Source organism: Streptomyces sp. NRRL F-5630 (assembly GCF_000719475.1).
GTDB lineage: Bacteria > Actinomycetota > Actinomycetes > Streptomycetales > Streptomycetaceae > Streptomyces.
Window position 1 is genome coordinate 57,672 of the sequence record NZ_JOGO01000011.1, and the last position, 57,671, is coordinate 115,342.

Genomic DNA, 57,671 nt, shown 5'->3' on the forward strand with positions numbered 1-57,671 from the left:
GCTGCTCGCCGCGCTGACCCAGGACCGGCTCACCACCCTCGCCGCCGACGAGCGGTACGTACGGCGGCTCGGCGAGGCCGCCGCCGGTCTGGAGGCGTACCTCTCGGAGGGCCGCTGGTACCAGGAGCGGGACACCGCGGCGCTGCCCGGCGCGATCGCCTACTTCTCGCCCGAGTTCGGCGTCACGGCGGCGCTCCCGCAGTACTCGGGCGGCCTCGGCATCCTCGCCGGCGACCACCTCAAATCGGCCAGCGACCTCGGCGTGCCGCTCATCGGCGTCGGCCTCCTCTACCGGCACGGCTACTTCCGCCAGTCCCTCTCGCGCGAGGGCTGGCAGCAGGAGACGTACCCCGTGCTCGACCCCGGCGAGCTGCCCCTCACCCTCCTGCGGGAGGCCGACGGGGCGCCCGCCGAGATCGCCCTCACCCTCCCCGCCGGACGCGTCCTGCGGGCGCGGATCTGGCAGGCCGCGGTCGGCCGCGTACCGCTCCTGCTCCTCGACTCGGACGTCGAGGACAACGACCGCGCGGCCCGCGAGGTGACCGACCGCCTCTACGGCGGCGGCAGCGAGCACCGCCTCCACCAGGAGATGCTCCTCGGCATCGGCGGCGTCCGCGCCCTCCGTGCCTACTGCCGCCTCACCGGGCACCCCGGCCCCGAGGTCTTCCACACGAACGAGGGACACGCCGGTTTCCTGGGCCTCGAACGCGTGCACGAGCTGCTGACCAGCGAGAACTCCGCGCACCCCGACTTCGCCACCGCGCTCGAAGCCGTCCGCTCCGGCACCGTCTTCACCACGCACACGCCCGTCCCGGCCGGGATCGACCGCTTCGACGCCGAGCTGATCGCCCGCCACTTCGGGCCGCACGCCGAACTGCCCGCGCTCGACGTCGAGGACGTCCTGCGCCTGGGCCGCGAGACGTACGAGGGCGGACAGCCGCACCTGTTCAACATGGCCGTCATGGGCCTGCGCCTCGCGCAGCGCGCCAACGGCGTCTCGACCCTCCACGGGCAGGTCAGCCGCGAGATGTTCGCCGGGCTCTGGCCCGGCTTCGACGCCGAGGACGTGCCGATCACCTCCGTCACCAACGGCGTGCACGCGGCCACCTGGGTCGCCCCCGAGGTCCTGGCGCTCGGCGCGGGGCGCATCGGCGCCGCGCGCGCCGAGGAGGCCATGGCGGTCGGCGGCTCGCCCCGCTGGGACGCCGTCGCCGACATCCCCGACGCCGACATCTGGGGGGTACGGGGACAGCTCCGCGCCCGCCTCGTCGGCGAGGTCCGCCGCCGCCTCGCCGCCTCCTGGCGCCAGCGCGGCGCGGGCGCGGCCGAACTCGGCTGGATCGAGGGGGTCCTCGACCCCGGGGTCCTCACGATCGGTTTCGCGCGCCGCGTCCCCTCGTACAAGCGCCTCACCCTCATGCTCCGCGACCCCGAGCGCCTCACCCGCCTCCTGCTCCACCCCGAGCGCCCCGTGCAGATCGTCGTCGCGGGCAAGGCGCACCCCGCCGACGACGGCGGCAAGCGCCTCGTGCAGGAACTCGTCCGCTTCGCCGACGACCCCCGCGTGCGCCACCGCATCGTCTTCCTGCCCGACTACGGCATGGGCATGGCGCAGACGCTCTACCCCGGCTGCGACGTGTGGCTCAACAACCCGCTGCGCCCCCTGGAGGCGTGCGGCACGAGCGGGATGAAGGCCGCGCTCAACGGCGCGCTCAACCTCTCCGTGCTCGACGGCTGGTGGGACGAGTGGTACGAGCCGGACTTCGGCTGGGCGATCCCCACCGCGGACGGCAGCGCGCACCTCGACGAGGACCGCCGCGACGACCTGGAGTCCGAGGCCCTCTACCGGCTCCTGGAGGAGCGCGTCGCCCCGCGCTTCTACGACCGCGACGCCGAGGGCCTGCCGGGGCGCTGGATCGAGATGGTGCGCCGCACCCTCACGATCCTCGGCCCCAAGGTCCTCGCGGGGCGCATGGTCCGCGAGTACGTGGAGGACCTCTACGCCCCCGCCGCGCGCGCCCACCGCGCCCTCACCCCCGAGGCGGCCGGACAGCTCGCCGCGTGGAAGGCGAAGGTCCGGGCGAGCTGGGGGCAGGTCGCGATCGAGCAGCCGGAGACGACGGGCACGGCCACGGGTCCCGAGTACGGCGCGAGCCTGGGGCTGCGCGCGCACGTCTCGCTCGGGGGGCTCGCGCCGGAGGACGTCGAGGTGCAGGTGGTCTCCGGGCGCGTCGACGCGGACGACCGGATCAGCGAGCCGCACACGGTGCCGCTCAAGCCGGTCGGCGCGGGTCCCGACCTGGAGGGCCGCTGGACGTACGAGGGCCCGCTCGCCCTCGACCGCACGGGCAGCTTCGGCTACACGGTGCGCGTCCTGCCCGCCCACCGGCTGCTCGCCTCGCCCGCCGAGCTGGGGCTCGTGGCGGTGCCGCCGGAGGCGAAGGGGGACGCGGGAGGCGTGCTGATGCGGTGAGGAGGGCGGACGGGGCTGAGGACCGTGCACGCGGGCGAGCGCCTGCGTTTCCGGACGCTTGCGGTGCGCTGATGCGATGAACGGGATCAAAGGTAAGGGGCGTTCTCCAGGAGAACGCCCCTTACCTCATGTCACCCGCCCTGCGGTCAGCTCACGTTGATGGCCGCCCACGCGGCGTCCACCGCCTGGTACTCGGCGGAGTCGGTGCCGTAGAGGTCACCGGCCGCGCTGAGGGTGGCCTCGCGGGCGTCCGCGTAGTCCGTCGTCGACGTCATGTACTCGCTGAGCGCCTTGAACCACACCTGCTCGGCCTTCTCGATGCCGATGCCGGTGACCTTGGCGTCGTCGTAGGTCGGTGAGTCGTAGGAGACGCCGTTGACGGTCTTTGCGCCGCTGCCCTCGGACAGCAGGTAGAAGAAGTGGTTGGCCGGGCCCGAGGAGTAGTGGACGTCGGTCTGGCCGAGGTCGGCGGACCAGTAGTCGCGCGAGGCACCGTCCTTGCTCGGCTTGTCCATGTACCGCAGCGGGCTGCCGTCGCCGTTGATGTCGATCTTCTCGCCGATGAGGTAGTCGCCCGGGTCCTCGTCGGTGTTCGAGTAGAACTCGACGGCGGTCGCCATGATGTCGCTCGTCGCCTCGTTGAGGCCGCCGGACTCCCCGCTGTAGATGAGCCCCGCGGTCGCGGCCGTGACGCCGTGGCTCATCTCGTGCGCGGCGACGTCGAGCGCGGTGAGCGGCGCGGCGTTGCCGGCCCCGTCCCCGTACGTCATGCAGAAGCAACTGTCCTGCCAGAAGGCGTTGACGTAGTTGTTGCCGTAGTGGACCCGCGAGGTCGCGCCCTTGCCGTCCCCGGCGATCCCGGAACGGCCGTGCACGTCCTTGTAGTAGTCCCACGTCTCGGCGGCTCCGTAGGCGGCGTCGACGGCGGCGGTCTGCGGGTCGCCGGCGGTGCCGTCGCCCCACTCGTCGTCGTCATCGGTGAAGAGCGTGCCGGTCCCGGAGGAGCCGTTGCCGAGGTCGTACGTCTTGTGCCCGCCGCGCTCCGTGTCGGTGAGCGTGTAGCTGCCCGCGGAACCGCTCGTGCCGAGGTCCACGTCGCCGTTGTACTCGCTGTGCCCGAGGCCGGTCTCGACGCCGTCCCAGCGGGCGAGGCGCTTGCCGCTCGTCGCGTCGGTGACGGTGTGGATCTCGCTCGGCGTGCCGTCCTTCGCGACGGACTTCTCGAGGGACTCGTAGGCGAGCACGGGGCTGCCGTGGCGCGGCGCCCACACGACCTTCGTGGCGTTCGCGGGCGCCGCCTTGAGCGTCTTCGGGCTCGTGTCGACCTTGAGCGCGGCCTTGCTCGCGCGGTTCACGCCGAGCTGCTTCCCGCTCTTCGCGGTGTGCACGACGAGATCGCCGCCGAGGACCTTGAGGCCCTGGTACGTGCGGTCGTAGCGCGTGTGGAGCGTGCCGTCGCGGTCCTTCACGACATCCTTGACGTGCAACTCCTCCTGGGCGCCGAGCCCGAGGGTGCGCGCGGTGGCCGCCGTGTCCGCCTTCGCCTCCTTCAGGAGGCCGGCGCGCAGCGAGACGGTCATGGCGAGCGGTGTCGCGGACGGGGTGCGGTCCGCCGCCGTGGCGGGGGCGCCGAGGGTCCCCGCGAGCAGAGCGGCGGAGGCGACCGCGGTGGCGGACACGAGAACCGTTCTGGGGAAACGGGCGGTACGGGACGTGCCGGTGCTACGGGACAACGCTGACTCCCAGTCGATTCGTTCCAGTGGGGGGAGCGCGGACCGGCGCCGTGGCCCGGCGGGGCGGGGCCCTGGTGGGGCGGTGCCTCGGCGGGCTCGTGCCTCGTGGGGAGGCGGACGACGGGCCGCGCGGTGAACGGACGGGTGTGCGGGGGCCGCGGAGCCGGACCGTCGCGAAGACGGTCCGGCCCCTGGGGGTGGGGGGTGTGGCCGACCGTGGGGGGTGGCGCATCGCCACCTTCGCACCGCGGGGCACCGCGTGTCATGACCACGAAGTGAGCTTGGCCGGAACCATGTCCTGCCCTCGCGGCGCGCCGCGCGCGCCCCCCGCGGGCTCCCGCGCGCCGCCCCGGTTACGCGTCGGTAGCTCAACGAGGCGGGAGGAGCGGTTTCCGCGCACATGCCACCAGGAGGTGCGAGGGGTCCGCCTGGTGGCTGGGGGCGATCTTGTCAAGGGTCCGATGGGTACGCGCCGTTGGCTGAAAAGTACCGGTGGTGCGTGCCGGTGCGGGAGGGGGGTGGCTGGGACGCGTCGGTGCGGGAGGTGTGGCGGCTGGGGACGTTGGTGGGGGAGAGGTGGTGGCCGGGGGATGCGCCGGTGCGGGGGCGTGGGGGCGAAGCGCGTCGGTGCGGACGGGTGGCTGCCGGGATGCTGGTTCGTGCGGGCGGGCCCCGCTCCTCACGCGTCCTCCGGGCCCTCGCTCCACACTCCGGCCCGCGCCGCCGTCGCCGCCGCGCGGGCCGCGCGGAGGGCGTGGCGTTCCGTGAGCGGGGTGCCGAGGTTGAGGAAGGCGTAGTACAGCGGGGCCGATACGGCGGCGACGACCGCCCGCGCGTCCGTGCCGGGCGGGAGTTCGCCGCGTGCCACGGCGTCGGTGACGCACCCCGCCCATTCCGTGACCCGTACCTCGTAGAAGCGGTGCAGCGCCCCGGCCGTCTCCGGGTCGCAGAGCGAGGCGGCGATGAGGGCCCGGAAGAGGCGGCCCTGGCGCGGGTCCGTCAGGGTCCGGACGACGAGGCGGGCGTTGGCGAGGAGATCGCCCTCGATGCCGCCGGTGTCCGCGCGCGGCAGGGACTGCTCGGCCATGTCGGCGAGCAGGTCGGCGGCGAGCGCGGCGGGGGTGCCCCAGCGGCGGTAGACGGTCGTCTTGCCGACATCGGCGCGGCGGGCGACATCGGCGAGGTCCAGGGCCTCGAAGCCGTGCTCGGCGAGCGCGTCGCCGCTCGCGCGCAGCACGGCCTCGCGGACGCGTGCCGTGCGCCCGCCGGGGCGGACGGTGCCGGGGGGCGGAAGTTCGGTCATGCCCCCACCTTAACGGAATCGCAGTTCCCTTACGAGGTCTCGCGGTGCTACCTTCTCCGCCGTAACGGGAATACAGTCCCGTTTGCTGGTGGCCGTTCTGGCCGTTCTGCCTGCCTCCTCCTGCCGAAGGGTTCGTCATGCCCGTACTCCGTACCGAGACCGGGACCGGGAGCGTGGCCGGAAGCCCCGCGCCGTCCCCGGTTTCCGCGCCGTCTCCGGTTTCCGCACCGTCCCCGGCTTCCGGACCGTCTGCGGCTTCCGGGCCGTCTGCGGCTTCCGGGCCGTCCGGTGCTCCGCGCCTCAGCGGGCGGCTCGGGCTCGTCCTCGCCGTCCTGCTCGTCGCCCAGTTCATGCTGGCCGTCGACTTCTCGATCCTGAACGTGGCGCTGCCCGCGATCGGCGAGGGGCTCGGCTTCTCGCTCGCGAACCTCCAGTGGATCGCGACGGCCTTCGCGCTGTGCGCGGCCGGGTTCACGCTCTTCTTCGGGCGCATCGGCGACCTCATCGGCCGGAAGCGGATCTTCCTCGGGAGTCTCGCGCTCCTCGGCGCCGCCTCGCTCGCCGGCGGCCTCGCCACGAGCCCCGGCGTGCTGATCGCCGCCCGCGTCGCGCAGGGCCTCGCGACGGCGGCGGCGACCCCGGCGGGGCTCTCGCTGCTCACCACGTCCTTCCCCGAGGGCCCGCTGCGGCAGAAGGCGCTCGGCATCAACGGCGCCCTCATGTCGGCCGGCTTCACGACGGGCGCCATCCTCGGCGGGGTCCTCACGGACCTGCTCTCCTGGCGCTGGGCCTTCTTCGTCAACGTGCCCGTCGCCGTCGCCGTCCTCGTGATTGCGCCGGCCGTCATCAAGGAGTCGCGGCCGGCGGTGCGCCCGCGCCTCGACCTGCCGGGCGCGCTCACCGTCACGCTCGGGCTGCTCGGCCTCGTCTACGGGCTCACGCAGGCGGGCGAGTACGGGTGGACCAGCGGCCGGGCGCTGACCGGGCTGCTCGGCGGGGCCGTCCTGCTCGGGGTCTTCTCGCTGGTCGAGCGCACGGCGCGCGAACCGCTCGTGCCGCCGCGGGTCCTGCGCCGCCGGGGCGTCGCCCTCGGCAACGTCCTCGGCCTGCTCGCCTTCGTCACCGAGACCTCGCTCGTCTACCTCCTGACCCTCTACCTCCAGAAGACCCTCGGCTTCTCGCCGCTGGCGGCGGGCGTCTCGTTCGGCGTGCTCGGCCTCGGCACCGTCGCGGGCGGTCTCCTCGCCCCGCGGGTCATCGCCCGCACCTCGACACGCACGGCGCTCCTCGCCGGTGGCCTCGTCCAGACCGTCTTCACCGCCGCGCTCCTGTTCCTCGGTCTCCTCGTCACGAGCGCGGGCGCGGCGCTCGGCCTGCTGCTCCCCGCCACGTTCTTCGGCGGCGTGGGCAACATGCTCGTGATCGTCGGCTTCATGGTCACGGCGACGAGCGGCCTCCCCGACGAGGAACAGGGCCTCGCCACGGGACTCGCCTCGATGTCCCAGCAGATCGGCATCACGATGGGCACGCCGCTCATGTCGGCGGTCGTCACGGCGAGCACGGCGGGCGCCGCCACCGCCACCGCCGTCCGCCACGGCGTCACCGTGGCGCTCGCGGTCAACGCGGCCCTCGTCCTCCTGGGGGTGCTCGTCGCCACGTTGCTCCCGCGCGCCCGCCCGCACCGCGACTGACCGGCCGACGCGGTGCGCGTGGCCGGGGTGCGCGCAGGGCGACGGCGCGGGGACCCGGAGGGTGCCCGGGGCGGTGGCGCGCCGGGGCGGCGATGCGCGGGGCGGTGACGTCGCCCGGCGTCGTCGTAGGGGGGGGGCGGGGTCCTGGTGCGCGGGTGGCGGCCTGGTGCGCGCGTACCAGGCCGCCACCCGCGCGAGGCGCCGCGGACTCAGGCCAGGCTCTCCCGCCACGTCTTGTGCAGCCCCGCGAACGTGCCCGTGCCCGCGATGAGTTCGGCCGGGGCGCCGTCCTCGATGACGCGGCCCTCGCTCATGACGAGGACGCGGTCGGCGATCGCCACCGTGGAGAGGCGGTGGGCGATGACGACGGCCGTGCGGCCGTGCAGGACCGTTTCCATCGCCTCCTGCACCGCCCGTTCGCCCGGGATGTCGAGGGAACTGGTCGCCTCGTCCAGGATCAGCACCGCCGGGTCGGCGAGCAGCGCGCGGGCGAAGGCGACCAGCTGGCGCTGGCCCGCCGAGATGCGCCCGCCGCGCTTGCGCACGTCGGTGTCGTAGCCCTCGGGGAGCGCCGCGATGAACTCGTGCGCCCCGATCGCCTTCGCCGCCTGCTCGATCTCGGCACGGCTCGCCTCCGGGCGACCGATCGCGATGTTGTCCGCGATCGTCCCCGAGAAGAGGAACGCCTCCTGCGTCACCATGACGACGCCGCGCCGCAGCTCCGGCATCGGCAGGTCCCGCAGGTCGGTGCCGTCGAGCAGGACGCGCCCCTCGGTCGGGTCGTAGAAGCGGGCCAGGAGCTTCGCGAGCGTCGACTTGCCCGCGCCCGTCGAGCCGACGACGGCGACCGTCTGCCCGGCCTCCAGCCGCAGGCTGAACCGCGGCAGCACCTCCCCGCCCGTGCGGTACGAGAACGAGACGCCCTCGAAGTCGACCTGGCGGCCGGGTAGTCCCTCCCGCGCGGGCGGCAGTGCGCGCGGCACGGCAGGCTCGGGCACGCCCGGCTCCTGCGCGAGCAGCCCGGCGACCTTCTCCAGCGAGGCCGCCGCCGACTGGTAGGCGTTGAGGAACTGGCCGAGCCGGTCGATCGGGTCGTACAGCCGCCGCAGGTACAGCGCCGCCGCGGCGAGCGTGCCGAGCGCGAGCGCGCCGCCCGCGACGCGGTAGGCGTCCCACAGCACGATCGCGGCGATCGTCGTGTTCGCGACGAGCCGCGAGCCGACCACGTACCGCGCCATCTCGATGAGCGCGTCACCGTTGCTGCGCTCGTGCTTCCGGTTGAGCGCGTCGAACTCCGCGTCGTTGACCGCCTCGCGCCGGAAGGCCCGGACCGGGCGGATGCCGTTCATCGTCTCGCCGAACTTCACGATGACGGAGGCGATGGCCGTCGAACGCCGCGCGAAGACCCGGCCCGCGCGCCGCTGGTAGAGCCGCACGAGTAGGTACAGCGGCACGAAGGACAGCACGGCGAGCGCGCCGGTCCACCCGTCGAGCACGAGCAGCACGACGGAGATCGACAGGAAGGAGAGGAGCGTGTTGATCAGCTCCTGGAGGCCCTCGTCGAGCAGTTCGCGCAGCGACTCGACGTCCGTCGTCGAACGCGAGATGAGCCGCCCCGAGGTGTACCGCTCGTGGAAGTCCACGCTCAGCACCTGCGCGTGCCGGAAGATCCGCCCGCGCAGATCGAGCAGCACGTCCTGGCTCACGCGGCCCGACAGCTTCGTGTACGCGAACTGGAAGACGCCTGAGCCGAGCGCGCACAGCGCGTAGGCCGCGCCGAGCGCGATGAGCGGACCGTAGTCCTCGCGCCGCACCGCCGGGACACCGTGGTCGATCGCGTACGCGACGAGCAGCGGGCCCGCCTGCATCGCCGCCTGCTGGAGCAGCAGGAACAGCGCCGTGAGCGCGACCCGACCCCGGTGCGGGCGCAGCAGCGCGCCGAGCAGCGCGCGGGTGGCGCCCTTGGCGACGGGCAGGTCGTCCTGGTCGAAGGGGTCGGGGGGCGGGGCCGCCTCCGCCGGGGACGCGGGGGCGGGAGCGGCCGGGGTGGGGCTCGCGTCCTCCGGTGGCGGGGGAGTGCTCGGTGAGGTCAGCAGCGCCTCCGTGCCCGTGCCCTCGCCTCCCTCGTCGCCCGCCCCGTCCGGGCGTCGGTGGTCGGCTCCCGTCGTCATGCCTGTCCCTCCAGGGCCCGTTCCGCACCCGACATGAGCCAGGCGTACTCGGCGTTCTCGCGCAGCAGTTGATGATGGGTGCCCACGGCCGTGATCCGGCCGCCCGAGAGCAGCGCGACCCGGTCGGCGAGCTGCACCGTCGACGGCCTGTGCGCCACGACGAGCGCCGTCGTGCCCTCCAGGACGCGCCGCAGCGCCGCCTCGACGGCCGCCTCGGTGGCGACGTCGAGCGCCGAGAGCGGGTCGTCGAGCACGAGGAAGGGCGGCGAGCCCACCACCGCGCGGGCGAGCGCGAGCCGCTGCCGCTGCCCTCCCGACAGGCTGAGCCCCTGCTCGCCCACCTCGGTGTGCTCCGCGTGCGGCAGATCCTTCACGAAACCGGCCTGCGCGACGTCGAGCGCCCGCGGGAGGTCCTCCGCGCCCGCGTCGGCGCCCGCGCCCATCAGCACGTTCTCCGCGATCGACGCGGAGAAGAGCGTCGGCTCCTCGAAGGCGACCGCGACGAGGGAGCGCAGCCGCTCGCGCGACATCGCCGTGATGTCCTCGCCGTCGAGCGTGATCCGGCCCGCGCTCAGCTCGTAGAGGCGCGGCACGAGGTGCGTCAGCGTCGTCTTGCCGCAACCCGTCGCGCCCACGAGCGCGACCGTCTCGCCCGGCCGTACGTGCAGGTCCACGCCGTCGAGCAGCGCGGGCGCGCCCGGCGGGGCGTCCGGGAAGCGGAAGCCGACCCCCTGGAACCGCAGTCCGTCCGCCTCGTGCGCCGCCCCGCCCCGTACCGCCGCCTTCCCGGCCGGGGCGGGCGCGGGAACGTCCTCCTCGGGGCGCTCGTCCATGACCTCGAAGTACCGCTCCGCCGCTGCCGCCGCCTCCTGGGACATCGCGAGGAGGAAGCCGATCGACTCGACGGGCCAGCGCAGCGCGAGCGCCGTGGACAGGAAGGCGACGAGCGTGCCCGCCGAGAGGTCGCCGTCCGCGACGCGGAGCGTGCCGAGCACGAGCGTCGTCACGATCGCCAGCTCGGGAAGTGTCGTGATGACCCCCCAGATCCACGCGAGCAGGTGCGCCTTGCGCAGCTCCGTGGCCCGCAACTCCTTCGCCCGCGCGCGGAAGACGCGCGCCTGGCTGCGGTGCCGGCCGAAGCCCTTCACGACGCGGATGCCCAGCACGCTCTCCTCGACGAGCGTCGTGACGTCCCCGATCTGGTCCTGCGCCTGGCGCGCCGCGGTGCTGTACCGGCGCTCGAAGTACGTGCACAGCGGGACGAGCGGCGCGACGGGCACGAGCAGCAGCAGCCCGAGCCCCCAGTCCTGGATCACCAGGATCACCACGCCGACGACGATCGTCACCCCGTTGACCAGGAGGAAGGTCAGCGGGAAGGCGAGGAACAGGCGCAGCATCATGAGGTCGGTCGTCGCTCGCGAGAGCAACTGGCCCGAGGCCCACCGGTCGTGGAAGGACGTGGGCAGCCGCTGGAGGCGCCCGAACAGGTCCCGCCGCAGCCCGGCCTCGACCCGCGCGAGCGGCCTCGCGACGAGCCAGCGCCGGAAGCCGAAGAGCACCGCCTCCGTTATCCCGAGCAGCAGCAGCCCGAGCGCCCCGAGCCACACCCCGCCCGGGTCGTGGTCCGCGACCGGGCCGTCCACGATCGCCTTGAGCACGAGCGGCACCACGAGACCGACGCAGGAGGCGATCACGGCGATCACGGCGGCGGTCGCGAGCCGGGCGCGTACCGGCCGGACATAGGGCCACAGGCGCGACAGGCTCCGCGCGGCCGAGCGGCGCTGGGGGGAGCCGGGAAGATCTGCTGTCACAGCGGCGAGATTACGTTCCGCCACTGACAATGCCCACCGGGTTTTCCTGTACGCCCCAGACATCCGGCCACCGCGAGGCGATCCACCGGCCCCGCCGCGCCCCTCCGGCTCCGGGCCGCACGGCTGCGGCGCCGCCGACCGGTCGGAGGACGGGCCCCGGCGAACTGGCCGATACCGTGCGCCCGTCCGCGCCGCGAGCCTCGTGTCACGACCGCGCGAGGGGCCCCGAGGGCGCGCGCCCCCCTCCTCGTCGGCCTCCGTGACCTGCGTAGGAGCCACGGAGGGCGCCGTGTCGTCGTCGGCGGCTCCTTCCGCGTGCGCGACGCGCGGTCTCCGGCGTCTTTCGGGCCGAACGGGGCGGGGAAGGGGACGACCGTCGCGTGCGTCGCGGAACTGCGCGCCCCTGATACCTGCCCGTCCGCGCCCCCGGTGCTCGCCCCGCGCGCCGAACGCCCCGCCGTCAGCCGCCGCTTGGGCGCGCGGGACGGGGGGAGCGCACTCTCCCGAGGATCACTGTGCGTGAAGCCCGCGCGACCCGGGTGCGGGATCGGGGCGGCATCCAGCCCGCAGCCGTGGGCCACCGCCCCCCTACGCGGCAGCCGAGGGCACCCGTGCTTTCCTCGACGCCCGCGCGGCGCACCACTCCGGGAACCGGCACCGTGCGACCTCCCCTGACGCGTCGCACCTCCGCCCGGCCCCGCCCCGCTTCCCCCGCCCCGTAGGATTCACCCCCAGGACACCCCCGCGCCCCGTACCGGTGACGCGCGGGAGCCCGGGTGGAGACTCCCCGGCGGGTCCCCGACAGGTGGAATCCATGGAGCGGAACGGAGGCGGCGGCCATGCGGCGTGTGGTGCGGATGGCCGGGAGCGGGCTCGTGCTCGCCGGGCTGCTCGGCGGGGTGAGCGCGTGCGGAAACCCCTTCGGGGGCGAACACGCCGTCTTCGGGAAGCCGCTCGGCGAGCAGCTCAGGGCCGCCTCGCGGGCGAGTCAGGAAGGGCTCACCGCGCGCTTCGCCTCGCGCCTCGACTACGGCGGCGCGGGCACGAAGGCCACGGACGTCACCGCCGGCACGCTCGACTGGGACCAGGACGTCGCCCGCGCCGAGCGCACCGTCCACGTCCCCGGCCCCCTCGCCGAGGCCGACGCGAGCGCCATCAGCGGGCGCGAGGAGCGCCGCGACGTGCGGCAGACATACGCCGTGCGCGGCCACGGGAGCGTGTACGTGGCGGCGGACGGCGAGAAGGGCCGGACGTGGGTGCGCTTCACGTCCGCCGAGCGGAAGAAGCGCGGTCTCAACGGGGACAGCGACCTCAACCGCCTCAACGGCGCGGTCCTGCCCTACGGCGGCACCCTCGCCGAAGTCCTCCCGTACGCCAAGCCCGCCAAGGAGCCCACGCGCCTGTCGGGGGGTGGCCGCCGCTACACCGCGACCGTCCCCGCCGCGCACGCGGCCGATGTCCTGCCCGCCGCGCTCGCCCGTCCCCTGCGCCAGGCCGAACGCCTCGGCCACGCCAAGGGCTTCCCCGTCACCGTCACGACCGACGGCATGGGCCGCGTCGTGAAGATGACCGCCGACCTCGCCGCCCAGCTCGACGAGCTGCACACCCAGGGCCTCCTGAGCGACGTCACGACGCTCCGCTCCGAACTGCGCCTGAGCCGCTACGGACGCTGGCAGCGCGAGGACTTCCCCGGCGCGCACCGCCTCGTCACCTCGACGGAGACCCTCCGCACGGCACGCGGCCTCACGCCCGGCACGTGCGCCGACACCCAGCTCCTCGGCCTCGGCAGCCGTGCCCTCTTCCCCGTCGACTGCGCGGACCCCCACGACCTGTGGAAGTTCACGAGCGGCACCTACCGGCGCACCCTCGGCACCCTCGAAGGACTCGACGCCCTCCCGCTCGCCGCCTGCCGCGCCGGACTCGCCGAGGCGAAGCCGGTCAACGGCGCCCCGGACCCGAAGACGCTCACCGTGACCCGCGACGGCCTGCGCTACGCGGTCGTCAAGACCAACGGCACGACCAAGACGCCCCACTGGCGCGGGACGCCGCCCGCGAAGCTGCCGAAACACTCGGAACTGCGCGTCGAGGGCGACGCCTCCTGCCTCGTCACGACCGCCTACGAGCCGCTCTCGTAACAGCCCCACGGAGAGGGCGCCAGGCGGCGCCGCCCCACGCCACGCCGCCCCACAACGCGCCGGTGCGCCCCCGCAAGAGGGCTCCCCTCTACTCCCGCACCCGCAGCACCACCACCGACCGCCCCTCCACCCGCACCGTCGCCCCCGCCGCGTGCACCGTCCCCGGCGCCTCCTCCTGCTCCTCCGCCGCCGTGTCCACGACGACCTCGTACGACGACGCCCACGGTGTTCCCGGCAGGGTGAGCAGGACCGGCTCGGGGTCCGCGTGGAGGAACAGCAGGAAGCTGTCGTCCACGACGGGCGCGCCCGCGGCCTCCCTGGCGGGCAGGTCGCGGCCCGAGAGGTACATGCCGAGGCTGCGGCCTGGCGCGTACCAGTCGTCCTCGGTCAGCTCCGTGCCGCGCGCCGTGAACCACGCGACGTCGCGCCGCCCGTCGGCGAAGAGCGCCCGGCCCGTGAAGAAGGACCGCCTGCGCAGTACGGGGTGCGCGCGGCGCAGCGCGACGAGCCGCGCGACGAGCGCGCACTGCGCGCGCCACTCGGGCGCGTCGAGCAGCGACCAGTCGAGCCAGCCGATCTCGTTGTCCTGGCAGTACGCGTTGTTGTTGCCGCCCTGGGTCCGCCCCAGCTCGTCCCCGGCGACGAGCATCGGGACACCGGTGGACAGGAGCAGCGTCGTGAGGTGGTTGCGGAGCTGACGCCGCCGCAGCGCGCGGATGCCCGGGTCCTCCGTCTCGCCCTCCGCGCCGTGGTTCCAGGAGCGGTTGTCGTCCGCGCCGTCCCTGTCGCCCTCGCCGTTCGCCTCGTTGTGCTTGTGGTCGTAGGTGACGAGGTCCCGGAGCGTGAACCCGTCGTGCGCCGTCACGAAGTTGACGCTCGCCTGCGGGCTGCGCCCGCTCCACGCGTACAGGTCGCTGGAGCCCGACAGGCGGTAGCCGAGGTCCCGTACGTCCGGCAGCGCGCCGCGCCAGAAGTCCCGCGCCGCGTCCCTGAAGCGGTCGTTCCACTCCGCCCACAGCGGGGGGAAGGCGCCCACCTGGTAGCCGCCCGAGCCCACGTCCCACGGCTCCGCTATGAGCTTGACGCGGCGCAGGACCGGGTCCTGCGCGATGACGGCGAGGAACGGCGCGAGCATGTCGAAGCGCTGCTCCTCGCCGTCCCGCCCGGCGCGCGCGAGCGCCGCCGCGAGATCGAAGCGGAAGCCGTCCACGCCCATCTCGCCGACCCAGTACCGCAGCGAGTCGGTCAGCAGCCGCAGGACCTGCGGCTGGACGACGTTCAGCGTGTTGCCGCACCCGGTGAAGTCGCGGTAGCGGCGCGCGTCCTGCTGGAGCCGGTAGTAGCCCCGGTTGTCGATGCCGCGCAGCGAGAGCATGGGGCCGCGCTCGTCGGCCTCGGCGGTGTGGTTGTAGACGACGTCGAGGATGACCTCGATTCCGGCGGCGTGCAGCGCGCGCACCATGTCGCGGAACTCGCCGACCTGTTCGCCCCGCGTGCCGCGCGAGGCGTACGCGGCGTGCGGCGCGAAGTAGCCGATCGAGTTGTACCCCCAGTAGTTGGTGAGGCCGCGCCGCAGCAGGTGGTCCTCGTGCGCGAACTGGTGCACGGGCAGCAGCTCGACGGCCGTCACCCCGAGCCGCTTGAGGTGCGCGAGCGCCGCCGGGTGCGCGAGCCCCGCGTACGTGCCGCGCAGGTGCGCGGGGATGCCGGGGTGCCGCATCGTGAAGCCCTTGACGTGCACCTCGTAGAGCACCGTGTCCGCCCACGGCGTCTTCGGTCTGCGGTCGTCGATCCACTCGGCGGCCGGGGACTCGTCGTGCACGACGACGCCCTTGGGCACGTACGGGGCCGAGTCGCGGTCGTCGCGCACGGTGTCGGCGACGTGCTGCTCGGGCCAGTCGCGCACGTGCCCGTAGACCTCGGCCGGCAGGCGGAAGTCGCCGTCCACCGCGCGCGCGTACGGGTCGAGCAGGAGCTTCGACGGGTTCCACCGCGCCCCCGTCCACGGGTCCCAGCGGCCGTGCACCCGGTACCCGTAGCGCGTCCCCGGCGCGACGCCCGGCACGAAGCCGTGCCAGATCTGGTCCGAGCGCTCCGCGAGGCGCACGCGCCGCTCGTTCCCCTCCTCGTCGAACACGCACACCTCGACGGCCTCGGCGCCGCCCGCCCACAGCGCGAAGTTGGTGCCCGTGCGCCCCTCCGGGCCCCGGTGCCAGCGCGCGCCGAGCGGCGTCGGCGCGCCGGGCCAGGCGACGTCGCGGGCGAGGGCCCCGGGGCGCGCGGGGCGCGGGGGCGGGCCGTGCCCGGGGCCCGCGGTCGTCGTCGGCGGTCCCGGGTCCGTGCCCGGCTGCCGCCTCCCGGTCTCCTCCTGCTCGGCTGCGCTCGTCACCTTCCGGCCTCCTGGCGGCTCCGGGGACACTGGCACCGCGCGGCACCCGGGGCACGTGGTGCGTGAGGTGCCCGAGGGGCGGCGTGCGGCATCCCGGCCGCGGCTCGGCGGTTTCGTCCCACCCCTGTTCTTCCCCTCGCGAAGGCTTCGCTCACGTTTCGCCCCGGCGGGGCCCGGCGTTCACCGGGGTCCCGGCCCCCGCGCGGGCCGGGACCCCGGTGACGCCTGGCGAGAAGAGCGCAGGTGGGAGCGGGAGTTGGAACGCAACAGTGACAAACGCGGGGGTCTCGGGCGTCCGGGTGTGTGGTTATCTGACCGTGCGGATCGAACGCGGGGGACGCACAGGCGCTTCCCGCGCGTGGGCGAGGGGAGACACCGGAGTGAGCGGGCGAGCGACGGCGTACGCGGGTGCGGGGTGGCTGCGGGGGAGCGGTGGCGGGGCGCGGGCCCTGCCCGCGCTGCTGCTCGGCGTGCTCCTGCTGCTCGTGACGGCGTGCAGTGGGGACGGGGACGGCGCGGGCGCGAACGGCAAGAACGGGGGCAAGGTCAAGCCGAGCCCGACGCTCTCGCAGGCCGTCGTGACCGTCGCGCCGAAGGACGGCGCCAAGGGCGTGGACACGAACGGCGCCCTGAAGATCACCGCGAGCAAGGGGAAGCTCACGAAGGTCCGGGTCGCCGACACCAAGGGCACCGCGGTCGCGGGCGACATCGTCGAGGGCGGCACGGCCTGGCGGCCGAAGCTGCACCTGGCCGCTTCGACCACGTACAAGGTGCACGCGGTCGCGAAGGACACGCACGGCCGCGAGTCGGCGAAGGACACGACGTTCACGACGCTCGTGCCGAAGAACACCTTCATCGGCCGCTTCACGCCCGAGGACGGTTCGACGGTCGGGGTCGGGATGCCCGTCTCGCTCAACTTCTCGCGCGGCATCACGGACCCGAAGGCCGTCGAGCGCGGCATCAGGGTCACGGCCGAGCCCGACGTCGAGATCCGCCACAAGTGGTACGGCAACGACCGCCTCGACTTCCGCCCCGAGAGGTACTGGGCGCCGGGCACGAAGGTGACGCTGACGCTCGCGCTCGACGGCGTCGAGGGCCGCCCGGGGGTCTACGGCGAGCAGTCCAAGTCGGTGCACTTCACGATCGGCCGCAGCCAGGTCTCCTACGTGGACGCGAAGGCGCACACGATGCGCGTGACCCGCGACGGCAAGACGGTCAAGAAGATCCCGATCACGGCGGGCGCCCCCAACAGCACGACGTACAACGGGCAGATGGTCATCAGCGAGAAGTACAAGGTGACCCGTATGAACGGCGACACCGTCGGCTACGGCGGCGAGTACGACATCCCCGACGTCCCGCACGCCATGCGCCTGTCCACCTCGGGCACCTTCGTGCACGGCAACTACTGGGCGGGGCCCGGCGTCTTCGGCCACCAGAACGCGAGCCACGGCTGTGTGGGGCTGCGCGACGCGCGGGGCGGCGGCGACTCCTCGACGCCCGCCGCGTGGTTCTACAACGGCTCGCTCATCGGCGACGTCGTCGTCGTCTCGCACTCCCACGACAAGCAGATCCAGTGGTGGAACGGCCTCAACGGCTGGAACCTGCCGTGGGAGAAGTGGGAGAGCTGACGGCCCCTTGGGGGCAACGGGCACGGGGCGGCGCCTTCGCGGGCGGCGCCCCGTTCCCGCTCTCGCGTCTGCACCCGCCCGTGCCGTCCGCCGTCTCGTCCTCCGCGCCCCGCGCCCCGCGCCTGTGGTCAAGCGCACGTCCGCGCCCGTGACCCCGGCGCATAAGGTGCGGGCATGACTGTGCTCCTCGACGTCGCCGAAGGTGTCGCCACCCTCACCCTCGACCGGCCCCCCATGAACGCGCTCGACGCCGCCGTGCAGGACAGCCTGCACGCGCTCGCGGGCGAGGTCACCCGCAGGGACGACGTCCGGGCCGTCGTGATCCGGGGCAGCGAGAAGGTCTTCGCGGCCGGGGCCGACATCAAGGAGATGCGCGGCATGAGCCACAAGGACATGGTCCTGCGCTCGCGCGCCCTCCAGGACGCGTTCACCGCCGTCGCGCGCGTCCCGAAGCCCGTCGTCGCCGCCGTCACCGGCTACGCGCTCGGCGGCGGCTGCGAACTCGCGCTGTGCGCCGACCACCGCGTCGCCGCCGAGAACGCCAAGCTCGGCCAGCCGGAGATCCTCCTCGGCCTCATCCCGGGGGCCGGCGGCACGCAGCGGCTCTCGCGCCTCGTCGGCCCCTCGCGCGCCAAAGACCTGATCTTCACCGGTCGTCAGGTCCGTGCGGACGAGGCGTTGCGGATCGGCCTCGTCGACCAGGTCGTCCCCGCCGAGGAGGTCTTCACCACCGCGCACGCGTGGGCCGCGAAGCTCGCGAAGGGCCCGGCGCTCGCGCTGCGTGCCGCGAAGGAGGCCGTGGACGGCGGTCTGGAGACCGACATCGACACCGGGCTCGCTCTCGAACGCACCTGGTTCGCGGGGCTGTTCGCGACCGAGGACCGCGAGATCGGGATGCGCAGCTTCGTCGAGGACGGGCCGGGCAAGGCACACTTCGGCTGAGCGGCCGCCGGGCGGGTACGCGCGGGCGCGGCCCCCGCGACCCGTCGCCCAGCTCGCCGCCCCCGGGCGCACGGGGGCGTGCACACCCCGCGCGCGACGTCTTATGTCCGCCTTAAGCGAACCTTAAGAAACGGTGCGCACCCGGGGCGTGATCACTCGTCCGCACAGCGTCATCACCCCCGGTGACAGCCGCCGGAGCTTTCCTTTTGCCTTCGGCATATGCCGGACGTGGTCTTCACGAGCGTTCCGGCGCCCCGTCATATTCCGCCGGAACGCGCACGCGGACGGCTGGGGACCGCCATCATGGGGGCATGGCGGGGCTGGAGAGCACAACAGAGCACACGCGGCGGGCCGAGCAGGGCAGGCCCGTGGCACGGTGGACGCCGGGCGCGAAGGACGAACGCGCCCTGGCGGCCTTGGACGCGCACGGGAACCCGGCGGAGTCGGAGATCCGTGTCGAGGCGACCCCTGAGTCGGGGGGTGAGTTGCGCCGCCTCGCCGCGCTCGTCGTCACGGAGGAGTGGAGGCTGTCACCGGCACTCGCCGAGACCACCGCGCTTCTCGTCTCCGAACTGCTCGGCAACGCGGTGCGGCACGCGGGCGCGCGCTCCTTCGGGCTCCGCATGACGCGCAGGCCGGGACGCATCCGGGTCGAGTTCCGCGATCCCTCGCGGGCCCTGCCCTGCGTCATGCCGTCCCTCGGGACGGCCGTCACGAGCGGGTACGGGCTCGCGCTCGTGGAGCGGCTCAGCGAGCGGTGGGGCGTGGACCTGCTGCCCGTCGGCAAGAAGACGTGGTTCGAACTCCGCGCGACGGACCGCTGAGGCGCCGCGCCCGCGCGGGTGCGCGCCGCTGACACGGCGTCATTTCGCCCGATATCCGGCCCCCGCGTTCACCCCGCCCAGGCCCTTTGAGGACCCGCCCCTTCAGGGCCCGTCCCCTCCCGGTGCCCGCCACAGCAGCGCCTCGGCCCCCACCGCGCGGTACCCCGCCGCCTGGAACGCCCGCACGCTGCGGGCGTTCCCCGGGGCCTGCTGCGCCCATACCGCAGCGCCGGGCACGAGGTGACGCGCCGCCAGCGCGAGGGCCCGGCCCCGCCCCCGGACCGTTCCCCCGGTCCCCGCCGTCTCGATCGCCGTCTCCCAGCGCCCGCCCGGGCCCCTGCCGAGGAGCACCACATCGCCCTCGGCCGTCTCCCACACCCGTACCTCCGTGCGGCGCCGCAGCGCCCTGGCCACGCGCGGGTGTCCGTGCGCCGTGCTCTCCCGCAGCTCCAGCGGGGGCGGGCCCGGGAGCGCGGGGGCGACCGTCAGGAGGTCCACCGTGTCCATCCGCCGCCCGGTCCGCTCCAGGAGCGCGGAGAGGAAGGACGGGTGCAGGCTCGCGGCGAGCGGGTCGGAGCCTGCGCGCGCGAGCCGCTCCCGTACCCATCCCTCGTCCGTGTCGGCGAAGACGAAGGACCGCGCCGTCAGCGCGAGCACCCCGGCCTCGGGCTCCCCGGCCAGCGGCCACACCGTCGTCGTCCCGTCGGGCGCGGGGAAACGCCCCCGCGCAAGATCCGCGAAGAGCGCCCGCAGGTCCGTCATGATCCGTGCTCCTTCTTCCCGTGGCGGTCTCGCCCTCCTCCGGCCGGGAGGGGCCGGATACCCTGACGGCCTGACAGCAGCACCGAGAAGGGGTGGACGGGCCGATGGCCGACATCGAAGAGGCACGCAGGACGTTCCAGCAGTTCGACGCCGACGGGGACGGCTTCATCACCGCCGACGAGTACAAGTCGGCCATGGCCCGCATGGGCGACTTCTACGTCACCGCCTCCGTCGCCGAGGCCATCATCGCCTCGAAGGACGCCAACGGCGACAAGCTCCTCTCCTTCGAGGAGTTCTGGGCGGGCGTCCACAAGGGCTGAGCCGCGCGAGGGGCGGTCCGCACCCGCAGACCGCCCCCACGGGCACACGGACCCCCGCGCCCCGCCCCGCCCCGTTCTCAGAGCCGCGCGGCGCGCGCCCGCCCCGCCGTCCGCACGCTCCACCGGCCCCCGTGCCGGGCGAGCCGCAGCGGGTGCCCGAAGCACTCCGAGGCCGACTCGCTCGTGAGCACCTCGTCCACGGGCCCGCTCCCGAGCACCTTCCCGCCGCGCAGCAGCAGCGCGTGCGTCGTGCCGGGCGGCAGCTCCTCCAGATGGTGCGTCACGAGGACCGAGGCGAGCGCGGGCCGCCCGGCCGTCAGCGCCTCGATGCTCTCGATGAGCTGCTCGCGGCCCGCGACGTCGAGCCCGGTCGCCGGCTCGTCGAGCAGCAGCAGCCGGGGCTCCGGCATGAGCGAACGCGCGATGAGCGCCCGGCCCCGCTCGCCCTGCGAGAGCGTCGGCCACGTCGCCTCGGCGCGGTGCCCGAGCCCCAGCGTCGCGATGAGCCGCTCGGCGCGCTCGCGCTGCTCCGCGTCCGGCTGCCAGCGCGGCAGCGGCTCGACGCTGTTGGTCAGCCCGGTCAGCACCACGTCGCGCACCTTCAGCGCGCTGCGCAGCGGGTGGCGCGGATTGACATGCCCCACGTACGTCCGCAGTTCCCGCAGGTCCACGCGCCCGAGCTTGCGCCCCAGCACCTCGACCTGCCCGCGCGTGGGGTGGCTGAGCGCGCCGAGCAGGCTCAGGAGCGTCGTCTTGCCCGCGCCGTTGGCGCCGAGCAACGCCCAGTGCTCGCCTTCACGGACGGTGAGGGACACCCGGTCCAGGAGAAGCGCGCCCTCGCGGACGAGCGCGACCTCCTCGGCGTGCAGGACCGCTGTCGCGCGGCCCTCGTCTTCTGCTTCGCGTACGGGAGTGGTGGTCATAGTGCACCGAAAGGTACGCCCGCGCGGCCGGACCACGTTCCGCCCGTTCACGATCCGGACGCGGCGGGGGCGGCGGTAGGGGCAGCGGCGGCGGTATGGGGGTATGGGGGAGGGGCGGCGGTACGGGAGCGCGCCGCCGCAAAGAACCGCCGCGCTCTCCGGCCCGGCTCGCCTGCCTTGGGCCTCCGCCGGTCTCCTCAGTCCTCCGCCGCCGCCACCGGGAGCCGCAGCGCCCATTCGCCCGCGCCCCATGCCGTGAGCGTGTGCGCGGCGAGGCGGTCCTCCAGCAGGCTCGTCGCCTCGATGCCGAGGACGACGTCCGGCTCCAGGCCAGGCTCGGCGCGCAGGAGCGGGGCGAGCACCTCCGAGCGCAGCACCTGTTCCTCGGCCGCGCCCGACTCGGCCCGCGCCCTCGGGTAGCGCCGCGCCTCCTCCGGCGCGTCCGTCCGCTCCAGCGCCGCGTCCAGGCGGGCCGCCGCGCGCGGCAGCAGGACGCCCCACGCCGCCGCGTGCCCCACGAGCGCGCCTCGCAGCGCGCCGTGCAGGCCGAAGAGCGCGCCCAGGTTGGCGAGCGCGAGGGACGCGGCCGGGACCGCGTCCACGTACCTGCCGGGCGCCGGGTCGAGGCCGAGGGCGCGCAGGTGCTCCTCGGCGAGCATCGCGTGGCCGCGCGCGGGCTGCCCGTGCCCGGCGCGCGCGTGCAGGAGGGAGAGGAGCCCGGCCCGGGGGCGCGCGGGCAGCCGGGGCAGCGCCCAGGCGGGCCCGTCGTCCTGGAAGGCCCGCGCGGGAGTGCGCAGCACCGCGTACTCGCGGATCTGCCAGGGCTTCCCGTCCCGCTCCAGCGCGCCGCTCACACTCGTCGGATCGCCGCCCTCGGGCTGGACGAGCAGATCGGCGAAGGCCGCCGAGACGTCCTCGGCGCCGCGCGTCAGACCGCGCAGCGCCTCCAGGAAACGCCGCTCCAGGGGACGGCGCAGCCCCAGCAGGAGCGGCTCCCACTCGGCGGTGGGCTCCAGCCCCGCCCAGCCGCCGCGCTGGAGCCCGTAGAGGACGAAGAGGGCGAGTTGCAGGTCCTCGCCGAGCGGGTCCACCCGCGCGGCCTGCGGCCCCCAGGGGGGCGCGTCGCGCCCCGCGCGCAGCGCCGTGAGCAGGTGCGCGGAGAGATCACCGCGCGCCTCGGGAAGCTCCGGCGGCTCCTGCCGCGCCCCGCTGACCGCACCTGTCGCCGTCGTCATGCCCCCAGCCTGCTGCCCCCGCGCGCCCCGCACCACTCGGGCGGTCCACACGCGCGACACGAGCGGGCCCCCACCACGGCCACGCGCGGCCCCAGCGGGGCGCCCCTCCGGCGCTCGCGGAGCGGGGCCGGGGGAGGAGTCCCGTCTCCCCGGCAGGACGGAGCCGCGCCCCGGCCCGTCAGGGGAGCCGCGCCACGACCAGGCCCGCGTCGTCCCGGCGGACCGCCGCCTGGTTGAAGATCTGCCCCGCCACCGTCAACGGCGCCATGGTGAACAACCCCGGGAAGTCCCCCGGCTCCCACCGCGACGTCAATCCGTCCGAGTGCAGCAGCAGCGTCCCGTCCACGCCCGCCATGATGTCGTCGAACACGCGCAGCCTCGGCAGCTGGTGCCCCACGATCCCCGGTGCGGAGCCGAGCGAGCGCCGCCGCCCCTCGCCGATCACGTACGCGCTGATGTTCCCCGCACCGCAGAACCGCACCCGCCGCGTCGCGAGATCGAGCTTCGCGACGCCCACCGCCGCGCCCCGTCCGCCGCGCAGCGCCCCGTGCAGCACCCGCAGCACCTCGTCGGGCTCCCGGGCCGTGCTGCTCAGGAACGCCTCCACGGCGAGTTCCCCGGCGCGCGCCGCGAGCGGCCCGTGCCCCAGCCCGTCGCACATCATCACGAGGACGGCGCCGGGCCCGTCGCCGGTCGCGGCCACCGGCCGCGCCGCCCACGCGTCCCCGCACACGATCTCGCCGCTGATCGGCCGCGTCAGCCCCGCGACGAGCGGTTCCGGCCGGTGCGGTCCCCCCTCCCGGTCCGGCCAGAACCGCGCCGTGACCACCGTCCCGCGCTCGGGCAGCGAGTGGATGCCGAAGCCGTCCGCCAGCCGCCCGATCGTGCCGAGCCCCACGCCGAGCGTCCCCGCCGACGACGCCCCGTCCCGCAGCGAGTACGCGACGTCGGACATCCCGGGGCCGCTGTCGAGCGCGAGGAATTCGAGGGCGGCCTCATCGGGGGTACGGACCAGCCGCAGCAGCAGCGAACCGTCCCCCGCGTGCCGCTGGAGGTTCGTCGCCGCCTCGGTCACCGCGAGCGCGACCTCCGAGGTGCGCCGCGCCCCGAAACCGAGCCGGTGGCACAGCTGCGCCGCCGCGCTGCGCGCCGCCGCCGGCAAGGCGACATCCACGCGCAGCCACGCGACGTCCTCGGCGCGCGGCATGTCGTACGCGCCGACCTGCCACCCGTTCCGCCCCCGCCCGTCCGGCTCCTCTAGCGTGCCCACTTCGTCACCGTCACCGTCGTTCCTTCGCCCACCGAGGTGTCGAGGTCGAAGTCGTCGACGAGCCGCCGCGAGCCGCTCAGGCCGAGGCCCATGCCGTCCCCCGAGGTCCAGCCGTCCGTGAGGGCGAGGTCCGGCTCGGGAATCCCGGGCCCCTCGTCGCGGAACACGAGCCGCACCCCTTCGTGCCCGCCCGCGCTGACCCGGCTCGCGAGCAGTTCGCCGCCGCCCGCGTGGACGAGTGTGTTGCGGGCGAGTTCGCTCGCCGCGGTCACCAGTTTCGTCTGCTCGACCAGGGAGAGCCCGCTCTCCTGCGCGAGGGCACGCACCAGCTGACGCGCCTTCACCACGTCGTTGTTGGTGGCGATCGTCATCGTCTGCGCCGGCGCGGGTGCCGGCTGAGGGCTCGTCATCCGCGTTCCGGAGCCGTACGTCCCGCGCGGCGCAGCACGCGCAGCCCCTGCTCCAGGTCGAGCGCGGTGCGCACGCCGCCGAGCGAGAGCCCCAGTTCGACGAGTGTCATCGCGACGGCCGGGCGCATCCCGACGACGACCGTCTCCGCGTCGAGCACACGCGAGACGGCGGCCGTCGTGGCGAGCATCCGCCCCACGAAAGAGTCGACGATCTCCAGCGCCGAGATGTCGATGACGACGCCGCGTGCCCCCGTGCGGACGATCTCCTCCGAGAGGTCCTCCTGGAGGTCGAGGACGCTCTGGTCGTCCAGCTCGACCTGGATGGGCACGAGGAGCGTTCCGCCGATCCGCAGGATCGGGACGCGTTCGCTCACAGCAACCCTCCCGGCACGACCGAGCCGTCCGCCTCGTGGTCCGCCTTGATGCGGCGCAGGGCGTGCGCGAGCGCGTCCGCGAGCGAGGACTTCGTCACGATGTCGCCGAACTCGATGCCGAGCCCGACGATGGTCTGCGCGATCTGCGGCCTGATCCCGGAGATCGTGCACTCGGCCCCCATGAGGCGCGCCGCCACGACCGTCTTCAGCAGGTGCTGGGCGACCTGCGTGTCCACGGCCGAGACCCCGGTGATGTCGATGATCGCCTGGGTCGAGTTGTGGTCGATGAGCGCCTGCAGCAGCTTCTCCATGACGACCTGGGTACGGGCCGAGTCGAGCGTCCCGACGAGCGGCACCGCGATCACGCCGTCCCACACCTTCACGACCGGCGTGGACAGTTCGAGCAACTGCTCGGCCTGCGCCGTGATGATCGCCTCACGCGTCGTGGCGTGCGCCTCGACGGTGAAGAGCCCGAGGCTGTCCACGAGCCGCGAGAAGTCGAGGAACGCGGCCATGTCGGCGCGCGAACCCGACAGCTCCGGCTGCACGATCTCCTTGAACAGGAAGACGCCGAGCGCGGTCTCGGTGGGCGTGAAGCCCTGCCTGGCCCGGTTGCGCGACAGCTCCACGAGCAGCCCGCGCACCTCCGTGTAGGGCTCGGCCCGGTGGTCGAGCGAGCCTCCGCGCAGCGCCCCGAGCACGGCCGCGTACAGCTCGCGCAGCTCCTGCCCCACCTCGGGCGCGCTCACCCGGCCCTGGAGCGGGGGCAGCGCCCGCTCCACCCACGCCGCGGTGAGCCGCTCCTGCTCCGCGGCCAGCACCTCCGCCAGCCTCTCCACACTCCCGGCAGTCGCCATCGGCTCCGTTCCTCCTCGGGCGTCACGGGTACGGGGACCAGGCCCCGGCTGAGTCACCGACCCTACGCCGCCCCGCCTCGGCGGCGGGAAACACCCTGATCATTGTTGTGCGGCAAATATCGCATGCGTGCCGAGCGGCCGGAAGGGCACCCGGCTCCACACAGCGGAACCGCGGTGGGCGGTTCCCCGGGAGTGGGGAGAGGACATGACGGACGGCAACCTGTGGAACTACAGCCCCGAGGTCACCAACTACGCGGACGCCGAGATCGTCGGCTACAAGGTCGAGGCCCGCGACGGTCACATCGGGGAGGTCGACAAGCACTCGACGGACGTCGACAGCCAGTACATCGTCGTGGACACCGGCGTCTGGATCTTCGGCAAGGAGGTCCTCCTCCCGGCCGGCACCCTCACGGGCATCGACCACGAGAACAAGACGGTGACGGTCAGCCGCACCAAGGACGAGATCAAGTCGGCCCCGGAGTTCGACAAGGACAAGCACCTCGCCGACCCCGGCTACCGCACCGAGATCGGTACCCACTACGGGCGCGGCGGGGCGGCGTGACGATCCTCACCCCTCACCTCCCCGGCCCGGACCACCGCAGTCCGGGCCGGGGCGCGCGTGCCCCCGGCACCCGCTGACCGGCACGGGGGCGGGGCAGGCGGGCCCGGCGGGGGCTGACGCGGCCGATCAGCGGCTAGACCGCGCCCGGTCGCCGCCCTCCCCGCTCGCCCGGCCGCCACCGCTCGCTCGACGGCGGGGCAGGGGACACACCCTTCGCCAGGCCGCCACCCCTCACACCGGCTCCTCGTCGGACCACTGGTCGAGAAGGGCGTCGACATCCTGCTCCCCGGCCTCCTGGCCCCCGTCCGTCAGGAACTGCTCGGTCCAGATCACCTTGCCGCGGTTCAGGTAGCGGGTGCCCCAGCGGTCGGCGAACTGCGCGACCAGGAAGAGCCCGCGCCCGCCCTCGTCACTGCTCTTCGCCCGCCGCAGGTGGGGCGCCGTGCTGTTGCTGTCGCTGACCTCGCAGATGAGCCCCGACACGTCGTGGAGCAGCCGCAGCCGCGCCGGCGGGGCGCCGTAGCGGATCGCGTTGGTGACCAGCTCACTGGTGATCAGCCCGGTCGTGTACGCGAGGTCCCCGAGACCCCACTCGTCGAGCCGCGCCAGCACCTCGACGCGCAGGCGCGAGACGGCCGCCGGGTCCGGCGGGATGTCCCACTCCGCGATCCGCTCGGAGGGCATCCGGCGGGTACGCGTCACGAGCAGCGCCACGTCGTCGCCCGGCTCCCGCACGAGCAGGCGCTCCATGACGGCGCCGCACGTCTCCTCGGGACCGCGCCCCGGCACGGCGAGCGTGTCGCGCAGCAGGGCGAGACCGGTGACGATGTCGCGCTCCCTGTCCTTGACGAGCCCGTCCGTGAAGAGCACGAACAGGCTGTCGGGGGGCAGGGTCAGTTCCGTCTTCTCGACGGGCAGCCCGCTGCCGAGACCCAGCGGCGGCGAACCCGGGATCTCCGGGTACGTGGCCACCCCGTCCGGGGTCACGAGCGCGGGGCCGGGGTGCCCGGCCCGCGCGACCGCGCACACCCCGGAGACCTGGTCGTAGACCGCGTAAAGGCAGGTGGCGCCGGTGACGGGGGGATCGTCGCCGCCGGACGACTCGGCGTTCTCCTCGTCCTCGTCCATCCGGGCCACCAGCTCGTCGAGATGGGCGAGCAGCTCGTCAGGGGCGAGATCGAGCGAGGAGAAGTTGTGCACGGCGGTACGCAGCCGCCCCATCGTCGCCGCCGCGTGCACCCCGTGCCCCACCACGTCCCCGACGACCAGCGCGAAGCGGGCCCCCGAGAGCGGGATGACATCGAACCAGTCCCCGCCCACCCCGGCCTTCGTGGGCAGGTACCGGTACGCCACCTCCAGCCCCGAGAGCTCCGGCAGCGCCCGGGGCAGCAGGCTGCGCTGGAGCGTCACGGCCATCGCGTGCTCGCGCGTGAACCGGCGCGCGTTGTCGACGGCGACGGCCGCGCGGGCGGCCAGCTCCTCCGCGAACGAGACGTCCTCGTCCTGGTACGGGGCCTGCTCCGAGCGCCAGAAGTCCACCATGCCCAGCACGACGCCCCGGGCCCGCAGCGGCACCGACAGGAGCGAGTGGATGCCGAAGTCCACGACCTCCTGGGCACGCTCCGGAGGGTGCGTGGTCCACGCGGCCGAGTCCGTGAGATCGGTGCACAGCTGCGCGCGGCCCGTCAGGACGGCGTCCGCGACGGGACTGCCGGGCAGGAAGTCGAAGACCTCCCCGGCCGGGAGGAGCGGGTGGTCGTCCCGGACGCCCCGGACCGTGACCCGGCGCATCTCGGTGCCCGCGAGCGTCGGCTCCTCGCCGCGCAGCACCGGTTCGAGGAGTTCCACGCTCACGTAGTCGGCGAAGCGCGGCACGGCGACCTCGGCCAGTTCCTCGGTCGTGCGCACGGTGTCGAGCGTCGTCCCGATCCGCACGCTCGCGTCGAACAGGAGCTGGAGGCGGCCGCGCGCGAAAGCGGCCCGGTTCGCCAGTTCGCGCAGCTCCGTCGTGTCGCGCAGCGTGGCCACCGAGCCCTGCCGCCCCCTGCCGTCCTCGCTCACCGGCCGCTGGTTGATGGCGACGAGCCGGTCGCCGACCGCGCGCATCTCGTCGTTGGCCGCGTGCCCGGAGGCGAGGAGCGAGGCGATGTCCGGCGCCATGCCCACCTCGTGCACGTCCCGGTCCGTCACCTCCTCCTCGTCCAGGCCCAGCAGCCGCCGCGCCTCGTCGTTGACGAGCAGCAGCCGCCCGTCGGGGCCGACGATGACGACGCCTTCGCGCACGGCGTGCAGCACCGCGTCGTGGTGCTCGTACATCCGCGTCATGCCCCCGGGGCCGAGCCCGTGCGTCTGCGCGCGCAGGCGCCGGCTCACCAGCGCGGTGGCCACGACGGCGAGGGCGAGCGCCACCGCGAACAGCCCGCCGAGGAGGGGGAGCTGTCCCATGACGACCCGGTTCACGCTGTGCAGCTTGATGCCCACCGAGACGAAGCCGACGATCCGCCGCCCGTCGAGGACCGGGCTCGTCGTTTCGACGGTCTCGCCGTAGCGGGGGCTGTCGAAGATCTCCTGGAACGGCTTGCCCGAGCGCGCCCGCGCGAAATCCCCCGAGAAGTGCTTGCCGATGAGCGAGGGATCGGGGTGGCTCCAGCGGATGCCGTCCGGGCTGAAGGCGACGACGAACGTGACGTTCGCCCTGGCGCGCACGGCCTGGGAACTCGGCTGGAGGACCGCGCTCGGGTCGCGCGAGCGCATCGCGGCGACGGTGCCCGGCGCGTGCGCGAAGGTCTCGGAGACGGCCAGCGAACGGTCGTAGGCCGCACGCGTCGCCCGGTAGTCCGCCTCGTGCACGTACACGGCGCCCATCATCAGGGCGAGCGCGACGATCACGAGCAGCTGGAGGACGAAGACCTGACCGGCGAGGCTGTGCGGGCTGCGCGGGAACAGAGCCCGCGCCCGCCGGAGGAGACCTGTCGCGCGCATGGACCAGTTGTAGCGCCCCCGAGCGTGCCCACCCGCGACGGCGCTCCGCAGGCACCCCTCACCGGAGTGCTCCCGGAGCATCCAGGGGGCGGAGAAGCACGAGAAAGCATTGCTCAAGCGCCCGCCCTGCGGGAGCCGGGCCGAAGGGCTCGCCCCCTGCCCGGCCTGCCCACCAGGGGCCCGCGTGGCGCGTCCGCCCGTGCCTCCCCGCAGGCCGCCCGCTCAGCGGCGGCGGGCGACGAGCGCGGTCCCGGCGATGACGCATCCGATGGCCAGCACCTTGCCCGCCCCGTAGTAGCGGGCCCAGTCCTCATCGGCCGAGTCCCCGCGCAGGACCGGCCACACGAGCAGCCCCGCCCCGATCACGGCGAGAACCACCCCACCGGCCACCCGGAGACCGGCCCACCACGGAGCCCCGCCCGGAGCAGCCGATGCCGCCCCTTCGCCTCGCTCACGGTCACTCACAGCGCGTCCTCCCCTGCCACCAAGATCGTCGGAGAAGAGGACGCCCCCGCACCACCGAGGAGTTCCCCTCTTCGCGTCTCGCCCCCGGACGGCGCCGCGAGACGCGAACGCGCTGATCAAGTCCCGTTCCCTCAGCACTCGATGATGTTCACCGCGAGCCCGCCGCGCGCCGTCTCCTTGTACTTGACGGACATGTCGGCGCCCGTGTCGCGCATCGTCTTGATGACCTTGTCGAGGGAGACGAGGTGGCTGCCGTCGCCGCGCAGGGCCATGCGGGCGGCCGTGACGGCCTTCGCGGCTGCCATGCCGTTGCGCTCGATGCAGGGGATCTGGACGAGACCGCCGACGGGGTCGCAGGTCAGGCCCAGGTTGTGCTCCATGCCGATCTCGGCCGCGTTCTCGACCTGCTCGGGGCTGCCCCCCAGCACCTCGGCGAGCGCCCCGGCGGCCATCGAGCACGCCGAGCCCACCTCGCCCTGGCAGCCGACCTCGGCCCCCGAGATCGACGCGTTCTCCTTGAAGAGCATCCCGACCGCGCCCGCCGCGAGCAGGAAGCGCACGACGCCGTCCTCGTCGGCGCCCGGTACGAAGTTCGTGTAGTAGTGCAGGACCGCCGGGATGATGCCCGCCGCGCCGTTCGTCGGCGCCGTCACGACGCGACCGCCCGCCGCGTTCTCCTCGTTCACCGCCATCGCGTAGAGCGTGATCCACTCCATCGCGCGGGCGAGCGGGTCCCCCTCGGCGCGCAGCTGGCGCGCCGAGGACGCCGCCCTGCGGCGGACCTTCAGGCCGCCGGGGAGGATGCCCTCGCGCGACATGCCGCGCGCCACGCAGTCCCGCATGACCCGCCAGATCTCGAGGAGACCGGCCCTGATCTCCTCCTCGGTGCGCCACGCCTTCTCGTTCTCCAGCATGAGCGCCGGGATCGAGAGGCCCGTCTCGCGGGTGAGGCGCAGCAACTCGTCGCCCGTGCGGAAGGGGTACTTCAGCACGGTGTCGTCGAGCTTGATGCGGTCCTCGCCGACCGCGTCCTCGTCCACGACGAAACCGCCGCCGACCGAGTAGTACGTCTTCTCCAGGAGCAGCGCGCCCGCCTCGTCGTACGCGAAGACCTTCATGCCGTTCGCGTGGTACGGCAGCGCCTCGCGGCGGTGCAGCAGCAGGTCCTCGTCGTAGTCGAAGGGGATCTCGTGCACCCCGAGCACCGCGATCCGCCCGCCCGTGCGGATCTCCTCCACCCGCTCGTCGGCGTGCTCGACGTCGACCGTACGGGGCGAGGCGCCCTCCAGGCCGAGCAGCACCGCCTTCGGGGTGCCGTGCCCGTGCCCGGTGGCACCGAGCGAGCCGAACAGCTCGGCGCGCACCCGCGCGGTCGGCACGAGCAGCCCCTCGTTCTTGAGCCGGCTGGCGAACATGCGCGCCGCCCGCATGGGGCCCACCGTGTGCGAGCTGGAGGGGCCGATGCCGATGGAGAACAGGTCGAAGACCGAGATGGCCACGGGACACTCCTCAAAAGACGGACGTCGTCGTCCGTCCGGGAACGGGGGACGTGCGGGAGAACGGGGAAGGGCGGAAGGGAACGGCGGAGGTGGGGGCGCGCGGCCCGTCCCGCGCGCCGGGGGTCTCCCCCCAGTGTGCGGGACGGGCCGGAAAGCGGCACGAAAGGCCCGTACCCGGCGTACCGGAACCCGTACGGGCCGGGGAGCGAGCCCCCGGGAACCGTGCCGGGACTCAGGCGCCCAGCGCCGGGTACAGCGGGTGCTTGTCGGTGAGCGCCGTCACCCGGGCACGCAGCGCCGCCGCGTCGTAGCCCGGCTTGAGGGCCTCGGCGATGATGTCGGCGACCTCGGTGAAGTCCGCCGCGCCGAAACCGCGCGTCGCGAGCGCCGGGGTCCCGATGCGCAGGCCCGAGGTGACCATCGGCGGCCGCGGGTCGTTCGGGACCGCGTTGCGGTTGACGGTGATGCCGACCTCGTGGAGACGGTCCTCGGCCTGCTGGCCGTCCAGCTCCGAGTGGCGCAGGTCGACGAGGACGAGGTGCACGTCCGTACCGCCGGAGAGGACCGAGACGCCGTGCTCGGCGACATCGGCCGCGACGAGGCGCTCCGCGAGGATGCGCGCGCCCTCCAGGGTCCGCGCCTGGCGGTCCTTGAAGTCCTCCGAGGCCGCGACCTTGAAGGCCACCGCCTTGCCCGCGATCACGTGCTCCAGCGGGCCGCCCTGCTGACCGGGGAAGACCGCCGAGTTGATCTTCTTCGCCAGCTCGGCCGTGGACAGGATCACGCCACCGCGCGGGCCGCCGAGCGTCTTGTGCGTCGTCGTCGTGACGACGTGCGCGTGCGGCACCGGCGAGGGGTGCAGACCGGCGGCGACGAGCCCGGCGAAGTGCGCCATGTCGACCATGAGGTACGCGCCGACCTCGTCCGCGATCCGGCGGAACGCGGCGAAGTCGAGCTGACGCGGGTACGCCGACCAGCCGGCCACGATGAGCTTCGGCCGCGCCTCCCGGGCCAGCTTCTCGACCTGATCCATGTCGACCCGGCCGGTCTCCTCGTCCACGTGGTACGCGACGACGTCGTAGAGCTTGCCGGAGAAGTTGATCTTCATGCCGTGGGTCAGGTGACCGCCGTGGGCCAGGTTCAGGCCCATGATCGTGTCGCCCGGCTTGAGCAGCGCGAACATCGCGGCGGCGTTCGCCTGCGCGCCCGAGTGGGGCTGGACATTGGCGTGCTCGGCGCCGAAGAGCGCCTTGACCCGGTCGATCGCGAGCTGCTCGACCACGTCGACGTGCTCGCAGCCGCCGTAGTAGCGGCGCCCCGGGTAGCCCTCGGCGTACTTGTTGGTGAGGACCGAGCCCTGCGCCTCCATGACGGCGACGGGGGCGAAGTTCTCGGAGGCGATCATCTCCAGCGTCGACTGCTGGCGGTGCAGCTCGGCGTCGACCGCCGAGGCCACCTCGGGGTCGAGTTCGTGAAGCGGGGTGTTGAGGAGCGAAGACAAGAGTTCAGTCCCTATCGTGCGTCGTCTCGTACGTCGTCCGTGCGCCGTCAGTCGTCGGAGCCCGCGAAGGCCGCGTACTCCTCGGCGCTCAGCAGGTCGCCGGGCTCCTCGCTGACGCGCACCTTGAAGAGCCAGCCGCCCTCGAAGGGGGCCGAGTTGACGAGCGAGGGGTCCTCGACGACATCAGGGTTGACCTCGGTGACCTCACCGTTGACGGGCGAGTACAGATCGCTCACCGACTTCGTCGACTCCAGCTCGCCGCAGGTCTCGCCGGCCGCGACGCTGTCACCGACCTCGGGGAGCTGCGCGTAGACGACGTCACCGAGCTGACCGGCGGCGTACGCCGTGATGCCGACGGTCGAGACACCGTCCTCGGCGGCCGACAGCCACTCGTGCTCTTTGCTGTACCGCAGGTTCGTGGGGTTGCTCATGGCCTGAATTCTCCTGTACGCGGGGGAGTGGTGGGAAAAGGGGGTGCGGAGGGACGGGGCGGGGAGGCGCCGGGGCCGGAGTGGGTCGCACGGGCGGCGCGCGCTCCCGTCACGCTTCTGGCACGGGCCGGGCGGACCCGGCGGACCGAGAGCCGCACGCGCGGCGGACCCGGGGGCCGCACGCGCGCGGCGGGACCGGCGACCCGCGGCGCTACTTCTGCCGCTTGTAGAAGGGCAGCGCCACGACCTCGTACGGCTCGTGCTTGCCCCGGATGTCGACGCCGACGCCCTCCGTGCCCGGCGCGGCGTGCGCGGCGTCCACGTAGGCCATCGCGATCGGCTTGCCGAGGGTCGGGGACGGGGCACCCGAGGTGACCTCGCCGACGACCTGCCCGTCCGCCACGACCGCGTACCCGGCGCGCGGCACCCGGCGCCCCGTCGCGATCAGCCCGACGAGCTTGCGCGGCGGGGTGCTCGCGGCCTTCTCCGCCGCGGCCTCCAGCGCCTCACGGCCGACGAAACGACCCTCGTTCGACGTCTTCTCGAACTTGACGACGCGCCCGAGACCCGCGTCGAACGGCGTGAGCGACGTGCTCAGCTCGTGCCCGTACAGCGGCATCCCGGCCTCCAGGCGCAGCGTGTCGCGGCAGGCGAGCCCGCACGGCACCATCCCGGACCCGGTCCCGGCGGCGAAGAGCGCGCCCCACAGCTTCGGCGCGTCGGCGGGCGCGCAGAACAGCTCGAAACCGTCCTCGCCCGTGTAGCCGGTGCGCGCGATCATGACCTCGACACCGCCGACGGAACCCGGCAGGCCCGCGTAGTACTTGAGCCCGTCGAGGTCCGCGTCGGTGATCTTCGCGAGGACGCCCGCCGCCGCCGGACCCTGCACGGCGAGGAGCGCGTACGCGTCCCTGTCGTCGCGCACCTCGGCGTCGAAACCGGCCGCGCGCTCGCGCAGCGCGTCCAGGACGGTCTGCGCGTTGGAGGCGTTGGCGACGACGAGGTAGGTGTCGGCGGCGGTGCGGTAGACGATGAGGTCGTCCAGGATGCCGCCGTCCTCGCGGCAGATCATCGTGTAACGGGCCCGGCCCTCCTTCACGGAGCCGATGTTGCCGACGAGCGCGAAGTCGAGCAGATCGACGGCCTGCGGGCCCGTGACGGTGATCTCGCCCATGTGGGAGAGGTCGAAGAGCCCGGCGCGCTCGCGCACCGCCGTGTGCTCCTCGCGCTCGCTGCCGTAGCGCAGCGGCATGTCCCAGCCCGCGAAGTCGGTCATCGTCGCGCCGAGCGCGCGGTGCGCGGCGTCGAGCGCGGTCTTGCGGAGGGGGGCGGTGTCTGGCGTGTCGCTCATGCGGTCGGCTCCCAGAAACGAGACGGGCGAGGTGGTTCCTCCCCATCTGTCATCGGGACCTGAGAGGTTCGCCATGACCCGCGCGCGGCGGGCGGACTTGCACCGTGGGTGGGACCGGTCGCCCGGCCCGCTTTTCAGATGTGCCTCGCCCGCGCGGTATCGGGGCCTGAGAGATTCAAGGGAGGGACTTGCTCCTTCGGCGCCCCGGAGCGGCTGTGCGGCTCCCGGGACTCTCCCGCGCGGATTCAAGCGGCCGTTATGAGGTTGTCCAGCCGACGGGCCGAAGGCTGCCGGGCTGGGGAGCAGCGGTGGATCGCCGCCATCATCGCACGCCGCCCCGGGCGACAGAAGGGGCATCCCGCCGCCCGTCCGCGAGGTAGGTCACTCCGGGGTTCCCGCACCCCCGCGCTGGGCATTTTCCCGGTGGTCCGCATTACCTTCTCTTTACTCTGGAGAGCGTGCGGCGGGCGGACCGCCGGCACGCGGGGAGGAAGCGCGATGCGGCAGCAGACCGGCACGGAGCGTGGCGACGCGGGAGAGCACCCGGGGGCGGCGGTGTGCCCGGGGGTGGGGGAGCGGGGGAGCGGTGGTACGGGCGGGTCGGGGGGACAGGGGGGTGCGGCCGTGCCCGGCCGGGCGGGGGGCTGCTCCGGTACAGCGGGAGTGGACGCGTACGTCGCGGACGGGCCCGCGCGCCGGGCCGCGCCCCTCGTCCTGGACCTGCGCCACGGTGCCCCGTACACCGCCCGGCGGCTGCGGTTCGGCGAGGGCGACCTGGTGGCCGTCTCCGGGCTTCCCGGAAGTGGCAAGTCGACGCTCCTCGCCCGCCACGCGGCCGCCCGCGTCCTCGACTCGCAGGACACCCGCGAACGCTGGGCGGCCCGGCTGCCCACCCTGCCCTACGCCCTGTACCGGCCGCTCGTCAGGCTCGACCACTACCGCGTCCTGCTGCGCGCCGCGCTCACCACGCGCCAGAGCCTCCTCGTGCACGACTGCGGGACGCTGCCTTTCGTCCGGGCCCTGCTCGCCCTCGCCGCGCGACGCCGCGGCACCCGCTTCCACCTGCTCTTCCTCGACGTCTCCCCGCCCCTCGCCCGCGCCGGGCAGCGCGCACGGGGACGCGAGGTGAGCCGCTACGCCTTCGCCCGCCACCGCAGGGCCGCGAGCAGACTGCGCGCCCGCGCCGCCCGCGGGCTGCTCCCGCGCGGCTGCGCCCGCCTCGTCCTCCTCGACCGCGAGGCCGCGGCGCGACTGGCCGGCCTCGACTTCGTACCCCCGGCGGGCCCCCGAGCCGTACCGCCCGCCGCACCGCCCACGGCGCCCCCCGCGCTGCCGGGACCGCGTCCCGCGGCCGGCGGCTGAGCGGCGCCGATCCCGGGCCGCCTGTCGGCGCCGCGCGCTACAGTGCGCCCGCAAGCAGCGAACGACAGCGGCCCCGCGTACCGCGGCGGCCCTGGGAACGACAGCGGGTCAGGCACCCGCCGGCACAGGGTGGGAAGAGGATGAACGTTCCGGCACAGACGACGGCCGAGACCGCGCCGTACGGCGGATGGCCGGGCAACGAGCTGGAGCAGGTGCTCGTCGCCTCGCTCGGCGTGCCGGGCGCGGGCGGGCGCATCGTCGAGACGCTCGGGCGCGCCACTATATGGGTGCCGCTGCCCAAGGGCGGCGGCCCCGAGAGCATGGCGCTCGACCTCCCGGCGGTCGAGCTGGACGGTCAGGCGTACGTGGCCGTGTTCAGCTCGCAGCAGCAACTGCTCGGCGTCATGGGCACGTACACGCCCTTCGCCGAAGTGCCCGCGATCGACTTCGCGCGCGGACTGCCCGCGCAACTCGGCATCCTTCTCAACCCCGAGGGCACCGTCACCGTGCCCCTGCCCCCGCCCGCCGTCGCCGAACTGTGCCGCGCGGGACGCACGGTGCTCGACGGGCCCGGCGGCGGCGGCCGGGTGCGGTTGCGCGAACCGGACTGGCAGGTGGACCCGGTGGACTTCTTGAGCGCCGCTGCCGAGGAGTTCGCCGCGACGGGGCTCGTCCGCACCGCCCGCCGCTGCCTCGCCGAGGTCGAGGACCAGCCGCCCTCCCTCTTCGTGGGCGTGGAGCTGAGCGACCCGGCGGGCGGTGAGGCGGTGCTCGACGCGCTCGGGCGCGCGCTCGGCCGCGTCCCCGTCGCCTGGCCGGTCAACCTCATCCTCCTCGACGTGGCCCAGGACCCGGTCGCCGACTGGCTGCGGGCGCGGGTACGCCCCTTCCACCAGGCCGCCGGGTACTGAGCGGGCTGGGTCCGCGCGCGGACCGGTCGGCGGGCCGGACTGGTTTGATGGGAGGTCGCGCGGGGCTCCGGTGCGGGGTTCGCGGGGCGTCGGCGCAGAGCTGCGCGGGCTTTCGGCGCGGGGTCGCGCGGGGTTTCCGCGCGGGGCTTCGGCACGAGGTCGCGCGCGGCGCGGCACTGCGCTCCGGGACAGGGGCCAGTACGGTGGGTCGGTCGATTCACGACGAAGGGGCGGTCACAGGTGAGTGCGTCGGGCACGGCGGCCGGGGGCGAGCTCCCGGGCCGCACGCGGCCGGGGACGGGGGAGCACCTCGAAGAGACGTTGCGGCAGGTCGTACCGGGCCGCTTCGACTCCTACGAGGCGCTGTTGCACGCCCTCGCCACGAGCAGCGTCCACATGCTGCTCTTCTCCGGCACCCCGGGCTCGCCCGAGGCGCGCTACGGCTCCATGGAGGTGGCCGGGCACTCCTACGCCCCCTGTGTCACCTCGCCCGGCGAACTCGCGGCGAGCGGCTGGAGCCGCGCGCAGGTCCTGGAGCGTGGCGAGGCGGTGGCAGCCGCCCTCTACCCCTCGCGCCGGGGCCTGTGGATCAACCCGCACGCGCCCGGCGGCGGCATCGGCATCCCCTGGGCGGACCTGCGCCGCGTCGCGCTCGGCCCCGCGACGCAGCCGGCCGGACCGCTGCGGCTCGCCGAACCGACCATCGAGCTGCCCCAGTTCTACGCGCTCCTCGCCCAGCAGGCGCACCGCACGACCGTCGTCCGCGGCCTGCACCGCGCCTGGGTCCAGCCGACCGCGGGCCTGCCGTGCCTCGCCATCGGCCTCGACCTCTACGAGGAGGGCCCGCAGTCCGTCGAGGCCGCGCACACGATGCTCCGCCTCTCCTCGACGGCCCTGCCCGAGGACCTCACGGCCATGGCGGTCTCGCTCAAGGACCCGCACGACCCGCTCGCCCAATGGCTCCGCGAGCGGACCCGCCCGTTCTACACCCGGGAAGCGCACGCGCCGGGGCAGGGGGCGGGACAGATCCCGGGGCAGCTTCCCGGCCAGGGGGCGGCGGGGCAGGGCCTTGGGCAGGAGCAGGGGTACGGGTATCCGACGCCGTATGCGGGGCCGCAGGGCTGAAGGGGCGGGGGCGGGGGCGGGGCGACGGTGGCGGATCTGGGGCGACCTCACACCTCCGGCTCCACCCACAAGGACCTCACGCTCCAGGGCCCCACGCCCCGGGTCCCGTATTCCAGGACCGCTCCAGGGCCGCTCCGGGGCCCCGCACCTTCGGCCCCACGCCTCGGGCGCCACATCCCTTGGACCGCACACTGCAGGCCCTCACGTTTCAGGGCCCCCGCGCCCCGGTCCCCACACCCGGGCCGTACACGTTCCGCCCCGGCCCCCGCACTCTGAGGCCCCACGCCTCGGCCCCCGCAACCACCCCCGGGCCCCACGCCGCGGCCCCTGCAACACCCCAAGCCCCTGCCCCAGGGCCCACGCCCCAGGGCCCACACGCCGTCCCCACGCCCCACCAACAGCCCTGCGGACAGCCCCCTCCCTCCCGGGGGGCGACCCCAATACCATCCTCCCCCACCCCCCACCCCGCCCTGCCCCCACCGCGGAAATCTGTGGACAACTCCGCACTTCCCCTCCATCGCCTCACTCCTCCGAGTGAGGCGATGTCGCGTGGCGGCTGTTTATCCACAGCTCGCCCCACCGCGACCCCGAAAGCGCCCCCGGGGTGGTATTGCCTGCCTCTGCCTCCGTCGCACCTCAAGTGCGCCCCACTGACCCTCTGCACCCCCATGCCCACCTGTCACCCCATGTGCGGTCCTTTGTCGCCCCACTTGGCGGGCGCCGCGCTCAACTCGTCCAGCATGTGGACGAGTTGCGGGGTGCCCTGAGTCTATTTCGCAGTGATGTCCGACATTGACGCAGGTGGTGCATCGGTGCGCTTTGCCGGTCATCGAACGAAGTAACTGCCCAGTGTTCGGGTTGCGTTGACCGCTTCGCGGATAACGGTGAAACCGAATACGGATCACGGTTGCGCAACCTTTGGCCGGAGGGTCTGGTCGCCGCGCATGGGCGGGATGAAGACTTCCGTGCTCAGGGACGGACCGTTCCTGAGTACAACTGTTCGACAGGCCGCTTCGGGCGGCAAGTGTGGGCCGGCCACCGCCGGTTGAGAGGGGTCGCTGGCACGATGACGGCACCACTGCATGAGCCGGCGGAGATGGCACCCTCGGCCGCCGATCTCAAGGCCGGCATGCCCAAGGAGAAAGTGCAGGGCCGGTCTCTCGGGAGAATCGCCTGGGAGCGCCTCAAGCGGGACAAACTCGCCCTGAGCGGCGGGGTGATCGTCGCCGTCCTGGTCCTCGTGGCGGTCTTCGCGCCGCTCGTCGCGCACCTCTACGGCCAGGACCCGGACTCGTACCACGAGAGCCTCATCGACCCGCTGTTCTCGACCCCCAAGGGCTCGCTCGGCGGCGTGAGCGGCGACCACTGGCTCGGTGTCGAACCGGTCAACGGCCGCGACATCTTCGCGCGCATCCTCTACGGCGCGCGGATCTCGCTCCTCGTCGGTTTCCTCTCGGCCCTCGTCGCCGTCGCCCTCGGCACCGTCCTCGGTGTCCTCGCCGGCTACTTCGGCGGCTGGGTCGACGCGGTCATCAGCCGGGTGATGGACGCGCTGCTCTCGTTCCCGCAGCTTCTCTTCATCATCGCGCTGGTCTCGGTCATGCCCAACAACATGCTGGGGATGTCCGGCACGAGCGTCCGCGTCTTCGTGATGATCCTCGTCATCGGCTTCTTCGGCTGGCCCAACGTCGGCCGCGTCGTGCGCGCCCAGACGCTGAGCCTGCGCGAGCGGGAGTACGTCGAGGCCGCGACGAGCCTCGGCGCGGGCAAGGGCCACATCATCTTCAAGGAACTGATGCCCAACCTCGTGGCGCCGATCATCGTCTACACGACGATGATGATCCCCACGAACATCCTCAACGAAGCCGCGCTCAGCTTCCTCGGGGTCGGCGTGAAGCCGCCGTCGTCCTCCTGGGGGCAGATGCTCTCCAGCGCGCTGAGCTACTACGAGACCGACCCGATGTACATGGTCGTGCCCGGTGTGGCGATCTTCGTGACCGTCCTCTCCTTCAATCTCCTCGGCGACGGCGTGCGGGACGCGCTGGACCCCCGGGGCTCCCGCTAATCGCCCAATCCCCGACGGCTCCCGCGTCCGCGGGACGTCAATGACACGGAGGAACCCAGATCGTGAAGACCCACTCGACCGGGCGGCGCAAGCAGGCCCTCGCGGCAACCGCGGCGATCGCGGCGCTGCTGTCCGTCGCCGCCTGCGGCGGAGGCGACTCCGACGACGGCAACGGTGGCGGTGGCGGTGCCAAGGCGGCCGGTTTCGACGCGGCCAACAACAAGGTCGCCAACGCGTCCGCCAAGAAGGGCGGCACCCTCAAGTTCGCGTCCGTGCAGGACGCCGACTCCTGGGACACCACGCGTGGTTACTACGGCATGGCGTGGAACTTCATGCGCTACTACAGCCGTCAGCTGATGACCAGCGCGCCCGAGCCGGGCGCCAAGGGCAGCGAGGTGGTCCCCGACCTCGCCAAGGAGAAGGCCGAGATCTCCTCGGACGGCAAGACCTACACGTACCACCTGCGCGAGGGCATCACGTGGGAGGACGGCAAGCCGATCACCTCCCAGGACATCAAGTACGGCATCGAGCGCCAGTGGGCCCAGGACGTCCTCTCCGGCGGCCCCGTCTACATCAAGAACGTGCTCGACCCGGACGGCAAGTACAAGGGCCCCTACAAGGACACGTCCAAGGAGGGCCTGAAGGCCATCCAGACGCCGGACGACAAGACCATCGTCTTCAAGCTCCCGAAGCGGAACTCCGACTTCGAGGAAATGCTCGCGATGACCTCGTCCTCGCCGGTGCGCAAGGACAAGGACACCAAGTCCAAGTACGGACTGCACCCCTTCTCCTCGGGCCCGTACAAGTTCCAGTCGTACAAGCCCGCGAAGTCGCTGACGCTGGTGCGCAACACCGAGTGGAAGCAGGCCTCGGACCCGGTCCGCAAGGCGCTCCCGGACAAGATCACGATCACGTTCTTCACCAACGCGGACGACATGGACAACCGTCTGCTCAACGGTGAGTTCGACCTCGACCTGAACCAGACGGGTCTCTCCCCGCAGGGCCGCACCAAGGCCCTCAGGGAGCACAAGAACAACGTCGACAACCCCGTCTCGGGCTACATCCGTTACGCGGTCTTCCCGCAGACCGTGAAGCCCTTCGACAACATCCACTGCCGCAAGGCGGTTCTCTACGGCGCCGACCACAAGTCGCTCCAGACGGCGCGCGGCGGCCCGCAGGCCGGTGGCGACATCGGCACGAACATGCTGCCGCCGTCCGTCCCCGGCTCCGAGGGCCAGAAGTACGACCCGTACGGCATGGCCGCCAACGACGGCGCGCCGAACACCGCCAAGGCCAAGGAAGAGCTGAAGGCCTGCGGCAAGCCGAACGGCTTCAAGACCACCATCGCGGTGCGCAACAACAAGCCGGTCGAGGTCGCCACCGCCACCTCGCTCCAGGCCTCGCTGAAGAAGATCGGCATCCAGGCCGACATCGACCAGTACGACGGCGCGCAGACCGCGGGCATCATCGGTAACCCGAAGGTCGTCAAGTCCAAGAACTACGGCATCATCATCATGGGCTGGGGCCCCGACTTCCCGTCGGTCCAGGGCTACGGCCAGCCGCTGTGGGACTCGCGCTTCACGCTGGACAACGGCAACAACAACTACGCCATGATCGACGACAAGGCGATCAACGGCGACTTCGACAAGTTCAACAACGAGCTGGACAAGGCGAAGAAGGAGAAGATCGCCACCGACATCAACCACAGGGTGATGGAGGGGGCTTACTACCTCCCGTTCGTCTTCGAGAAGTTCATCAACTTCCGCTCCTCGCGGCTGGCCAACGTCTACAGCACGAACGCTTTCTCGGGCATGTACGACTTCGTCAACCTGGGCGTCAAGTAACACCACGACCGTCGGCACACCCGCCGTACTGCACGAAAGGCAGGTGAAGGCCACGACGGCGTGATCGCGGGCCACCGGGACGACCTCCCGGTGGCCCGTGGACCGCGGCCGGGCCGGAAGCAGTGCTCGCATACCTCATCAGGCGGCTCTTCGCCGTCGTCGTGATGCTGGTGGTCATCATGTTGGTGGTCTTCGGCATCTTCTTCCTCATACCGAAGTGGACCGGAGTCGACCCCGCGACGATGTACGTGGGCAAGCAGTCCGACCAGGCGGCGCTCGACGCCGTCCGGGAGAAGCTGCAACTCGACCAGCCGATCTTCGTCCAGATCTGGGACTTCTTCAAAGGCATCGTCGCCGGCCGTACCTACTCCGGTGGCGGCGAGGTGACGCACTGCGCCGCCCCCTGCTTCGGTTACTCCTTCCGGAGCGAGCAGGCCATCTGGCCGCAGCTCACCGACCGGCTCCCGGTCACGGTCTCCCTGGCCGTCGGCGCGGCCGTGCTGTGGGTGGTCTTCGGCGTCGCGGCCGGTGTCCTCTCGGCGCTCAAGCGCGGCTCGGTCTGGGACCGCGGCGCGATGCTCGTCGCCCTCTCCGGCGTCTCGCTGCCCATCTACTTCACCGGCATGCTCGCCGCCGCGATCTTCCACTTCGGACTCGGCTGGTTCGATCCCAAGTACGTCCCCATCGAGGAGAGCGTCACGGGCTGGGCGAGCGGGCTGATCCTGCCCTGGATCACCCTCGCCTTCCTCTACGCGGCGATGTACGCCCGCATCACACGGGCCACGATGCTCGACGTGCTCGGCGAGGACTACATCCGCACCGCGCGCGCCAAGGGCCTCACGGAGACCAAGGTCATCGGCAAGCACGCCATGCGCTCCACGATGACCCCCATCCTCACCATGCTCGGCATGGACCTCGGCGCCATGATCGGTGGCGCGATCCTCACCGAGACCACCTACAGCCTCCCCGGCCTCGGCCAGGCGGTGCTCAAGGCGATCAACGAGCGCGACCTCCCGGTCATCACCGGCGTCGTCCTCATCACCTCGCTCGCCGTCATCCTCGCCAATCTCCTGGTGGATCTCCTGTACGCCGCGATCGACCCCCGAGTGAGGCTCGCATGACGACCCAGCCCGCCGGCACCACGGACAACGAACCCGGGAAGACCGGCACCACGAAGACCGACACGGCCAAGACCGGCACCGCCCAGGCGAGCACCGCCAGGACCGCCACCGGCGAGGTCACCGCCGCGCACAGCGGCGCCGCACCCCGCGCCTTCCTCGAAGTCCGCGACCTGCGCGTCCAGTTCCCCACCGACGACGGCCTCGTCAAGTCCGTCGACGGGCTCAGCTTCACGCTGGAGAAGGGCAAGACGCTCGGCATCGTCGGCGAGTCCGGCTCCGGCAAGTCCGTGACCTCGCTCGGCATCATGGGCCTGCACACCACCGGCCAGTACGGCAAGCGCAAGCCTCGTATCTCCGGCGAGATCTGGCTCGACGGCGAGGAACTGCTCACCGCGGACCCCGACCGGGTCCGGGCGCTGCGCGGCCGCGACATGGCGATGATCTTCCAGGACCCGCTGTCCTCGCTGCACCCGTACTACACGGTGGGCAAGCAGATCATCGAGGCGTACCGCATCCACCACGACGTGGACAAGAAGACCGCGCGCAAGCGGGCCGTCGAGATGCTCGACCGCGTCGGCATCCCGCAGCCCGACAAGCGCGTCGACTCCTACGCGCACGAGTTCTCCGGCGGGATGCGCCAGCGCGTCATGATCGCCATGGCGCTCGTCAACAACCCCGAACTCCTCATCGCCGACGAGCCGACCACCGCGCTCGACGTGACGGTCCAGGCCCAGATCCTCGACCTCATCCGCGACCTCCAGAAGGAGTTCGGCTCCGCGGTCATCGTCATCACGCACGACCTCGGCGTCGTCGCCGAACTCTCCGACGACATCCTGGTCATGTACGGCGGCCGCTGCGTCGAGCGCGGGCCCGTGGACGAGGTCTTCTACGCGCCCCGCCACCCCTACACGTGGGGCCTGCTCGGCTCGATGCCGCGCATCGACCGCGAGGAGACCGACCGGCTCATTCCCGTGAAGGGCTCCCCGCCCTCGCTCATCAACATCCCCGACGGCTGCGCCTTCAACCCGCGCTGCCCGTACGCGGACCTCCCCAAGGACAACCTGACCCGCACCGTACGGCCCGAGCTGGCCCAGGTCGGCGACGCCCACTGGGCCGCCTGCCACCTCAGCAAGGAGCAGCGCGAGCGGATCTGGACCGAAGAGATTGCGCCGAAGCTGTGAGCGACGACCCCAAGGACGCGGCGATCCCCGCGCAGAGCACCGCACCCAGCGCTCCCGCCGCCCCGGAGACCCCGGCCGCCCAGGGGGACACCCTGCTGCGCGTCGAGGGCCTCCAGAAGCACTTCCCCATCCGCAAGGGCCTCTTCAAGCGGCAGGTCGGCGCCGTCCAGGCGGTCGACGGCCTGTCCTTCGAGGTGCGCGCGGGCGAGACGCTCGGCGTCGTCGGTGAATCGGGCTGCGGCAAGTCCACGATGGGCCGGCTCATCACACGACTGCTCGAACCCACCGGTGGCAGCGTCGAGTTCGAGGGCAGGGACATCACGCACCTGTCGACCGGCGCCATGCGCAAGATGCGCCGCGACGTGCAGATGATCTTCCAGGACCCGTACTCCTCGCTCAATCCCCGGCACACGATCGGCACGATCGTCGGGGCGCCGTTCCGCCTCCAGGGCGTCAAGCCCGAGGGCGGGATCAAGGCCGAGGTGCAGGGCCTCCTCGAACGCGTCGGGCTCAACCCCGAGCACTACAACCGCTACCCGCACGAGTTCTCCGGCGGTCAGCGCCAGCGCATCGGCATCGCGCGGGCGCTCGCGCTCAAGCCGAAGCTCGTCGTCGCCGACGAGCCGGTCTCCGCGCTCGACGTCTCGATCCAGGCGCAGGTCGTCAACCTCCTCGACGACCTCCAGGACGAGCTGGGCCTCACGTACGTGATCATCGCCCACGACCTCTCGGTCATCCGGCACGTCTCGGACCGGATCGCGGTCATGTACCTCGGCAAGATCGTCGAGCTGGCCGACCGCAAGACGCTCTACACGACGCCCGGACACCCGTACACCTCGGCGCTCCTGTCCGCGGTGCCGGTCCCGGACCCGCGCCGCAAGGGGCACGGCAACCGGCGGCTCCTGCACGGCGACGTGCCCTCGCCGATCGCCCCGCCCTCCGGCTGCCGCTTCCACACCCGCTGCTGGAAGGCCACCGCCTCCTGCGCGACCATCGAGCCCCCGCTCATCCAGCTCGGTACGGGCCAGAGGGTCGCCTGCCACCACCCCGAGCACGGCCCCGACCAGCTCCCCGGCGACGCCCCCCTGGTGAAGCCGGGCGGATCGGTGACGCTGAGCGAGGCCAAGACGGAGGCCGCTCCGGAGACGGAGGCGGAGGCCGCTCCGGAGACGGCGGTGGCGACGGAGACGGCGGCCGAGCCTGCGGCCACCGCCGTGGCGAAGAAGCCGGTCGCCCCGGAGGGGGAGGCGAAGGCGGAGGTCGCCCCCGAGAAGGAGGCGGAGCCGAAGCCGGAGGCCGTCGCGGAGCCGAAGCCGGAGACCGCCGCCTCCGCGCCGGACCCTGCGGACAAGGCCGCGCCCGCGCCCGACGCCGCGCCCGCTACGGCCCCCGACGCCGAGCCCGGCACGGCCCCGCGTGAGGAGACCGGTCCCGAAGGGAAGTGAGCCGTGGACCACCCGGCACAATGCCCGGGTGGTCCATGAACTCTTCTCGCCGGGCGTGCAGCACGTCCTCGACCTCGTCGGCATCTTCGTCTTCGCCATCTCGGGGGCGCTGCTCGCGGTCCGCAAGAACTTCGACGTCTTCGGCATCGTCGTCCTCGCGGAGGTGACCGCGATCGGCGGCGGCGTGCTGCGCGATCTCGTCATCGGCGCGGTCCCGCCCGCCGCCTTCCAGGACCTCGGCTACTTCGGTATGCCGCTCCTCGCCTCGCTCCTGGTCTTCTTCCTCCACCCCCACGTGGAGCGGATCAACTGGGGCATCGCGCTCTTCGACGCGGCCGGGCTCGGCCTCTTCTGCGCGTCGGGCACGATCAAGGCGTACAGCTACGGGCTCGGCTACGTCTCCTCGGCCGTGCTCGGTCTCGCGACGGCGGTCGGCGGCGGCCTGATGCGCGACATCCTCGCCAACGACGTGCCCTCCCTGCTGCGCTGGGACCGCTCGCTGTACGCGGTTCCGGCGATGGCGGGGGCGACGATCACGGCGCTGTGCATCCGCTTCGACGTCCTCAACGCCTTCTCCACGGCGGGCGCGATCCTCACGGCCTTCGCTATCCGGATGCTGGCGCTGCGCTACGACTGGCGCGCCCCCCGCGCCAGGAACCGGCGCAGCTCCGCCGTGGAGGTCGAGGAGTGAGTCCGCGTGAGCGGCGCCACCCTCCCCGCACCACAGAAAGCTACCGCTCAGTAGCCCTCTGACGTAGGCTCTGACCATGGCACAGGCAGCAACCGCCCCGGCGAGCGTCGGGAACAGCGAGTTCGACCGCGACACGGCCGTGCGCCGACGGGGTCCCGGCGTCTTCGACGCCACCCTCTCCGAGGGCTGGACCATCATCAACGCCGTCAACGGCGGCTATCTCCTGGCCCTCGTCGCTCGCGCGCTCGGTGAGGAACTCCCGCACGGCGACCCCTTCTCGATCACCGCGCACTACCTCACCGCCTCGCGCCCGGGTCCCGCCGAGATCCGCACCGAGACGGTCCGCGCCGGACGCACCCTCTCCACCGGACAGGCCGCGCTCGTGCAGTACGACGCCCAGGGCGCTCCCGTCGAGCGCTTGCGCGTCCTCGCCTCGTACGGGGACCTCGGCGCCCTCGACCCGGAGGTGCGCACCAGCGCGAAGCCCCCCGCGCTCCCGCCCGTCGAGCGGTGCCTCGGGATCTCGGATGCCCCGGACGTCAAGGTCGTACCCGGCTCGAACGCTTTCACCGAGCGCCTTTTCCTCAAGCTCGACCCCGCCACGGTCGGCTGGGCCGTGGGCGAGCCCTCCGGCAAGGGCGAGACACGCGCCTGGTTCGCCCTCGCCGACGGCCGCGACCCGGACCCGCTCTCGCTCCTCCTCGCCGTGGACGCGTTGCCGCCCACCGCCTTCGACCTCGGCCTCATGGGCTGGATGCCCACCGTGGAACTCACCGTCCACGTCCGCCACCGCCCCGCCCCCGGCCCCCTCCGCGTCGCCGTCACCACCCGCAACCTGGCCCACGGCTTCCTGGAGGAGGACGCGGAGGTCTGGGACAGCGCGGACCGCCTGGTCGCCCAGTCCCGCCAGCTCGCCCGCGTCGTCCAGCCGGGCTGAGACCCCGGCCGCAGGGGGCGGGGAGCGGCCCCCGTCCCCGTACGGACGGACCCCCCGCGCGCACCGCCCCGGGCTCTCGTAGCGTTGCCGCGAGCGGCCGGAAACGGCCCGCCGCAGACGCCACCGGCCCCGGGAGTCCCGTATGCAGCCGCGTGCCGACACCCTCACGCGCGACGAACTCGGCAGATCGGTCCTGAGACTGCGCCGCCGCCTCCCGCACCCCGCGCGCCGTGTCTGGGCCGCCCTCACCGAGGCCGCCCTCACCGCCCGCTGGATGCCCGCCGAGGTGGATCTGAGCCCCCGCGCGGCGAGCCCCGTCCGCTTCCGCCTCCCGGGCACGGCGCCAGGCGGCGGCGAGGTGCTGCGCGCCGTACCGCCGTGGGCACTGGGCTACACGTGGGGCGAGCACGAACTGCACTGGTCGCTGCGCCCGGAGCGCGCCGCCGGGGCCGCCGACGCGGACACCGCGCCCTGCGTGCTCCACCTGCGCCACGTCTTCGACGACCACCGGGGCGCGGCGAGCTACGCGGCGGGCTGGCACACGTGCCTCACCGCGCTCGCGCAGGTGCTCGACGGCGAGGAGCCGGACCACGCGGGCGACGCGGACGGTGCGCTCCACGAGGCGTACATCGGCCTCCTCGGTCTCGTCGGCTCGACGGTCGACGAGGGCCCCGAGAGCCTCACGATCCGCCTGGAGCGCCAGCTCGTCCGCCCCGCCGACGAGGTCTGGTCCCTGCTCACCCGCGGCACGAGCCCGCGCCGGGGCGAACGCGCGCCCGACGGCTTCGGCACGGTCGGCGCCCCGGCGGGCGAGATCACCGAGCTGTGCCCGCCCCGCCTGCTCGAACACGCGTGGAGCCCTCTCGGCCGCACCCGCTGGGAACTCCTCCCCGGCACCGGCCACGGCGCCCGTCTCCTCCTCAGCCACTCCTGCCCCCCGCTCCCCGAACCGGCCGTCGCCGCCGCCCAGGCCGCCTGGCACCAGCGCGTCGAGGAACTCGCGGCCGAGCTCCTGGACACCCCGGCCCCGGGCTGAGGGGCGCGCGGCGGGGAGGCCCGGCGCCGGGGCGGGGGGTGCGGTGCGGCGGGGGGTACGGCCGAGCCGGCGGCGGCCTCACGTCGGCAGCGGCCTCACGTCGGCTGAGACCGAAGCCGCGCCCGAGGCTGGGTAAGGCCCTCGGCGCGTGCGGTCAGGCTCCCTCGTCCTGCCAGTGCCGCCGCCCCAGCGCCACCACCCGCAGTTTCCGCCGCGCGCCGGTGAGCACCGCGCGCTCCGCCTCCGAGCCCGGTTCCGTCTCCAGGAGGGACGTCGCGGTGAGCAGGAGCAGGTCCACGTACAACTCGGCGAGCATCTGGACGTCCCGGACGGTCCAACCCCGGGACTCCGGCTGCGCGGCGAGTCCCGCGGCGACCTCGTGGGAGAAGCTGCGCAACTCCCGGTCCGTCGCCTTCCGCACCGCCCGTACGCCGCCGTGGCGCTCGCGCGCGATGAAGCGCACGTGCGCCGGGTACGCGCGTACGTGGGCGGCGATGAGGGCGACCGCGTCGGTGATGCGGCCCTCGGCGTTCGTCCCGGCCGCGAGCATCGCGCGCACGACCTGGTGGAGGCTGCCGAGGGTCTCGTCGACGAGGGCGACGCCGAGATCCGGAATGTCGCGGAAGTGCCGGTAGAAGGCGGTGGGCGCGATCCCGGCCGCGCGGGTCACCTCGCGCAGCCCGAGGCCGCTGAGGCTCTGCTCGGCGAGAAGGCCCAGCGCGGCGTCCAGAAGGGCCCGGCGCGTGCGCTCCTTCTGCGCGGCGCGGCTGTTCGACGCGGCTGTTTCGCCTACGGGTGCGGAGACGGCGGTGTGATTCATGCCATCCAGTCAACAACTGTTCGCCGAAATTCCCAAGCGTTCGGATGTGTAGACTGGCCAGTCAGTGAACACTTGTACTTACAGATGTTCACCGGATACCGTCCGTCGGCCCTCAAGGAGGTTCGGATGCTCGTCCTCGTCGCGGCCCTGCTCCTGCTCGGCGTCGTGCTCGGCGCCGTCGCCCACGTCCCGGTCACCGTCTCGCTCGTCGCGGGCGCCGCGATCGGCGCCTGGCTCGTGGTCTTCGCGGTGCGCGAACGCCGCCGCGCCCACGGAACAGCACGCCGCTGACCCCGCGCACGTCGGACCACCACCTGGAGGTACCCCATGAAGACCCTCGATCAGGAACGCCGAGCCCCCCACCCCGTGCACCTCGTCCGTCTCGCACGCGTCGTGCGCCCCGAGCCCGCCCAGTCCGCCGAGCCCCGGCGTGACGCCGACGCCATGGCCGTCGCGGCCTTCGTCCTCGGCCTCCTCGGCCTCCTCGTGCTCAACGTCGTCCTCGGCCCCGTCGCGCTCGTCCTCGCGGGCCTCGCGCTGTGGCGGGGGACCACGCGGCGCGGGCGCGCCCTCCTCGGACTCGGCCTCGGGATCGCCGACCTCGCCGTCTTCTTCGCCCTCGCGGCGGCCGACTCGACGCTCTCGTGGAGCATGTGAGCCGCGGACCGCGTGCGGGGACGGCGCGGGGATGAAGGGTGGCCCTGCGCCCGGTCACCGCGTGCGAGCGGCGGACGGCGTGCCGCGCGGGGACGGCGGTGCGCGGCGCTGCGCCGGGGGCGGGCCGAGGCGCCGCGTACGGCTCGTAGAATCGGAGCCACCATGGCCTACCTCGACCACGCAGCGACGACCCCGATGCTCCCCGAGGCCGTCGAGGCGCTGAACGCCCAGCTCACCGTCGTCGGCAACGCCTCCTCGCTGCACGCCTCGGGCCGCCGCGCCCGCCGCGTCGTCGAGGAGTCCCGCGAGACGCTCGCCGACGCGCTCGGCGCCCGTCCCAGCGAGGTCGTCTTCACCGCCGGCGGCACCGAGGCCGACAACCTCGCCGTCAAGGGCTTGTACTGGGCCCGCCGCGCCGAGGACCGGCGCCGCGACCGCGTCCTCGCCAGTCCCGTCGAACACCACGCGGTGCTCGACGCCGTCGACTGGCTCGGCAGCCACGAGGGCGCCCGCGTCGAGTACCTGCCCGTCGACGCCTACGGGCGCGTCGCCCCCGAGGCACTGCGCGAGGCGATCGCGCGCGAACCCGATTCAGTCGCGCTCGCGACCGTCATGTGGGCCAACAACGAGATCGGCACGATCCAGCCGGTGGCCGAACTCGCCGCCGTCGCCGCCGAGTACGGCGTCCCGCTGCACGCCGACGCCGTCCAGGCGTTCGGTCAGCTCCCCCTCGACTTCGCCGCGTCCGGCCTCGCCGCCGCCACGGTGAGCGGCCACAAGATCGGCGGCCCCTACGGCATCGGCGCGCTGCTCCTGAGCCGCGCCCTGACCCCCGTACCCGTCCTGCACGGCGGCGGCCAAGAGCGGCACGTGCGCTCCGGGACACTCGACGTGCCCGCGATCGCCTCCTTCGCCGTCGCCGGACGGCTCGCCGCCGCGCGGCAGGAGGAGTTCGCCCGCGAGGTCGGCGCGCTGCGCGACCGGCTCGTCAAGGAGGTACGGGACGCCGTGCCCGACGCGGTGCTCGGCGGCGACCCGGTCCACCGGCTCCCCGCCAACGCCCACTTCTCCTTCCCCGGCTGCGAGGGCGACTCGCTCCTCCTGCTCCTCGACGCGCAGGGCATCGAGTGCTCGACGGGCTCCGCGTGCACCGCCGGGATAGCGCAGCCCAGCCACGTGCTCCTCGCGACCGGCGTCGACCCCGACCTGGCCCGCGGCACCCTGCGCTTCTCGCTCGGCCACACGACCACTGACGCCGACATCGACGCGCTCGCCGAGGCGATCGGCCCGGTGGTGGCGCGCGCCCGGTCGGCGGGGCTGAGCTGAGCCACGGGGACCGTCGGGAGGGGCGGCGGGACGCGCTCGTCCCCGCACGACTCAGCGCGCCGCCCCGTACCGGCGCTGTCCGGCCCTCAGACCCTCCGTACCGCCGCCTTCGTCCCCTCCACCTCCGTACGGGCCCGGCGCACCATGCGCAGGTACTTCTCCCACGGCCAGTGCGGGCCCGGGTCGGTGTGGTCCGAGCCCGGGACCTCGACGTGCCCGATGATGTGCTCGCGATCGGGCGGGAAGCCGTAACGCGCGCAGATCGAGGCGGTCAGGCGGGCCGAGGCGCGCAGCATCGCCTCCGTGAAGTCCTGCGGGCGGTCGACCCACCCCTCGTGCTCGATGCCGACGCTGCGCTCGTTGAAGCTCCTGTTGCCCGCGTGGAACGCGACGTCCAGCTCGCGGATCGTCTGCGCGATGTGGCCGTCCCGCCGCACCACGTAGTGCGCCGCCGCGCCGTGCGCCGGGTCCTTGAAGACCTTGAGCGCCACCGGGTAGCTGCCCTGCACGACATGGATCACGACACGGTCCACGCCGTAGTCCCCCGGCCGGTCCGCGCGCCGCCAGTTCGCCTCCGAGGCCGCGACCCACTCCGCGCCCGGCTGGTCCACGGCCCCCGCCACACGCGGTCTCCCGACGCCCGGCGCCCGCCACCACAGGTGCCGCAGCTCGTCGCGCGCCAACACCCCCGCGCCCACGGCCGCCGCCGCGCCGCCGGCGAGCAGCGCACGCCTGCCGAGCCGCCCGCCGCCGTCCGGCAGGCGGGGCCCGTGCCCACGACCCGACGTACCCTCCATGCCGCTGTCAACGGTCGCCGACGGGCCGGTGTTCCCGCGCGGGCGGCGAAACGGTGCGGGCGGGAGGCGGGGAGCGGCCGGTGAAACCCGGGGGAACCGCGCCCCGTACGGCACGTACTCTGGGAGGGCTATGACTGAGACTTCCCCGCGCCCTCTCAGGGTGCTCGCCGCGATGTCCGGCGGCGTCGACTCCGCCGTCGCCGCCGCCCGCGCCGCCGAGGCGGGGCACGACGTGACCGGAGTGCACCTCGCGCTCTCCGCCAACCCGCAGTCCTTCCGCACCGGCGCCCGCGGCTGCTGCACCATCGAGGACTCGCGCGACGCCCGCCGCGCCGCCGACGTCATCGGCATCCCCTTCTACGTCTGGGACCTCGCCGAACGCTTCCGCGAGGACGTCGTCGACGACTTCGTCGCGGAGTACGAGGCCGGGCGGACCCCCAACCCCTGTCTGCGCTGCAACGAGAAGATCAAGTTCGCGGCCCTGCTCGACAAGGCACTCGCCCTCGGCTTCGACGCCGTCTGCACCGGCCACTACGCGCGCGTCCTCACCCACCCCGACGGCACCCGCGAGCTGCACCGCGCGAGCGACATGGCCAAGGACCAGTCGTACGTGCTCGGCGTCCTCGACGACCGCCAGCTCGCGCACGCCATGTTCCCGCTCGGCGACACCGAGACGACCAAGGAAGAGATCCGCGCCGAGGCCGAACGGCGCGGCCTCGCCGTCGCCAAGAAGCCCGACAGCCACGACATCTGCTTCATCGCCGACGGCGACACGCAGGGCTTCCTCGCCTCCCGCCTCGGCACCGCCGAGGGAGACATCGTCGACGAGAGCGGTACGCGCGTCGGCACCCACCAGGGCGCGTACGGGTTCACCATCGGCCAGCGCAAGGGCCTGCGCATCGGCCACCCGGCCCCGGACGGCAAGCCGCGCTACGTGCTCGACATCTCGCCGGTCGACAACACGGTCACCGTGGGCCCGCGCGAATCGCTCGACGTCGCCTCGCTCACCGCCGTACGCCCCCGCTGGTGCGGCACCGCGCCGTTCACCGCAGGCCGCTACACCGCGCAGCTGCGCGCGCACGGCGGCGAGTGCGCGGTGCGCGCGGAGCCGGCAGGCGAGGAACTGCGGGTCGTGTTCGACACGCCCGTACGGGGTGTGGCGCCCGGACAGGCCGTCGTGCTCTACGACGGCACCCGGGTCGTCGGTTCCGCGACGATCGCGACGACCCGGAAGCCGGAGCCCGCGGACGCGACGGTGGCGGACACGGCAGCCGTCTGAGCCCCGGCGGAAGCGCGGCGACCGGGCCACGGCAGCCGTCCGATGCCATACGCGGGCGGGGCGGGTCGGCTCCCCGGCGGAGACGCCGTGGGGGCGCGGACCGCGCCGCCCCTCAGTCGGCCAGTACCTCCGTCTCGTAGAAGCAGTAGTGCCCCTTGATCTCCGCGACGCGCGCCTTGGGCTCCTCGTAGGCCCAGACGAGGTCCGGGGCGTCGGGGAGCGACCAGTACGAGGCGTCGCCCTTGAAGGGGCAGTGCGTCGTCGTGTCCGAGGGGACGAGGAGCGCGGTGCGCACGTCCTCGGGCGGCAGGTAGTACCGCACCGGGCAGCCCGTCTCGCGCAGCACGAGGGGGCGGCGGCTCTCGGCGAGGAGTTCGCCGCCGTGCACGGCGCGCACGTGCTCCGTGCCCTGCTCGACCGTGATCGTGTGTCCTGCCATGGCGGAGTCCTTTCGCTGTGACGGCCGCCGGACGCGGGCGGCCCTTCCTCCGTTCAGCTTCCCCCGCGCGGCATCTGTTCCCACGCCGCGCGGGGCCCGTTCCGCGCGGCGTGGCGCGCGCCGTACCGTGGCGCCCATGAACATCTGCGTCTTCCTGTCCGCCGCCGATCTCGACGAGCGCTACACCCGCCCCGCCCGCGCCTTCGCGGAGCTCCTCGGCCGCCGCGGCCACACCCTCGTGTGGGGCGGCTCCGACACCGGGCTGATGAAGGTCGTCGCGGACGGCGTCGCGGAGAGCGGGGGAGAACTGCTCGGCGTCTCGGTCGAATTCCTCTCCCACAAGGCGCGCAAGGGCCTCGACACGATGCTCGTCACGAAGGACCTCGCCGAGCGCAAGGCCGAGCTGCTCGGCCGCTCCGACGCGATCGTCGTCCTCGTCGGAGGCACCGGCACCCTCGACGAGGTCACCGAGGTCCTGGAGATGAAGAAGCACAGGATGCACAGCAAGCCCGTCGTCATCCTCAACACCGAGGGCTTCTACGACGGCCTGCGCCGCCAGTTCGAGCGGATGCAGGCGGAGGGCTTCCTGCCCGTCCCCGTCAACGAGCTCATGTACGTCACGGACGACCCGGAGACGGCGCTGGACTACTTGGAGCGGGTGACGACGACGGCTGAGTGACGGGGCGGGGTTCCGCGAGCGGGGGGTTGGCGGCCGGGCGTGCCCCGTGGCCGGGCGGCTGGCGGGCGGCCGGGTGGTGGCGCCCGGCCGGTGCGATCATGGCCGTATGAGTACGTACGTGATCACCGGGGCCGGCTCCGGAATCGGGGCCGCCGTGGCCCGCCGCCTCCACGCGCGGGGCGAGGACCTCGTCCTCCTCGCCCGCGACGCGGGCCGCGCGAAGGAACTCGCCGCCGCTCTCCCCGGCGCCCGGACCCTCGTCGGCGACCTCGCCGAACCCGACCGCCTCTCCTGGGCCTTCTCGCACCAGACCCTGCCCGAGCGGGTCGACGCGCTCCTCCACGTCGCGGGCGTCGTCGACCTCGGCACCGTCGGCGAGCTGTCCCTCAAGTCCTGGCGGCAGCAGATCGACGTCAACCTCCTCGCCCCCGCCGAGCTGACCCGCCTCTTCCTGCCGCAATTGCGCACCGCGCGCGGCCAGGTCCTCTTCGTCAACTCGGGCGCCGGGCTCTCCGCGAGCCCCCAGTGGGCCGCCTACGCCGCCTCGAAGCACGGCCTCAAGGCCCTCGCCGACTCCCTGCGCGCCGAGGAGAAGGAGAACGGCGTCCGCGTCACCACCGTCTACCCCGGCCGCACCAGCTCGCCCATGCAGGCGAAGGTGCACCAGCAGGAGGGCAAGGACTACGACGCCACGGCGTGGATCGACCCGGAGTCCGTCGCCACGACCCTCCTCACCGCGCTGGACCTCCCGAGGGACGCCGTCGTGACCGACCTGATGGTGCGGCCCGGCGGCTGAACCGGCTCGCGGCGTACGGGCACGGGGCCACGCCCGCGGAACCGCTCCGCAACGCCCCGCCCCGTGTGGCTCGCGCCTCGCGCGCGGCGCCGCCCGTCCCCGTGCGCCCGCACCCTCCGGCCCCGCCTACCCTTACCGCGTGACCGCACCAACGCCCTCCCTCACCTGGCCCTCCGCCACCGCGATCGGCTCGCTGCCCGGAACCGACGCCCGCGAGGCCGCCCGCGCGGCGACCGGCTCCTTCGAGGACTTCCCGTACCTCGCCGAGCTGCCCGCGCGGGGCCCCGGCGCGGACATGATCGGCCGCACCACCGGCCTCCTCGCCGAGATCTGGGCGCACCTCGAACCGAGCGGCTGGCGCGTCAGCGACCGGCCGGGGCGCGACACCCGGCGCGCGCGTTCCTGGCTCGGCGAGGACCTGGACGCGCTGGAGGAGTTCACACAGGGCCACGACGGGCTCGTCAAGGTCCAGGCCGTGGGCCCGTGGACGCTCGCCGCCTCGCTGGAGCTGCGGGGCGGCGAAGCCGCCCTCTCCGACGCGGGCGCCGTACGCGACCTCGCCGCCTCGCTCACCGAGGGGCTGCGCGCCCACCTCGCCGACGTCCGCCGCCGCGTCCCCGCCGCCACCGTCGTCCTCCAGCTCGACGAACCCTCGCTCACCGCCGTCCTCACCGGCACCGTGCCCACCGCGAGCGGCTACCGCACCCACCGGGCCCCCGACCGCCAGCTCGTCGAGTCGACCCTGCGGGACGTCCTCGCCGTCGCGGAAGGCCCGACCGTCGTCCACTCCTGCGCTCCGCAGGTTCCCTTCGCCCTCTTGCGCAGGGCGGGCGCGGACGCCCTCTCCTTCGACTTCTCACTGCTCACCGAGCGTGATGACGAGTCGCTCGGGGAGGCCGTCGAGGCGGGGACGCGACTCTTCACGGGTGTCGTGCCCGGCAGCGACACGGCATTGTCGGACCCTGCCGGTAGCGTCATGGGGGTCAGGTCGTTGTGGCGCAGGCTGGGGCTGCCACCGGCGATTCTTCCGCGTTCCGTGGTGCTCACGCCGAGCTGCGGGCTCGCGGGGGCCTCGCCCGCGTACGCCCGTGCCGCGATGGCGCACTGCGTCCGCGCCGCTCGCTCGCTCGCGGACCACCCGGAGTGACGACCGGAGCGACGGGACCGAAGTGACCACGGGCACGCACGGGGATACGGGAGGACGGACGATGGCAGGCGAGAAGACGTCGCAGGACAGCACGGCGCAGGCGGAGGACGCCGGGCCCGTCGAGGCGGAGACGGGGAACACGGGCGCCGAGGCCGCCGTGCCCGCCGACGTGCGCGAGGAGCACGCCCGCATCGCCCGCGAGGTCGACGAGCACCGCTACCGGTACTACGTCAACGACCAGCCCGTCGTCAGCGACGCCCAGTTCGACGAGCTGCTGCGCCGGCTCACCGCGCTGGAGGACGAGCACCCCCAGCTCCGTACCCCCGACTCGCCCACCCAGAAGGTCGCGGGCGACTACCAGCAGTTCACGCCCTTCGCCTCCGTCGAGCACCGCGAGCGCATGCTCTCGCTCGACAACGTCTTCGACGACGAGGGCCTCGCCGCCTGGGCCGAGCGGCTGGCCAAGGAGGTCGGTGCGCCCGGCTACCACTACCTGTGCGAACTGAAGGTCGACGGTCTCGCCGTCAACCTGACGTACGAGAACGGGCGGCTCACCCGTGCCGCGACGCGTGGGGACGGCCGCGTCGGCGAGGACATCACGCCGAACGTGCGGACCATCTCCGACATCCCCGAACAACTCGCCGGGGACCGGATCCCCGAACTCGTCGAGGTGCGCGGCGAGATCTACTTCCCGATGGAGGACTTCGAGGCCCTCAACGCGCGCCTCGTCGACGCGGGCGAGAAGCCCTTCGCCAACCCGCGCAACGCGGCGGCCGGTTCGCTGCGCCAGAAGGACCCCAAGGTCACGGCGACCCGCCCGCTGCACATGGTCGTGCACGGCATCGGCGCCCGCGAGGGCTTCACGATCGACCGCCTCTCGCACGCCTACGAACTGCTCCACGAGTGGGGCCTCCCCACCGCCCAGCACAACAAGGTCGTCGACTCGCTCGACGGCGTGCGCTCCTTCATCCGCTACTACGGCGAGCACCGGCACTCCGTGGAGCACGAGATCGACGGCGTCGTCGTCAAGCTCGACGAGATCCCCCTCCAGGGCCGTCTCGGCTCCACCTCGCGCGCCCCGCGCTGGGCCACGGCGTGGAAGTTCCCGCCCGAGGAGGTCAACACGAAGCTCGTCGACATCCGTGTGGGTGTCGGCCGAACCGGCCGGGTGACGCCGTACGCCGTCGTCGAGCCCATCGTCGTCGCCGGCAGCGAGGTCGAGTTCGCGACGTTGCACAACCAGGACGTCGTCAAGGCGAAGGGCGTCCTCATCGGCGACACCGTCGTGCTCCGCAAGGCGGGCGATGTCATCCCCGAGATCCTCGGGCCCGTCGTCGACCTGCGCGACGGCAGCGAACGCGCCTTCGCCATGCCCGCCGAGTGCCCCGAGTGCGGGACGCCGCTGCGCGCGATGAAGGAGGGCGACATCGACCTGCGCTGCCCCAACGCGCGCTCCTGCCCCGCCCAGTTGCGCGAGCGGATCTTCTACCTCGCGGGCCGCAAGAGCCTCGACATCGAACACCTCGGGTACGTGGCCGCGACGGCCCTCACCCAGCCGCTCGAACCGAGCGAGCCCCCCGTACGCGACGAGGGCGACCTCTTCGACCTCACCGCCGAGGAACTCCTCCCTATCCGCTCCTACGTCCTCGACCAGGACTCCGGGCTGCCCAAGCGCGACCCGGCGAGCGGCGAGGAGAAGATCGTCACCTTCTTCGCCAACAAGGAGGGCGTCGCGAAGAAGAACACGCTCTCCATGCTGGAGAACATCGAGGCCGCCAAGCAGCGCCCCCTCGCCCAGATCCTCACCGGCCTCTCCATCCGCCACGTCGGCCCCGTCGCCGCCGCCGCACTCGCCCGCGAATTCCGCTCCATCGACCGGATCTTCGCGGCCGAGGAGAGCGAACTCGCCGAGACCGAGGGCGTCGGCCCGACCATCGCCGCCTCGCTCAAGCAGTGGTACGAGGAGGACTG

48 protein-coding genes and 1 riboswitch (2 of these 49 cut by a window edge) are annotated in these 57,671 nt (G+C 73.4%); of the genes, 27 read left to right on the plus strand and 21 right to left on the minus strand.

Going from position 1 to position 57,671, the window contains the following annotated elements; genetic code table 11:
* Positions 1-2,473, plus strand: the 3' portion of a protein-coding gene (glgP, locus tag IF99_RS0107785; RefSeq protein WP_030995615.1) for an alpha-glucan family phosphorylase. 167 nt of this gene lie to the left of the window's left edge; the window shows 2,473 of its 2,640 coding nt (coding positions 168-2,640); the start codon falls outside the window, past its left edge; its stop codon occupies positions 2,471-2,473.
* A 146-nt stretch (positions 2,474-2,619) separates the two neighbouring features.
* Here the strand turns inward: glgP and IF99_RS0107790 are convergent, their stop codons facing one another.
* Together IF99_RS0107790 and IF99_RS0107795 are read right to left on the minus strand one after the other, a co-directional pair.
* Positions 2,620-4,152, minus strand: coding sequence for a M4 family metallopeptidase (locus tag IF99_RS0107790; protein WP_030995616.1), 1,533 nt, complete (start codon positions 4,150-4,152; stop codon positions 2,620-2,622).
* A 733-nt stretch (positions 4,153-4,885) separates the two neighbouring features.
* The gene (locus IF99_RS0107795; protein WP_030995617.1) at positions 4,886-5,509 is read right to left on the minus strand and encodes a TetR/AcrR family transcriptional regulator; all 624 of its coding nucleotides are present in this window, start codon (positions 5,507-5,509) and stop codon (positions 4,886-4,888) included.
* Between the two features lie 137 nt (positions 5,510-5,646).
* On the opposite strand from IF99_RS0107795, the gene IF99_RS0107800 reads away from it, so the two are divergent.
* Positions 5,647-7,200: an MFS transporter gene (locus IF99_RS0107800; protein WP_234340621.1), complete on the plus strand. Its 1,554-nt coding sequence runs from the start codon at positions 5,647-5,649 to the stop codon at positions 7,198-7,200.
* Positions 7,201-7,409: 209 nt separating this feature from the next.
* On the opposite strand, the gene IF99_RS0107805 is transcribed toward IF99_RS0107800, so the two are convergent.
* Both IF99_RS0107805 and IF99_RS0107810 read right to left on the minus strand, forming a co-directional pair.
* The gene (locus IF99_RS0107805) at positions 7,410-9,371 is read right to left on the minus strand and encodes an ABC transporter ATP-binding protein (protein WP_078655020.1); all 1,962 of its coding nucleotides are present in this window, start codon (positions 9,369-9,371) and stop codon (positions 7,410-7,412) included.
* Positions 9,368-11,074 carry an ABC transporter ATP-binding protein gene (locus IF99_RS0107810; RefSeq protein WP_030995620.1) on the minus strand — a complete coding sequence of 569 codons (1,707 nt, stop codon included), beginning with the start codon at positions 11,072-11,074 and terminating at the stop codon, positions 9,368-9,370. The genes IF99_RS0107805 and IF99_RS0107810 overlap by 4 nt, the downstream gene beginning before the upstream one ends.
* A gap of 947 nt (positions 11,075-12,021) precedes the next feature.
* On the opposite strand from IF99_RS0107810, the gene IF99_RS0107815 reads away from it, so the two are divergent.
* The gene (locus IF99_RS0107815; RefSeq protein ID WP_030995621.1) at positions 12,022-13,317 is read left to right on the plus strand and encodes a hypothetical protein; all 1,296 of its coding nucleotides are present in this window, start codon (positions 12,022-12,024) and stop codon (positions 13,315-13,317) included.
* A gap of 88 nt (positions 13,318-13,405) precedes the next feature.
* Here IF99_RS0107815 and glgX read toward each other — a convergent pair whose 3' ends face one another.
* Positions 13,406-15,706, minus strand: coding sequence for a glycogen debranching protein GlgX (gene glgX / locus IF99_RS0107820; protein WP_030995622.1), 2,301 nt, complete (start codon positions 15,704-15,706; stop codon positions 13,406-13,408).
* Between the two features lie 380 nt (positions 15,707-16,086).
* On the opposite strand from glgX, the gene IF99_RS0107825 reads away from it, so the two are divergent.
* The 3 genes from IF99_RS0107825 (at position 16,087) to IF99_RS0107835 (ending at position 19,100) form a co-directional block, all read left to right on the plus strand.
* Positions 16,087-17,334, plus strand: a complete 1,248-nt coding sequence (locus IF99_RS0107825; protein WP_030995623.1) for a L,D-transpeptidase — start codon at positions 16,087-16,089, stop codon at positions 17,332-17,334.
* Between the two features lie 174 nt (positions 17,335-17,508).
* Positions 17,509-18,276, plus strand: coding sequence for an enoyl-CoA hydratase/isomerase family protein (locus IF99_RS0107830; protein ID WP_030995624.1), 768 nt, complete (start codon positions 17,509-17,511; stop codon positions 18,274-18,276).
* Between the two features lie 311 nt (positions 18,277-18,587).
* The gene (locus tag IF99_RS0107835; protein ID WP_030995625.1) at positions 18,588-19,100 is read left to right on the plus strand and encodes an ATP-binding protein; all 513 of its coding nucleotides are present in this window, start codon (positions 18,588-18,590) and stop codon (positions 19,098-19,100) included.
* Positions 19,101-19,202: 102 nt separating this feature from the next.
* Here the strand turns inward: IF99_RS0107835 and IF99_RS0107840 are convergent, their stop codons facing one another.
* Positions 19,203-19,862: a hypothetical protein gene (locus tag IF99_RS0107840; RefSeq protein ID WP_030995626.1), complete on the minus strand. Its 660-nt coding sequence runs from the start codon at positions 19,860-19,862 to the stop codon at positions 19,203-19,205.
* Between the two features lie 104 nt (positions 19,863-19,966).
* On the opposite strand from IF99_RS0107840, the gene IF99_RS0107845 reads away from it, so the two are divergent.
* Positions 19,967-20,182: an EF-hand domain-containing protein gene (locus IF99_RS0107845; RefSeq protein WP_030995627.1), complete on the plus strand. Its 216-nt coding sequence runs from the start codon at positions 19,967-19,969 to the stop codon at positions 20,180-20,182.
* A gap of 77 nt (positions 20,183-20,259) precedes the next feature.
* Here the strand turns inward: IF99_RS0107845 and IF99_RS0107850 are convergent, their stop codons facing one another.
* From IF99_RS0107850 to IF99_RS0107875, 6 genes are all read right to left on the minus strand, one after another.
* Positions 20,260-21,105 carry an ABC transporter ATP-binding protein gene (locus IF99_RS0107850; protein ID WP_030995628.1) on the minus strand — a complete coding sequence of 282 codons (846 nt, stop codon included), beginning with the start codon at positions 21,103-21,105 and terminating at the stop codon, positions 20,260-20,262.
* Between the two features lie 197 nt (positions 21,106-21,302).
* Positions 21,303-22,340 (minus strand): iron-containing redox enzyme family protein, encoded by a 1,038-nt coding sequence (locus IF99_RS0107855; protein ID WP_030995629.1) that lies wholly within the window; start codon positions 22,338-22,340, stop codon positions 21,303-21,305.
* Positions 22,341-22,518: 178 nt separating this feature from the next.
* Positions 22,519-23,610, minus strand: a complete 1,092-nt coding sequence (locus tag IF99_RS0107860; protein ID WP_030995630.1) for an ATP-binding SpoIIE family protein phosphatase — start codon at positions 23,608-23,610, stop codon at positions 22,519-22,521.
* The gene (locus IF99_RS0107865; RefSeq protein ID WP_030995631.1) at positions 23,598-24,020 is read right to left on the minus strand and encodes an anti-sigma regulatory factor; all 423 of its coding nucleotides are present in this window, start codon (positions 24,018-24,020) and stop codon (positions 23,598-23,600) included. The genes IF99_RS0107860 and IF99_RS0107865 overlap by 13 nt, the downstream gene beginning before the upstream one ends.
* Complete coding sequence (locus IF99_RS0107870; RefSeq protein ID WP_030995632.1) at positions 24,017-24,394, minus strand: STAS domain-containing protein; 378 nt, start codon at positions 24,392-24,394, stop codon at positions 24,017-24,019. The genes IF99_RS0107865 and IF99_RS0107870 overlap by 4 nt, the downstream gene beginning before the upstream one ends.
* Positions 24,391-25,251, minus strand: a complete 861-nt coding sequence (locus tag IF99_RS0107875) for an STAS domain-containing protein (protein WP_030995633.1) — start codon at positions 25,249-25,251, stop codon at positions 24,391-24,393. Before IF99_RS0107875 ends, IF99_RS0107870 begins: the two co-directional genes overlap by 4 nt.
* A gap of 205 nt (positions 25,252-25,456) precedes the next feature.
* On the opposite strand from IF99_RS0107875, the gene IF99_RS0107880 reads away from it, so the two are divergent.
* Complete coding sequence (locus IF99_RS0107880) at positions 25,457-25,813, plus strand: hypothetical protein (RefSeq protein WP_030995634.1); 357 nt, start codon at positions 25,457-25,459, stop codon at positions 25,811-25,813.
* Positions 25,814-26,044: 231 nt separating this feature from the next.
* On the opposite strand, the gene IF99_RS0107885 is transcribed toward IF99_RS0107880, so the two are convergent.
* The 6 genes from IF99_RS0107885 to gcvT all read right to left on the minus strand — a co-directional run bounded on the left by IF99_RS0107885 (position 26,045) and on the right by gcvT (position 34,042).
* Entirely contained in the window at positions 26,045-28,795 is a 2,751-nt protein-coding gene (locus IF99_RS0107885) for a SpoIIE family protein phosphatase (protein WP_030995635.1), read from the minus strand.
* A gap of 222 nt (positions 28,796-29,017) precedes the next feature.
* Positions 29,018-29,173 carry a hypothetical protein gene (locus IF99_RS34755; RefSeq protein ID WP_234340622.1) on the minus strand — a complete coding sequence of 52 codons (156 nt, stop codon included), beginning with the start codon at positions 29,171-29,173 and terminating at the stop codon, positions 29,018-29,020.
* 218 nt (positions 29,174-29,391) lie between these two features.
* Complete coding sequence (locus IF99_RS0107895) at positions 29,392-30,759, minus strand: L-serine ammonia-lyase (RefSeq protein WP_030995637.1); 1,368 nt, start codon at positions 30,757-30,759, stop codon at positions 29,392-29,394.
* Between the two features lie 232 nt (positions 30,760-30,991).
* On the minus strand, positions 30,992-32,260 hold the full coding sequence (gene glyA / locus IF99_RS0107900; protein WP_030995638.1) for a serine hydroxymethyltransferase: 1,269 nt from the start codon (positions 32,258-32,260) through the stop codon (positions 30,992-30,994).
* Between the two features lie 47 nt (positions 32,261-32,307).
* Positions 32,308-32,691: a glycine cleavage system protein GcvH gene (gene gcvH, locus IF99_RS0107905; protein ID WP_030995639.1), complete on the minus strand. Its 384-nt coding sequence runs from the start codon at positions 32,689-32,691 to the stop codon at positions 32,308-32,310.
* Positions 32,692-32,902: 211 nt separating this feature from the next.
* A complete protein-coding gene (gene gcvT / locus IF99_RS0107910; RefSeq protein ID WP_030995640.1) occupies positions 32,903-34,042 on the minus strand; it encodes a glycine cleavage system aminomethyltransferase GcvT in 1,140 nt (379 codons plus the stop codon).
* Positions 34,043-34,186: 144 nt separating this feature from the next.
* A riboswitch (glycine riboswitch) is annotated at positions 34,187-34,290 on the minus strand.
* A 250-nt stretch (positions 34,291-34,540) separates the two neighbouring features.
* On the opposite strand from gcvT, the gene IF99_RS30625 reads away from it, so the two are divergent.
* The 11 genes from IF99_RS30625 to IF99_RS0107965 all read left to right on the plus strand — a co-directional run bounded on the left by IF99_RS30625 (position 34,541) and on the right by IF99_RS0107965 (position 47,760).
* Entirely contained in the window at positions 34,541-35,404 is an 864-nt protein-coding gene (locus tag IF99_RS30625) for an AAA family ATPase (protein WP_107048945.1), read from the plus strand.
* 140 nt (positions 35,405-35,544) lie between these two features.
* Complete coding sequence (locus IF99_RS0107920; RefSeq protein WP_030995642.1) at positions 35,545-36,315, plus strand: enhanced serine sensitivity protein SseB; 771 nt, start codon at positions 35,545-35,547, stop codon at positions 36,313-36,315.
* Positions 36,316-36,555: 240 nt separating this feature from the next.
* A complete protein-coding gene (locus IF99_RS0107925) occupies positions 36,556-37,440 on the plus strand; it encodes an enhanced serine sensitivity protein SseB C-terminal domain-containing protein (protein WP_030995643.1) in 885 nt (294 codons plus the stop codon).
* Between the two features lie 1,066 nt (positions 37,441-38,506).
* A complete protein-coding gene (locus tag IF99_RS0107930; RefSeq protein ID WP_030995644.1) occupies positions 38,507-39,505 on the plus strand; it encodes an ABC transporter permease in 999 nt (332 codons plus the stop codon).
* A 62-nt stretch (positions 39,506-39,567) separates the two neighbouring features.
* A complete protein-coding gene (locus IF99_RS0107935; protein WP_030995645.1) occupies positions 39,568-41,349 on the plus strand; it encodes an ABC transporter substrate-binding protein in 1,782 nt (593 codons plus the stop codon).
* 122 nt (positions 41,350-41,471) lie between these two features.
* Entirely contained in the window at positions 41,472-42,470 is a 999-nt protein-coding gene (locus tag IF99_RS0107940) for an ABC transporter permease (RefSeq protein WP_030995646.1), read from the plus strand.
* Positions 42,467-43,651: an ABC transporter ATP-binding protein gene (locus tag IF99_RS0107945; protein WP_030995647.1), complete on the plus strand. Its 1,185-nt coding sequence runs from the start codon at positions 42,467-42,469 to the stop codon at positions 43,649-43,651. Before IF99_RS0107940 ends, IF99_RS0107945 begins: the two co-directional genes overlap by 4 nt.
* On the plus strand, positions 43,648-45,096 hold the full coding sequence (locus IF99_RS0107950; protein ID WP_030995648.1) for an ABC transporter ATP-binding protein: 1,449 nt from the start codon (positions 43,648-43,650) through the stop codon (positions 45,094-45,096). The genes IF99_RS0107945 and IF99_RS0107950 overlap by 4 nt, the downstream gene beginning before the upstream one ends.
* 28 nt (positions 45,097-45,124) lie before the next feature.
* Complete coding sequence (locus tag IF99_RS0107955; RefSeq protein ID WP_030995649.1) at positions 45,125-45,787, plus strand: trimeric intracellular cation channel family protein; 663 nt, start codon at positions 45,125-45,127, stop codon at positions 45,785-45,787.
* 76 nt (positions 45,788-45,863) lie between these two features.
* Positions 45,864-46,724 (plus strand): thioesterase family protein, encoded by an 861-nt coding sequence (locus IF99_RS0107960; protein WP_030995650.1) that lies wholly within the window; start codon positions 45,864-45,866, stop codon positions 46,722-46,724.
* Positions 46,725-46,866: 142 nt separating this feature from the next.
* Positions 46,867-47,760 carry an SRPBCC domain-containing protein gene (locus tag IF99_RS0107965; protein ID WP_030995651.1) on the plus strand — a complete coding sequence of 298 codons (894 nt, stop codon included), beginning with the start codon at positions 46,867-46,869 and terminating at the stop codon, positions 47,758-47,760.
* 154 nt (positions 47,761-47,914) lie between these two features.
* Here the strand turns inward: IF99_RS0107965 and IF99_RS0107970 are convergent, their stop codons facing one another.
* Positions 47,915-48,580, minus strand: a complete 666-nt coding sequence (locus IF99_RS0107970; protein ID WP_030995652.1) for a TetR family transcriptional regulator — start codon at positions 48,578-48,580, stop codon at positions 47,915-47,917.
* A 126-nt stretch (positions 48,581-48,706) separates the two neighbouring features.
* Between IF99_RS0107970 and IF99_RS34270 the strand changes: the two genes are divergently transcribed.
* The 3 genes from IF99_RS34270 (at position 48,707) to IF99_RS0107985 (ending at position 50,563) form a co-directional block, all read left to right on the plus strand.
* A complete protein-coding gene (locus tag IF99_RS34270; RefSeq protein ID WP_030995653.1) occupies positions 48,707-48,871 on the plus strand; it encodes a hypothetical protein in 165 nt (54 codons plus the stop codon).
* A 36-nt stretch (positions 48,872-48,907) separates the two neighbouring features.
* Positions 48,908-49,237, plus strand: a complete 330-nt coding sequence (locus tag IF99_RS34275; protein WP_030995654.1) for a hypothetical protein — start codon at positions 48,908-48,910, stop codon at positions 49,235-49,237.
* Between the two features lie 162 nt (positions 49,238-49,399).
* On the plus strand, positions 49,400-50,563 hold the full coding sequence (locus tag IF99_RS0107985; protein WP_030995655.1) for a cysteine desulfurase family protein: 1,164 nt from the start codon (positions 49,400-49,402) through the stop codon (positions 50,561-50,563).
* A gap of 86 nt (positions 50,564-50,649) precedes the next feature.
* Here IF99_RS0107985 and IF99_RS0107990 read toward each other — a convergent pair whose 3' ends face one another.
* On the minus strand, positions 50,650-51,360 hold the full coding sequence (locus IF99_RS0107990) for an N-acetylmuramoyl-L-alanine amidase (RefSeq protein ID WP_030995656.1): 711 nt from the start codon (positions 51,358-51,360) through the stop codon (positions 50,650-50,652).
* Between the two features lie 130 nt (positions 51,361-51,490).
* Between IF99_RS0107990 and mnmA the strand changes: the two genes are divergently transcribed.
* Positions 51,491-52,639, plus strand: a complete 1,149-nt coding sequence (gene mnmA, locus IF99_RS0107995; RefSeq protein ID WP_030995657.1) for a tRNA 2-thiouridine(34) synthase MnmA — start codon at positions 51,491-51,493, stop codon at positions 52,637-52,639.
* Positions 52,640-52,751: 112 nt separating this feature from the next.
* On the opposite strand, the gene IF99_RS0108000 is transcribed toward mnmA, so the two are convergent.
* Complete coding sequence (locus IF99_RS0108000; protein ID WP_030995658.1) at positions 52,752-53,078, minus strand: DUF427 domain-containing protein; 327 nt, start codon at positions 53,076-53,078, stop codon at positions 52,752-52,754.
* A 136-nt stretch (positions 53,079-53,214) separates the two neighbouring features.
* On the opposite strand from IF99_RS0108000, the gene IF99_RS0108005 reads away from it, so the two are divergent.
* The 4 genes from IF99_RS0108005 to ligA form a co-directional block, all read left to right on the plus strand.
* Complete coding sequence (locus IF99_RS0108005) at positions 53,215-53,757, plus strand: TIGR00730 family Rossman fold protein (RefSeq protein WP_030995659.1); 543 nt, start codon at positions 53,215-53,217, stop codon at positions 53,755-53,757.
* Between the two features lie 106 nt (positions 53,758-53,863).
* Positions 53,864-54,553 (plus strand): SDR family oxidoreductase, encoded by a 690-nt coding sequence (locus IF99_RS0108010; protein ID WP_030995660.1) that lies wholly within the window; start codon positions 53,864-53,866, stop codon positions 54,551-54,553.
* Positions 54,554-54,692: 139 nt separating this feature from the next.
* On the plus strand, positions 54,693-55,700 hold the full coding sequence (locus IF99_RS0108015) for a methionine synthase (protein WP_030995661.1): 1,008 nt from the start codon (positions 54,693-54,695) through the stop codon (positions 55,698-55,700).
* A 61-nt stretch (positions 55,701-55,761) separates the two neighbouring features.
* Positions 55,762-57,671 carry the 5' portion of an NAD-dependent DNA ligase LigA gene (gene ligA, locus IF99_RS0108020; protein ID WP_078655022.1) on the plus strand. The gene runs 376 nt beyond the window's last position, so the window shows 1,910 of its 2,286 coding nt (coding positions 1-1,910); its start codon is at positions 55,762-55,764; its stop codon lies beyond the right edge, outside the window.

Coding starts and splice junctions, on each gene's coding strand:
- IF99_RS0107795 (WP_030995617.1), bottom strand. CDS start 5,509: ATGACCGAACTTCCGCCCCCCGGCACCGTCCGCCCCGGCGGGCGCACG.
- IF99_RS0107800 (WP_234340621.1), top strand. CDS start 5,647: ATGCCCGTACTCCGTACCGAGACCGGGACCGGGAGCGTGGCCGGAAGC.
- IF99_RS0107805 (WP_078655020.1), bottom strand. CDS start 9,371: ATGACGACGGGAGCCGACCACCGACGCCCGGACGGGGCGGGCGACGAG.
- IF99_RS0107815 (WP_030995621.1), top strand. CDS start 12,022: ATGCGGCGTGTGGTGCGGATGGCCGGGAGCGGGCTCGTGCTCGCCGGG.
- IF99_RS0107830 (WP_030995624.1), top strand. CDS start 17,509: ATGACTGTGCTCCTCGACGTCGCCGAAGGTGTCGCCACCCTCACCCTC.
- IF99_RS0107835 (WP_030995625.1), top strand. CDS start 18,588: ATGGCGGGGCTGGAGAGCACAACAGAGCACACGCGGCGGGCCGAGCAG.
- IF99_RS0107840 (WP_030995626.1), bottom strand. CDS start 19,862: ATGACGGACCTGCGGGCGCTCTTCGCGGATCTTGCGCGGGGGCGTTTC.
- IF99_RS0107845 (WP_030995627.1), top strand. CDS start 19,967: ATGGCCGACATCGAAGAGGCACGCAGGACGTTCCAGCAGTTCGACGCC.
- IF99_RS0107850 (WP_030995628.1), bottom strand. CDS start 21,105: ATGACCACCACTCCCGTACGCGAAGCAGAAGACGAGGGCCGCGCGACA.
- IF99_RS0107855 (WP_030995629.1), bottom strand. CDS start 22,340: ATGACGACGGCGACAGGTGCGGTCAGCGGGGCGCGGCAGGAGCCGCCG.
- IF99_RS0107865 (WP_030995631.1), bottom strand. CDS start 24,020: ATGACGAGCCCTCAGCCGGCACCCGCGCCGGCGCAGACGATGACGATC.
- IF99_RS0107875 (WP_030995633.1), bottom strand. CDS start 25,251: ATGGCGACTGCCGGGAGTGTGGAGAGGCTGGCGGAGGTGCTGGCCGCG.
- IF99_RS0107880 (WP_030995634.1), top strand. CDS start 25,457: ATGACGGACGGCAACCTGTGGAACTACAGCCCCGAGGTCACCAACTAC.
- IF99_RS0107885 (WP_030995635.1), bottom strand. CDS start 28,795: ATGCGCGCGACAGGTCTCCTCCGGCGGGCGCGGGCTCTGTTCCCGCGC.
- gcvH (WP_030995639.1), bottom strand. CDS start 32,691: ATGAGCAACCCCACGAACCTGCGGTACAGCAAAGAGCACGAGTGGCTG.
- gcvT (WP_030995640.1), bottom strand. CDS start 34,042: ATGAGCGACACGCCAGACACCGCCCCCCTCCGCAAGACCGCGCTCGAC.
- IF99_RS30625 (WP_107048945.1), top strand. CDS start 34,541: ATGCGGCAGCAGACCGGCACGGAGCGTGGCGACGCGGGAGAGCACCCG.
- IF99_RS0107920 (WP_030995642.1), top strand. CDS start 35,545: ATGAACGTTCCGGCACAGACGACGGCCGAGACCGCGCCGTACGGCGGA.
- IF99_RS0107930 (WP_030995644.1), top strand. CDS start 38,507: ATGACGGCACCACTGCATGAGCCGGCGGAGATGGCACCCTCGGCCGCC.
- IF99_RS0107945 (WP_030995647.1), top strand. CDS start 42,467: ATGACGACCCAGCCCGCCGGCACCACGGACAACGAACCCGGGAAGACC.
- IF99_RS0107960 (WP_030995650.1), top strand. CDS start 45,864: ATGGCACAGGCAGCAACCGCCCCGGCGAGCGTCGGGAACAGCGAGTTC.
- IF99_RS0107965 (WP_030995651.1), top strand. CDS start 46,867: ATGCAGCCGCGTGCCGACACCCTCACGCGCGACGAACTCGGCAGATCG.
- IF99_RS0107970 (WP_030995652.1), bottom strand. CDS start 48,580: ATGAATCACACCGCCGTCTCCGCACCCGTAGGCGAAACAGCCGCGTCG.
- IF99_RS34270 (WP_030995653.1), top strand. CDS start 48,707: ATGCTCGTCCTCGTCGCGGCCCTGCTCCTGCTCGGCGTCGTGCTCGGC.
- IF99_RS34275 (WP_030995654.1), top strand. CDS start 48,908: ATGAAGACCCTCGATCAGGAACGCCGAGCCCCCCACCCCGTGCACCTC.
- IF99_RS0107985 (WP_030995655.1), top strand. CDS start 49,400: ATGGCCTACCTCGACCACGCAGCGACGACCCCGATGCTCCCCGAGGCC.
- IF99_RS0107990 (WP_030995656.1), bottom strand. CDS start 51,360: ATGGAGGGTACGTCGGGTCGTGGGCACGGGCCCCGCCTGCCGGACGGC.
- mnmA (WP_030995657.1), top strand. CDS start 51,491: ATGACTGAGACTTCCCCGCGCCCTCTCAGGGTGCTCGCCGCGATGTCC.
- IF99_RS0108000 (WP_030995658.1), bottom strand. CDS start 53,078: ATGGCAGGACACACGATCACGGTCGAGCAGGGCACGGAGCACGTGCGC.
- IF99_RS0108005 (WP_030995659.1), top strand. CDS start 53,215: ATGAACATCTGCGTCTTCCTGTCCGCCGCCGATCTCGACGAGCGCTAC.
- IF99_RS0108010 (WP_030995660.1), top strand. CDS start 53,864: ATGAGTACGTACGTGATCACCGGGGCCGGCTCCGGAATCGGGGCCGCC.